This window comes from Spongiactinospora sp. 9N601, assembly GCF_044326295.1.
GTDB lineage: Bacteria > Actinomycetota > Actinomycetes > Streptosporangiales > Streptosporangiaceae > Spongiactinospora > Spongiactinospora gelatinilytica.
Map to the genome: position 1 here is coordinate 400,100 of NZ_JBIRBB010000009.1, position 51,946 is coordinate 452,045.

Annotated in this window: 17 protein-coding genes (1 of these 17 only partly in view); 12 read left to right on the forward strand and 5 right to left on the reverse strand. The window is 73.0% G+C overall.

Going from position 1 to position 51,946, the window contains the following annotated elements:
- The 4 genes in view from rfbA to ACH34R_RS23925 are tightly spaced (at most 56 nt apart) and all read left to right on the forward strand, a layout consistent with a single transcriptional unit that may run on beyond the window.
- Positions 1 to 762, forward strand: the 3' portion of a protein-coding gene (gene rfbA / locus ACH34R_RS23910; protein ID WP_397563736.1) for a glucose-1-phosphate thymidylyltransferase RfbA. It extends 114 nt beyond the left edge of the window; 762 of the gene's 876 nt are visible here — the last part of the coding sequence; its start codon lies off the left edge, out of view; the stop codon is at positions 760 to 762.
- Positions 759 to 1,724: a dTDP-glucose 4,6-dehydratase gene (gene rfbB, locus ACH34R_RS23915; RefSeq protein ID WP_397563737.1), complete on the forward strand. Its 966-nt coding sequence runs from the start codon at positions 759 to 761 to the stop codon at positions 1,722 to 1,724. Before rfbA ends, rfbB begins: the two co-directional genes overlap by 4 nt.
- A 56-nt stretch (positions 1,725 to 1,780) precedes the next feature.
- Entirely contained in the window at positions 1,781 to 2,389 is a 609-nt protein-coding gene (rfbC, locus tag ACH34R_RS23920) for a dTDP-4-dehydrorhamnose 3,5-epimerase (RefSeq protein ID WP_397563738.1), read from the forward strand.
- Complete coding sequence (locus ACH34R_RS23925; RefSeq protein WP_397563739.1) at positions 2,386 to 3,501, forward strand: DegT/DnrJ/EryC1/StrS family aminotransferase; 1,116 nt, start codon at positions 2,386 to 2,388, stop codon at positions 3,499 to 3,501. Before rfbC ends, ACH34R_RS23925 begins: the two co-directional genes overlap by 4 nt.
- 9 nt (positions 3,502 to 3,510) lie before the next feature.
- Here ACH34R_RS23925 and ACH34R_RS23930 read toward each other — a convergent pair whose 3' ends face one another.
- A complete protein-coding gene (locus ACH34R_RS23930) occupies positions 3,511 to 4,758 on the reverse strand; it encodes an erythromycin esterase family protein (RefSeq protein ID WP_397563740.1) in 1,248 nt (415 codons plus the stop codon).
- A 232-nt stretch (positions 4,759 to 4,990) separates the two neighbouring features.
- Here ACH34R_RS23930 and ACH34R_RS23935 point away from each other — a divergent pair, with 232 nt between their 5' ends.
- Genes ACH34R_RS23935 through ACH34R_RS23955 form a run of 5 tightly spaced genes read left to right on the forward strand, consistent with a single transcriptional unit; the run spans position 4,991 to position 11,956 of the window.
- Positions 4,991 to 6,217, forward strand: a complete 1,227-nt coding sequence (locus ACH34R_RS23935) for a P450-derived glycosyltransferase activator (RefSeq protein WP_397563741.1) — start codon at positions 4,991 to 4,993, stop codon at positions 6,215 to 6,217.
- Between the two features lie 15 nt (positions 6,218 to 6,232).
- Positions 6,233 to 7,486, forward strand: coding sequence for an activator-dependent family glycosyltransferase (locus tag ACH34R_RS23940; protein ID WP_397563742.1), 1,254 nt, complete (start codon positions 6,233 to 6,235; stop codon positions 7,484 to 7,486).
- 15 nt (positions 7,487 to 7,501) lie between these two features.
- A complete protein-coding gene (locus ACH34R_RS23945) occupies positions 7,502 to 8,395 on the forward strand; it encodes a proline iminopeptidase-family hydrolase (RefSeq protein ID WP_397563756.1) in 894 nt (297 codons plus the stop codon).
- Positions 8,392 to 9,729 (forward strand): methylaspartate mutase, encoded by a 1,338-nt coding sequence (locus ACH34R_RS23950; protein ID WP_397563743.1) that lies wholly within the window; start codon positions 8,392 to 8,394, stop codon positions 9,727 to 9,729. Before ACH34R_RS23945 ends, ACH34R_RS23950 begins: the two co-directional genes overlap by 4 nt.
- Positions 9,635 to 11,956: a penicillin acylase family protein gene (locus ACH34R_RS23955; protein WP_397563744.1), complete on the forward strand. Its 2,322-nt coding sequence runs from the start codon at positions 9,635 to 9,637 to the stop codon at positions 11,954 to 11,956. The genes ACH34R_RS23950 and ACH34R_RS23955 overlap by 95 nt, the downstream gene beginning before the upstream one ends.
- On the opposite strand, the gene ACH34R_RS23960 is transcribed toward ACH34R_RS23955, so the two are convergent.
- The 3 genes from ACH34R_RS23960 to ACH34R_RS23970 are packed head-to-tail and all read right to left on the reverse strand — an operon-like array spanning position 11,937 to position 15,947.
- Entirely contained in the window at positions 11,937 to 13,379 is a 1,443-nt protein-coding gene (locus tag ACH34R_RS23960) for an AMP-binding protein (RefSeq protein WP_397563745.1), read from the reverse strand. The genes ACH34R_RS23955 and ACH34R_RS23960 overlap by 20 nt on opposite strands.
- Positions 13,380 to 13,389: 10 nt before the next feature.
- Positions 13,390 to 14,325, reverse strand: a complete 936-nt coding sequence (locus tag ACH34R_RS23965; RefSeq protein ID WP_397563746.1) for an ACP S-malonyltransferase — start codon at positions 14,323 to 14,325, stop codon at positions 13,390 to 13,392.
- A 53-nt stretch (positions 14,326 to 14,378) separates the two neighbouring features.
- Positions 14,379 to 15,947, reverse strand: a complete 1,569-nt coding sequence (locus ACH34R_RS23970; protein WP_397563747.1) for an MFS transporter — start codon at positions 15,945 to 15,947, stop codon at positions 14,379 to 14,381.
- Between the two features lie 78 nt (positions 15,948 to 16,025).
- Between ACH34R_RS23970 and ACH34R_RS23975 the strand changes: the two genes are divergently transcribed.
- Positions 16,026 to 16,646 carry a TetR/AcrR family transcriptional regulator gene (locus ACH34R_RS23975; RefSeq protein ID WP_397563748.1) on the forward strand — a complete coding sequence of 207 codons (621 nt, stop codon included), beginning with the start codon at positions 16,026 to 16,028 and terminating at the stop codon, positions 16,644 to 16,646.
- Positions 16,647 to 16,747: 101 nt separating this feature from the next.
- Here the strand turns inward: ACH34R_RS23975 and ACH34R_RS23980 are convergent, their stop codons facing one another.
- Positions 16,748 to 17,503 (reverse strand): thioesterase II family protein, encoded by a 756-nt coding sequence (locus tag ACH34R_RS23980; RefSeq protein WP_397563749.1) that lies wholly within the window; start codon positions 17,501 to 17,503, stop codon positions 16,748 to 16,750.
- 163 nt (positions 17,504 to 17,666) lie between these two features.
- Here ACH34R_RS23980 and ACH34R_RS23985 point away from each other — a divergent pair, with 163 nt between their 5' ends.
- Positions 17,667 to 37,949 (forward strand): SDR family NAD(P)-dependent oxidoreductase, encoded by a 20,283-nt coding sequence (locus ACH34R_RS23985; protein WP_397563750.1) that lies wholly within the window; start codon positions 17,667 to 17,669, stop codon positions 37,947 to 37,949.
- 25 nt (positions 37,950 to 37,974) lie between these two features.
- A partial coding sequence (locus ACH34R_RS23990) for a type I polyketide synthase (RefSeq protein ID WP_397563751.1) occupies positions 37,975 to 51,946 on the forward strand: 13,972 nt, incomplete at its 3' end.

Below are 51,946 nucleotides of genomic sequence, written 5' to 3' on the forward strand. Positions count from 1 at the left end.
TCGGTTCTCATGCTGGCCGGAATTCGGGACATCCTCCTTATTTCCTCACCCGACCAGGTGCCGAATTTCGTCCGGCTGCTCGGCGACGGCGCGCAGTTCGGCCTGAACATCACCTACGCGGCCCAGGAGTCGCCCGACGGCATCGCGCAGGCGTTCCTGCTCGGCGCGGACCACATCGGCGGCGGCCCGGCCGCGCTGATCCTCGGCGACAACATCTTTCACGGACCCTCGTTCTCCGATGTTCTGGAGGAGAACGTGCGCGACGTGTCGGGCTGCGTGCTGTTCGGCTACCCGGTCAGCGACCCTGGCCGGTACGGCGTGGGCGAGACCGACGCGAGCGGCCGGCTGATCTCCATCGAGGAGAAACCCGAAAAGCCAAGGTCCAACCGGGCCGTCACCGGCCTGTACTTCTACGACAACGACGTCATCGACATCGCCAAGAACCTCAAGCCGTCCGGCCGGGGCGAACTGGAGATCACCGACGTGAACCTGGCCTACGTACGGCAGGGCCGGGCCCGGCTGGTCGATCTCGGCCGCGGCTTCGCCTGGCTGGACACCGGCACCCCCGAGGCGCTGCTCCAGGCCGGTCAGTACGTGCAGACCATCGAACTCCGCCAGGGCGTGCGCATCGCCTGCCTGGAGGAGGTCGCGCTGCGGATGGGCTTCATCGACGCCGAGCAGTGCCACCGGCTCGGCGCCGCGCAGGCCCAGTCCGGCTACGGCCAGTACGTGATGAACATCGCGAGCAGTTTCCGCGGATGAGAATCCTCATCACCGGCGGGGCCGGGTTCATCGGCTCGCACTACGTACGCACCCTGGCCGAGCGGGACGACTGCACGCTGACGGTCCTGGACAAGCTCACCTACGCCGGCAACCCGGCCAACCTGGACCCCGTGCGCGGCCGGTTCACGTTCGTGCGCGGCGACATCTGCGACGCCGCGCTCGTCGGCGAGCTGGTGGCCGGGCACGACCAGGTGGTCCACTTCGCCGCCGAATCCCACGTCGACCGGTCGATCAGCGGGGCGGACGAGTTCCTGCGCACCAACGTGACCGGCACGCACACGCTGCTCGCCGCGGCCGTCCGGCACGGGCTGGGCACGTTCGTGCACATCTCGACCGACGAGGTGTACGGGTCCATCGCCGAGGGCTCCTGGCGGGAGGACCGGCCGCTGTCGCCGAACTCGCCGTACTCGGCGTCCAAGGCGTCCTCCGACCTGGTGGCGCTCGCCTACCACCGCACGTACGGGCTGGACGTCCGCGTGACCCGCTGCTCCAACAACTATGGGCCCTACCAGTTCCCGGAGAAGGTCATCCCGCTGTTCGTCACCCGCCTGCTCGACGGCGGCACCGTGCCGCTGTACGGCGACGGCCTGAACGTACGCGACTGGCTGCACGTCGCCGACCACGTCGCCGGCATCGAGCTGGTACGCCAGGCCGGCCGGCCCGGCGAGGTCTACAACATCGGCGGCGGCACCGAGCTGACCAACCGCGAGCTGACCGGCCTGCTGCTGGCCGCCTGCGACGCCGGGTGGGAGCGCGTGGAGTACGTCGAGGACCGCAAGGGCCACGACCGCCGCTACTCCGTGGACCACACCAAGATCCGCACCGAGCTGGGGTACCACCCCACCGTTGATTTCGAGAAGGGCCTGGCCGAGACGGTCGAGTGGTACCGGAGCAATCGGCCCTGGTGGGAAGCGCTCAAGAATCGCCTAAGGGTGCCCTAGGGGTTGCCGCCGCCGAGCGGGGCGACCCACCATAACGCCGCAAAGGAGGGGATCACATGCGGATTCGCGAACTCGGCATCGGTGGGGCGTACCTCATCGAACCCAAGGTCTTTCCCGACTCCAGAGGACTGTTCCTGGAAGTCTTCAGCCAGCCCGCCTTCACCGAGGCCGTCGGCCACCCGATGAACGTGGCCCAGGTCAACTGCTCGGTCTCGGCCCGCGGCACGATCCGCGGCCTGCACGCGATCCACCTGCCCGGCCAGGCCCGGTACGTGAGCTGCCCGAACGGCGCCATCCGCGACATCGTCGTGGACATCCGGGAGGGCTCGCCGACCTACGGCGAGCACGTCGCGGTCGAGCTGGGCGAGGACGATCGGCGCGCGCTGTACCTGGCCGAAGGGCTCGCGCACGGCTTCGCGCCGCTCACCGAGCAGGCCACCGTCGTCTACCTGTGTTCAAGTACGTGGTCGCCGCAGTCGTCGTTCGAGGTGAACCCGCTGGATCCGGACCTCGACCTGCCCTGGCCGCGCGACCACGAGCCCGTGCTCTCCGACAAGGACCGCGCCGCGCCGCCCCTGAAGGAGGCCGCGCGGCTCGGCCTCCTGCCCTCCTACGCCGACTGCCAGGCCCGCTACGCCGAACTCGCCTCAGGAGAACCACGATGATCCCGCTTTTCAAGGTCGCCATGTCGGAGTCCGCCCCCGGCGCGGTCGCCGAGGTCGTCGGCAGCGGCCAGATCGGCCAGGGCGCCAAGGTCGCCGAGTTCGAGCGGGCGCTCGCCGACCGGATCGGCAACCCGCGCGTCGCCACGGTCAACAGCGCCACCTCGGGGCTGCACCTGGCGCTGCACATGGCGGCGCAGGGCCACGACGACGACGAGGGCGAAGTGCTCTCCACGCCGCTGACCATGGAGGCCACCAACTGGGCCATCCTGGCCAACCGGCTGCACATCAGGTGGGTCGACATCGACCCCGCCACGCTCAACGTCGATCTCGACGACCTGGCCCGCAAGATCTCCCCGCGCACCCGCGCCATCATCGTCGTCCACTTCGCCGGCTACCCGGTCGATCTCCAGCGGCTCTCGGCGATCCTCGACGACGCCGAGGCGGCCTTCGGGTTCCGCCCGAAGGTGATCGAGGACTGCGCGCACGCCTGGGGGGCCACCTACCAGGACCGCCGGCTCGGCACGCACGGCAACACGGCGGTGTTCAGCTTCCAGGCGATCAAGCATTTGACCTGCGGCGACGGCGGGGCGCTGGTACTGCCGGACGACGAGACGCACGAGCGGGCCACGCTGCTGCGCTGGTTCGGCATCAGCCGTTCCGCCGACCGGCTGCGCAACCCGCCGGACGTCGCCGAGTGGGGCTACAAGTTCCACATGACCGACATCAACGCCGCCATGGGGCTGGCGAACATGGCGTGGGCCGAGGAGGTCGTGGCCCGGCACCAGGCCAACGCCGCCTACTACGACCGGGAACTCGCCGGCGTGCCGGGGCTGGAGCCGACCGAGCGGGCGCAGGACCGCCGGTCGTCGTTCTGGATCTACCCGATCAAGGTCGAGGACCGGGCCGGCTTCATGAAGCGCATGGACGAGGCCCAGATCATGGTGAGCAACGTCCACGAGCGTAACGACACCCACTCCTGCGTCCGCCGCTACTCCGCGCTGCTGCCCGGCCTGGACCGCGTGGCGCGGCGGATCGTCTGCCTGCCCGTCGGCTGGTGGGTGACCGAGGAGCAGCGCGCGCACATCGTCGCGACCGTACGCCGCGGCTGGTGACACACCGGCTCAGGCCAGCAGGTGCGCCGCGGTGATCCGGCGCAGGTGGATCAGCATGTCGTAGGAGTGCGCCAGCCGGATCAGCGGCGCCGCGGCCGGGTACACCGTGCCCACCACCCCGGTCGGGCGCGGGACCTGTAACCACGCCCGCGCCCTGGCCGGCACGGTCCGCAGGTCCAGCAGGTGATCGTCATCGTCGATCTGGTCCAGGGTGTGCTCGTTGCTGTGGCTGGCCGCGGGGCCGACGGTGAAGCTGGTCATGTTGTTGGCCTCGTTCCAGGCGTTGAACGACCCGCGGTGGAAGGTGAAGCCGACGTTGACGTACCGGGGGCCGAGGTACTGCCGCAGGAACGCGCCCAGCACCCTCGGGTAGTGCTCCGGGTCGAAGCTCTCGTAGGCGACGTGCGCGTTGTGCGCCGACAGCAGCATCCGGTGCCCGGTGCGCACCCGCCACCACACCGTGTTCTCCGCCATCGCCATGTCCCGGTGCAGCAGCCCCTGCGCGAGCTGGGCGGGGTCGTCGAGGTCGTGGGAGTACAGGGTCCAGGTCTGGGTGATCACCTTGGCGTGGCGGACCGCCCAGGCGTGCGAGCAGGCGTCGGACCAGGGGTGGCGGCGCAGCAGGGTCAGCGCGCGGCGGGCCAGGAAGACCAGCCAGCGGCGCTCCTCCAGCGGTTTGGCCAGATAGTGGCCGGGCCAGGCGCCGGCCCCTGGCTCGGGCCGCAACTGACGGTAGAGCGGGGCCAGCTCACGGCCGAGCCGGGGCGCGTGCCGCATCGCGAGGGTGAGCACCCGGTCGTACAGCTCCTCGCCCGCGTGGCCGATGTCGGCCCCCATGAACTGCACTTTCCGCTCGTGCTGCTCGTTGTGCGCGCGCATCCACTCGATGAGGTCGAGATGCTCCAGGGTGTTCCAGAACACGTACGACCCCTGGAACTCCTCGTCCATGATCTGCCGTGGGTCGCCCTTGCCGTGCAGCACGTAGTCGTTGAGCCGCAGCCCGGCGCTCCAGTTCGCCTCCAGCGCGAACGTGGTGAACCCCAGCTTCTCCACGAGGTACCGGAAGATCCGATGTTTCATGGTGAAGAACTCGTGGCTGTTGTGCGTCGCCTGGCCGAGCCCCACGACGCACGCGTCTGCGACCAGCTTGCCCAGCGGTTCCAGATCGCTGCGATCCGCGTACGGCTCGGTCGTACGCAACGGATACGCGCTGCGCCGGAGTGCGGTCGTGACGCAGTATTGCGGCGAACCGGACATCGGATCCCTTCCTGGGCTGGAATTCGACCGTTCGCAGTCCATGATCCAAGGACGGCGAAATTGGTGCCATGCAGGACTCCCCCGTCTCCGTGGTACAGCCTGCCCTACCAACGAATAGGGGCGGACTAGGGGTTGGGCGTCGATCACCCGGTTTCTAGCATGGCGGCAGATTCCGACGACGGAAAACGCGTGATCGTCGATTTGACGAATATTCGGGAGCGGGCGAGCGCCAATGAACAGCCAGGACACCACGCTGCAACCACCGACACTGGAACGCACGCTCGCGGACCTCACCGACACCGAGCTCGGGCTGCACCTGATGTCCACCCGGGCGATGCAGTGGTTCCTCGGCTCCAACGGCTCGGACGCCTACGCGATGGTGCTCCGCGGCCAGACCGACGACCCCTATCCGCTCTACGAGCGGCTTCGCGCCCTCGGCCCGCTGCACGCCAGCGCCGCCGGGAGCCAGGTCACCTGTGACCCGGTGGTGGCCGCGAGAGTGCTGGACGGCGCGGACTTCGGGCCGGTCGGCCCGGCGGGCAAGCCGGTTCCGCCGCAGGTGGTGCCGTACTTCGGCGGCGGCGGCGTGCTCGGGCGGGCGGACAGGGAACTGTGGCTGCCACGGTTCGGGGCGGAGGCGTGCGCCGCGCACGACGACCTCATGGCCGGCGTCTACCGGGCGGCCCTCGACCGCGCGCCGCGGCCCGGCTTCGACCTGATGAACGACGTCCTGCGCCCTGCCACGGCCGAGATCACCGCGAAGCTGATCGGTGTGCCCGAGGGCGAGTACGACCGGTTCGCCGAACTGTCCCTGCGGCTCGCGCGGATCCCCGACAGCCTGCTCGCCGCCCAGCGGCTCGACGTCGTCCGCGACCTCGACGCCGCCTTCGCCGGACTGGACGCGCTGCTCGGCGAGGTCGCGGGCGGCGCGGCCCCGGCCGAGCGGGAGGCGCTGCGCGCGATCTGGCTGCTGCTGTCGGCCGAGGGCGTGGACGCCGCCGCCCGGCTGGCCGGCAACGCCGCCCTGGCCCTGCTGGACGACCACGACCAGTGGCGGGCCCTGCGCGAGCGGCCCGAACTGGCCGCCGCCGCCGTCGAGGAGTCGCTGCGCCACGACCCGCCCGTCCAGCTCCAGGCGCGCGTGGCCCGGCAGGACGTCGAACTGGCCGGTCAGAGCATCCCCGCGGGCACGCACGTCGTGGTCGTCGTCGCCGCGCTCGGCCGCGACCCGCAGACCTACCCCGAGCCCGCGCGGTTCGACCTCACCCGCGGCGTCGTGGCCCCGGCCGGCGGCGGGCTGAACGAGTTCGTCGCGCCGCTCGCCAAGCGGCAGGCGGAGGTCGCGCTGCGCGTGCTGGCCGAGAGCGCGCCGGACATCCGGCGCGACGGCCCGGTACTGCGCGGCAGGCGCACCCCGGTCACCCGCGGCCCGCTCACCCTCGCGGTGACCACCCTCTGAGAAGGAGACCTTCCGATGCGTGTCCTCATGACGACGCTCGCGCAGGCGTCCCACTACTACAGCCAGGTCCCGCTGGCCTGGGCCCTGCGCGCGGCCGGGCACGAGGTACGGGTGGCCAGCCAGCCGATGCTGACCGACGACATCCTGACCTCCGGCCTGCCCGCGGTGCCCGTCGGCACCGACCATGTGCTCCAGCAGATGCGCCAAGACCTCGCGATGGCCGGCAACGTGACCTTCCCGAAGATGTACGAGGAACGGGACGAGCCGCCGACCTGGGCCGACGCCCTCGACTTCGAGATCTTGACGACCGCGCTCATGCTGATGGCGGCCAACAACGACACGATGGTGGACGGCCTGGTCTCCTACGCCCGGTCCTGGCGGCCCGACCTGGTGATCTCCGAGCCCTACACGTACGCGGGGGGCATCGCCGCGGCGGCCTGCGGCGCCGCGCACACCCGCCTGCTGTGGGGGCTGGACGCGCCGGGCAGCGCCCGCAAGGTGTTCAACGAGCTGCGCGACCAGCAGCCCGAGCAGCACCGCGAGGACCCGGTCGCCGAGTGGCTGACCTGGACGGCGGCCCGGTACGACGTGCCCTTCGGCGACCACCTGATCACCGGCCACTGGACGATCGACCCGCTGCCCAAGAGCCTGCGGCTGCCCGTGGGCGTGCCCACGCTGGGCATGCGCTACATCCCCTACAACGGCCGCTCGGTGATCCCGGACTGGCTGCTGGAGCCGCCGCGCAAGCCGCGCGTGTGCCTCACCCTCGGCCTGTCCGGCCGGGACTTCATGGGGGCCGACCCGTTCTCCCCGGCCGAGCTGGTCGAGGCGATGGCCGACCTGGACATCGAGCTGGTCGCCACGCTCTCCGGGGCGCAGCGCGAGGGCCTGGAGAAGGTGCCGGACAACACCAGGATCGTGGACTTCGTCCCGTTGCAGGCGCTGCTGCCGACCTGCCGGGCGACCGTCCACCACGGCGGCTTCGGCTCGGTCGGCGGGGCGCTGATCAACGGCGTGCCGCAGATCACGATCGCCGACATGTGGGACACCCCGGTCAAGGGCCAGATGATCGAGAACCAGGGCGCCGGGCTGTTCTTCCGCCCGGAGCGGATGAGCGCCCAGACCGTACGCGAGGGCGTGGAGCGGCTGCTCGACGAGCCGTCCTTCGCCGACAACGCCGCGCGGCTGCGCGGCGAACTGCTGGCCGAGCCCACCCCGGCCGCCCTCGTCGCCGAACTGGAGCGGCTGACCGACGAGCACAGGAGCTGACGGCCGGTGAGCGTGATGGCCCCGACCAGCAAGGGAACGATCCCGTTCGGGCCGTACCGGACCTGGCACCGGGTGACCGGCCGGCTCCGCGCCGGCCGGCCCGCGGTGGTCGTGGTCCACGGCGGGCCCGGCAGCACCCACGACTACCTGCTCCCGCTGTGCGCGCTGGCCGAGCGGGGCTGGCCGGTCGTCCACTACGACCAGCTCGGCAGCGGCGGCTCCACCCACCTGCCGGACAAGGGCCCGGATTTCTGGACCGTCCAGCTCTTCCTCGACGAGCTGGACAACCTGCTCACCAAGCTGGGCATCGCCGATGACTACGTGCTGTTCGGCCAGTCGTGGGGCGGCATGCTGTCGGCCGCGCACGCCGCCCGCCGCCCGCCGGGGCTGCGCGGCCTGGTCATCGCCAACTCGCCGGCCTCGATGCCGACCTGGCTGAGCGAGATGGAGGTGCTGCGCGCGCAGCTCCCGCCCGACGTGCAGGAGACGCTGCGCAGGCACGAGGCGGCCGGCACGACCGACAGCGAGGAGTACTTCCGCGCCTCGCAGGTCTTCCACCAGCGGCACGTGTGCCGGCTGGACCCCTGGCCGCGCGAGTACACCGCGACCTTCCTGGAGCTGCGCGACAACCCGACGGTGTACCACATCATGAACGGGCCGAACGAGTTCCACGTCATCGGCACCCTGCGGGACTGGTCGGTGGAGGACGTGCTGCCGGACATCGCGGTGCCGACCCTGCTGATCAGCGGCCGGTACGACGAGGCCACCCCGGTCACCGTGCAGCCCTTCCACGACCGGATTCCGGACGTGCGCTGGGAGCTGTTCGAGGAGTCCAGCCATGTGCCGCACCTGGAGGAGCCGGAGCACTTCCTGAAGGTCATGACCGACTATCTGGACCGGTTGCGTTGAATGGTTTCGGGGGATTCGTTCGGCAGGCCGCGCGGCGCGGCACCCTGGTGGTCCAGCCCAGAATGGGCTTCAGCGCGCCCGAGCGGATGCGCGCCGGGCTGCTGGCCACCAGGCGGGCCCCCGCCGCCACGGTCGGCACGATCACCGTGGACAGCTACACCAGGATCGGCCACCTGGACCGGGCGCACGCCGCGCTCCGCGACGGCGAACCGCTGAACGGCTACCCGATCGCCTCCCACCCCACCGAGGTCACCCGCGAGGTCCTGGCCGGGATCGCCGGCCCGGACTTCCCCGTGCAGGTCCGGCACGGGTCGGCCGTCCCGCGGGACATCGTGCTCGCCTCGATCGCCGCCGGCCTGCACGCGACCGAGGGCGGCCCGGTGTCGTACTGCCTGCCGTACGGCCGGACGCCGCTGCACCAGTCCGTCCACAACTGGGCCACCGTCTGCGAGAAGCTGGCCGAACTGCGCGACATCGGCATCGAGCCGCACCTGGAGACCTTCGGCGGCTGCATGCTCGGCCAGCTCTGCCCGCCGAGCCAGCTCGTCGCGCTCAGCGTGTGCGAGGCGCTGTTCTTCGCCCAGCACGGCCTGCGCGACATCTCGGTCAGCTACGCCCAGCAGACCAGCCACGAGCAGGACCGCGAAGCCGTGCTCGCGCTGCGCCGGCTGTGCGCCGAACTGCTGCCGCACGTCAACTGGCACGTGGTGATCTACGCCTACATGGGCATGTACCCCACCACGGACGGCGGCGCCCGGAAACTGCTCGGCCGGGCCGCCGCGCTGGCCGTCGAGACCGGCTCCGAGCGGCTGATCGTCAAGACCGTCGCCGAGTCGCGGCGCATCCCCACCATCGAGGAGAACGTCGCCGCGCTGGCCCACGCGGGCGAGGTCGCCGCCGGGACCCGCCGGCTCGTCCGCGTGCCCGCCGCCGACTCGCAGATCTACGCCGAGGCGCGGGCCCTGATCGAGGCCGTGCTCGACGGCGCGAGCGACCTCGGCGAGGCCCTGCTGCTCGCCTTCAAACAGGGGCACCTCGACATCCCCTACTGCGTGCATCCCGACAACCAGGGGCGGACCAGGAGCTTCATCGACGACACCGGCCGGCTCCGCTGGGCCGACATCGGCTCGCTGCCGCTCGGCGGGCTGGTCACCACCGGGTCGGCGCGGCCGGTCACCTCCAGCGATCTTCTCGCCGCACTGTCGTACGTGCAGCGGACCTACGACGACGAGGAACACCATGAAACACTCACGCCCGCTGCTCGCGGCCGGGATCTCGCTGGCGGGCCTGCTGGCCTCGGCGGTCGCGCCGGCGTCACCGGCGTCGGCGGCTGACACGCGGGCGGTACCCGGGCTGCGCGCCCCCGTCCAGCAGATCACCGACCGCTGGGGCGTGCCGCACCTGTACGCGCGCAACACCGACGACCTGTTCTTCGCCCAGGGCTACACCGCGGCCAGGGACCGGCTCTTCCAGATCGACCTGTGGCGCAGGCGCGGCCTCGGGCTGCTCTCCGAAGTACTCGGCCCCGCCTACCTGGCCCAGGACCGCGCCACCCGGCTGTTCCTGTACCGGGGCGACATGCGCAGGGAATGGGACTCCTACGGGCCGGAGGCGCGGCAGGCCGCCACCCGCTTCACCGAGGGCATCAACGCCTACATCGACGCCCTGGACCCGGCCGCCCTGCCCCCCGAGTTCGGCACGCTGGGGTACGCGCCCGCCCGCTGGCGGCCGGAGGACGTCGTCAGGATCCGCAGCAACGCGCTGTCACTGAACGTCGCCAGCGAGGTCATCCGGTCCATGGTCGTCTGCGCGGGCGGCATCGACGCGGCCGACAACCTGGGCAGGCACCAGCCCGAGTGGACCACCACGCTGCCCGACGGCCTGGACCCGTGCGCGGTGACCCCCGACATCCTCACCCCGTACATGCTGGCCATCAGCGGCGTGACCGTGAAGAACGGTCAGGTGCGCACGGTACCGCCGCAGGCCCCGGCCGCCGAGGGCAGCAACGCGTGGGCGGTCGCGCCGCACCGCACGTCCACCGGCCGGCCCATCCTGGCGGCCGACCCGCACCGCTCGGTGACCGCGCCCGCCCTGCGGTACTTCACCCACCTTTCGGCCCCCGGCCTGGACGTGATCGGCGCGGGCGAGCCCGCGCTGCCCGGCGTGGCCATGGGCCACAACGGCACGGTGGCGTTCGGGCTGACGGTGTTCGGCGTGGACCAGGAGGACCTGTACGTCTACCGGCTCGACCCCGCCGACCCCGGCCGGTACCGGTACGGCGACCGCTGGGAGCGCTTCACCACCGTCAAGGAGACCGTGCCGGTCGCCGGCGAGGCCCCGCGCGAGGTCGAGCTGACCTTCACCCGGCACGGCCCGGTCATGAAGGTGGACACCGCCCGCAACCTCGCCTACGCCGTGCGCACCACCTGGCTGGAACCCGGCACCTCCCCCTACTTCGGCAGCCTGCGCCTGATGCGGGCGCGCGACTTCCGCGACTTCGCCGAGGTCATGCGCACCTGGGGCGGCCCGCCGGAGAACCAGGTCTACGCCGACACCTCCGGCGCGATCGGCTGGGTGCCCGGCGGGCTGGCGCCGCTGCGCACCGGCTACGACGGGCTGCTGCCGGTCCCCGGCGACGGCCGCTACGAGTGGCGCGGCTTCCTCGACGGGGCCCGGCTGCCCCGCGTCCGCGACCCCCGCGCGGGGTTCATCAGCTCGGCCAACGAGTTCAACCTGCCGCCCACGCCGCGCGTCGGCTTCGAGTGGGAGCCCCCGTACCGCAAGCAGCGCATCGACCAGGTGCTCGCCGCCGACCGGCGGCACTCCCTCGCCGACTCGATGCGGTTGCAGGGCGACCAGGTCTCGCCGCCCGCCCGGCGGGTGCTGGCCGTGCTCCGGCGGCTCACCGGCGACGATCCGGCCACCCGGCAGGCGCTCGCGCTGCTGCGCCGCTACGACGGCACGGCGAGCGCCGGGTCGGCGGGCGCGGCGCTGTTCGAGCCGTGGTTCACCCGGCACCTGACGCCGGCGTTCCTGGCCAAGGTGCTGCCGCCGCACATCGCCGCGATCCTGCCGCGCTCGGACGTGACGCTGCTCATCGAGGCCATCGAGCACCCCACGCGGTGGTTCGGCCCGGACGGCGCGAAGGTCAGGGACGCGATGCTGCTCGACACGCTCAAGGCCGCCTACGCCGAGGTGGCCGGGCGGCTCGGCGACGACCCGGCGGCCTGGCGGTGGGGCGCGCTGCACCACACCATGTTCACCAACCCGCTCGGCGCGCACCTCGGGCCGTTCCCGCGCGGCGGCTCGCCGTACACGGTGGACGCCTCGCAGTACCAGCCGGGCACGTACACCTCGCACACGGCGGCGGCGCTGAAGATGGTGCTGGACGTCGGCGACTGGGACGCCTCGCGGTTCACCAGCGCACCCGGCCAGTCGGGCGACCCCCGCTCCCCGCACTACGACGACCTCATCGAGGGCTACGCGCCGCTGCTCTACAGCCGTGCCGCCGTCGAGCGCAACGCCGAGAGCAGGCTCACGCTCATCCCCGCAGCAGAGTAGCCGCCAGGCCGCGCAGCTCGCCCTTGTCGACCTTGCGGTTGTGGTTCAGCGGCAGGTCCTCCAGGTGGCGGAACCGCCGCGGGATCATCCCGGCGGGCAGCACCCTGCCGAGCTGTTCGGCCAGCTTCGCGGTCGAGGAGGCCGTACCGGTGTAGAACGCGACCAGCTCGACGCCGCCGTCGGTGGTGACTCCGACGGTGACGGCGTTGGTCACGCCCGCGCAGCCGCGCAGCGCGTGGTCGATCTCGGCCAGTTCGACCCGCAGCCCGTGTACCTGGACCTGCCCGTCCAGCCGGCCCAGGTACAGAAGCGTGCCGCCGGGCAGCTCGCGCACCCGGTCGCCGGTCCGGTACCAGCGGCGGCCGTCGCGGGTGAGGAAGCGGCCCTCGTCGTCGGCCGGATCGACGTAGCCGGGGGTCATCTGCGGGCCGGCCACGCACAGTTCGCCGTCCACGATCAGGTGGTCGTGCCCTTCGTGGATCGTCCCGATCGGCACCACGCCGTTGACGCTCAGCCGCGCGGACTCCTCGCCCGCCCAGCGGTAGGCGCTGATCGTGACGGTCAGCTCGGTCGGGCCGTACAGGTTCTCCACCGTCGAGTGCGGTGCCGCAGCCTGCCAGCCGGCGGCGTCGGCGCAGGTCAGCGCCTCGCCTGCGAAGAAGCTCCAGCGCAGCGCGGGCATCGAGCCGGGGGCGAGGCCCCCGGTCCTGCGCACCAGCGCGATGGCGCTCGGCGTGGAGAACCACACCGTCATCCCGTGCCCGGCCACGAACTCCGGCATCCTGCGGTACGCCTGCGGCGGCACCGCCACCACCGACCCGCCCGCGCCCCACGCGCAGAACACGTCGAACATGGCGCAGTCGAAGTTCAGGTCGAATGTCTGGGAGAAGACGTCACCGGGGGTGAAGTCGTAGCGGTCGTCGAGCAGGCCGAAGTAGTGGGCGGTGCCCGCGTGCGTGATCGGCACGCCCTTCGGCCTGCCGGTGGAGCCCGAGGTGAACAGGATGTAGGCCACGTCGGAGGGGTCGGCGCCGCGCGGCCCGGCGAGCGGGCGTTCCGGCGCGGGCGCGTACACCTGGGGGGCCAGCGCTTTCAGCGCGGGCAGCACCGCCTCCCCGGCCTCGTCGGTGACCAGCGCGGACACGCCGCTCTGCGCCACCATCCCGGCCAGCCGGGCCACCGGGAACCCGGCGTGCAGCGGGACGACCGTGGCCCCCGCGTACAGCGCCGCCAGGATGCCGGCGTAGGCGTCGACGGACTTGGCCGCCAGCACGCCGACGGTCGTGGCGGGCAGCGCCCCGGCCAGCAGCAGCGCGCGGGCGTGCAGCTCGCGGTAGGTGATCGCGTCGGGGCCCACGCGCACCGCGACCCGATCGGGGGCCAGGGCCAGGCCGCGCAGGAAGCGTTCGTGCAGCGCGTTCATGTGATGGTCCTCACGCCGTGGTCTTGGCGGGTGCCGGGCGCATCGCGAGTTTCGGGGTGGCCGCCAGCACCTCGAAGTTCCGGGTGGTCCGCCGGACCCGGCCGAACAGGCTGTCCGGGCCCGCCACGCACACCTGGGTCACGCCGAGTTTCTTCAGCGCGTCCACCACGCCGGGCCAGCGCATCGCCCGTACGAACCCGTCGAGCAGCAGCGACCGCACCCCGGCCCCCGTGGTGATCAGCGAGCCGTCGTGGTCGGAGACCACCGGCAGCGCCGGATCGGCGAACTCCAGCGGGCCGATGACCTCCTCCTCGGCGCGGGCGCGCAGCGGCGCGAACAGGGCCGAGTGCATGGGCGGGCGCATGGTGTAGAGCGGCAGCGCGCCCATGGCCCGCAACCGTCCCTCGAACCATTCCAGGACGTCGGCGCGGAGCGACACCATGAAGAAGTCGTCGTCCACATGACAGGCCAGGTCGTGCCAGTCGCCGCGCCCGTCCAACTCGGCCAGCAGCTCCTCCAGCCGTTCGCGCGGGGCGCGGGCGAAGGAGTGCGTCACGACGTCGGCGTGCTCGGTGGCGAAGTACTCCTCCATCAGCCGCGCCAGCCGGGCCGTCATCAGCACGGCCTCCCGGAACGGCAGGCAGCCCGCGTAGGCCGCCGCCGTCTTGCCGCCGAAGCTCGGGCCGGCGCAGGCCACCGGCGTCAGCTCGAAGCGCTCCTCGGCCCACCGCGTCAGCGCCAGGCAGTTGATCAGGAAGGCGACCTGGGCGTACTCGGAGTAGTCGCCGTCGGTCTTGCTGTACCGGTCGAGGAGGGGATAGCCGAGCACGTCATCGGCCTCGGCGACCAGCTTTCCGGCGATCGGGTCGCGCAGCATGAACCGGCCGACTTCGGAGAAGGGCATCGGGCCCATGCCGGGGAAGACGACCGCGGTCACGTTGTCCATAGTTCAGAAACGTACGAGCCGCCCTCACCCGGCATAACCCCTAACGTGGCCCCCTATGACGATGTGGTGGTCGGCGAGGCCGCGCCCCGCGCGTCCGCCGGGGCGGTGTCCGGCATCCGCATCTTGCGCAGCAGGATGACGACCAGGATCGCCATGATCACCAGCACGCCGGTGCTCAGGTACGCCGCGAAGTGGAACCCTTCCGTGAACGACGCGAACGCGTTCTCCAGCAGCGGCCCCTTGACGCCGGGGGGCGCCTGCTGGGCCACTCCCACCGCGCCGCCGAGCGTCGCCCCGCTGGCCTCGGCCGCCTCGCCGGTCAGTCCCTCGGGAATCCTCGTGGACATCCGGTCGCGGTAGACCGCGATGGCCACGCTGCCCAGCGTCGCGATGCCGAGCGCCCCGCCGAACTCCGACGCGGTCTCCGACAGCGCCGCCGCCGCCCCGGCCCGCTCCGGCGGGGCGGCGGCCACGATGAGGTCGGTGGCCAGCGCGATGACCAGCCCGAGGCCCAGCGTGACGACGATGTAGCCGGTCAGCAGCGCCACCACCGAGGAGCCGACCTGGACCTGGGAGACCAGGGCGAACCCGGCCGCGCCGATCAGCAGGCCGAGGCCGATGACGTAACCCGGCCTGATCCGCTTGGCCAGCAGGCTCGCCAGCGTGACGCCGAGGATCGTGCCGACCATGGTCGGCAGCATCCACAGCGCGGCCTGGAACGGGCTGATGCCGAGCACCACCTGGAGGTACTGCACGGCCAGCATGCCGAGCCCGGCCGCGGCGAAGGTGACCATCGTGTTGGCGACGATCGAGCCGGTGAAGGCCCCGCGGCGGAACAGCGCCGGATCGATCAGCGGGTGGGTCATCCGGACCTGCCGGATGACGAAGACCAGCCCGACCAGCAGTCCGGCCCCGATCGCGACGAGCGAGGTGGTGGTCACGCCGTCCTCGGCGATCTGCTTCACGCCGTAAATGACCGCCAGTACCGCCGCCATCGACAGCGCGGCGCTGAGCAGGTCGAACCTGCCCGGGTTGGGGTCCTTGTACTCCGGCAGCAGGAACGCGCCGAGCACCAGCAGCAGCACCATCACCGGCACGTTGATCAGAAATACCGAGCCCCACCAGAAGAACTCCAGCAGTGCCCCGGCGATGATCGGGCCGATCGCGAGCCCGCCGGAGAAGGCGCCGGTCCACACGCCGATGGCGGTACGCCGCTGGGCGTCGTCGTGGAACATGTTGCGCAGCAGCGACAACGTGGACGGCGCCAGCGTGGCCCCGCCCAGCCCGAGCAGGGCGCGGGCGGCGATCAGCATCTCGGCGGTAGTGGAGTAGGCGGCGAGCACCGACGCGCCACCGAAGGCCAGCGCGCCCAGCATGAGCAGGCGCTTCCTGCCGATGCGGTCACCAAGGCTGCCCATGGTGATCAGCAGGCCGGCCAGGAAGAAGCCGTAGATGTCGACGATCCACAGCAGTTGGGAACCGGTGGGGGCCAGATCCTGGCTGAGCAGTGGCAATGCGAAGAACAGGACCGACAGGTCCATCGAGACGAGCAACACGGGCAGGACCAGCACGGCCAGTCCCACCCATTCCTTCCAGCCTGCCTTGGCTGTGGTGGTGGTCATGGAGGGGACTATACAAGCGTTTTAATCGCTTGTATAGGACGGATGTATGTATAGATCGTATGTATGTATAGTGTGCTCGTGGGACATCGCGAAGACCTGCTGGAAGGCGCCAAGCGGTGCCTGTACGAGAGGGGCTACGCGCACACGACGACGCGCGACATCGTGGCCGCCTCCGGTACCAACCTCGCTTCCATCGGCTACCACTTCGGTTCCAAGGAAGCCCTGCTCACCCAGGCGCTGATCGAGATACTCAGCGACTGGAGCGACAGCATCGAGGGCATCGACCTGCCCGAGCACACGGCCGGCGACCCGATCGACCAGTTCCAGGAGATCTGGGAGCGCGTCACCGGGGTCTTCTCCGAGGGCGCCAAGGAGTGGACGGGCAGCTTCGAGGCGTTCGTCCAGATGAAGCGCTCGCCGGAGGTGCTGGCCTCGATCGCGCGCATGTACGAGGAGGGGCGGCTCGGCCTGCCCAAGGTCTTCGAGGGCGTGGTCGACGTGGACGGCGAGCGCGCCAACCGGGCGTTCGGCGGGCTGCTGCTGTCCCTGCTCATCGGGCAGGCGGTACAGCGCGAGGTGGACCCGGAACACGCCCCGACGGCCCGCGACCTCGCCGAGGCCATCCGCCTCTTCGCCACGGCCGCCGCCAACGCCGAAAAGGCGGCTGACCGCTGGTCGCCGCCGGGGCTCGGGAAATGAGCGGGGGGTAGGGCACCCCTGTCCTCGGACGTGCCGGAGACCCGGGCGGACCCCTGTCGTGGCGCGCGCCTACCCCTGATGCCGCTGCTCGCCGCTCGCCGTCAGGCGAGGCTCAGGTACCCGGAGATCTTCTGCAGGATCACGGCCTGGTGCTGGGCCAGGAAGAAGTGCCCGCCCCGGTAGACGTTCAGCTCGAAGGCGCCGGTGGTGTGCGCGGACCAGGCACGCGCCTCCTCGACCGTCACCTTCGGGTCATCGTCGCCGGTGAAGGCGGTGATCGGGCAGGAGAGCGGCGGGCCCGGCCGGTAGACGTACGTCTCGGCGGCCAGGTAGTCGGCGCGGATCGCGGGCAGCGCCATCCGCAGCAGCTCCGGATCGCCCAGTACGCGGGGATCGGCACCGCCGAGGCGGCGCACGTCGGCCAGCAGCCCCTTGTCGTCGAGCAGGTGGACGCGCTCGTCACGCGGCATCGACGGCGCCCTGCGCCCCGACACGAACAGATGCGCGGGCGGAGTCCCCGCCTTCGTCTCCATGAGCCGCGCCAGCTCGAAGCCCAAAGTCGCGCCCATGCTGTGCCCGAACAGCGCCACCGGCGGCCCGTCCCACGGCCCCAGCGCCTCGAACACCTGCCGGGCCAGCTCGACCAGGTCGCCGACGCACGGCTCGTGCCTGCGGTCCTGCCGCCCGGGGTACTGCACGGAGACCACGTCGAAACGCGCGGACAACTTCTGGGACACCGGGAGGAAGAAAGGCGCCGAGCCACCCGCGTGCGGCAGGCAGATTAACCTGCTCGCACCGCCCGGCGCCGGGTGAAAACGCCTTCCCCAAAGAGCCTGTTCGGTCGTCGTCATTTTCATGCTTTCGGTCGCTCGACATTCGTTAGGGGCAGCATGCCCTCTCGACGTTAGGCGGCACGTCGGAGCACGGCCAACCCCTAGAGGTTTAGGGGTTGGCCGCCGCTGTGGCCGCTCCGTAGCGTTGGGCCGATCTCATTCGCGTTCGCGCAGGAGTGGGTTTTCAGTGAACAATGAAGCAAAGCTCGTCGAATATCTGAAAAGAGCGACTGCCGACCTGAGAGAGGCCAGGCGCCGCCTGCGCGAAGCCGAATTGAGGGAACACGAGCCGATCGCCATTGTCGGCATGTCGTGCCGCTATCCGGGCGCGGCCGACTCGCCCGAAGGGCTGTGGCGGCTGGTCGCCGATCAGGTGGACGCCATCTCCGGATTCCCGGCCGACCGCGGCTGGGACATCGACGCCGTGTACGACCCGGAGCCGGGCCGGCCCGGCAAGTCGTACGTCCGCGACGGCGGCTTTCTTCACGACGCGGCGGAGTTCGACTCGGCGTTCTTCGGGATCAGCCCGCGCGAGGCGGTGGCCATGGACCCGCAGCAGCGGTTGCTGCTGGAGGTTTCGTGGGAGGCGCTGGAGCGGGCCGGGATCGACCCGCATGGGCTGCGTGCCAGCCAGACGGGCGTGTTCGCCGGGGTCATGTACGACGACTACGGCAGCCGCCCCGGCAAGGTCCCCGAGGACATCGCCGGGTACGTCGGCAACGGCAGCGCGCCCAGCGTCGTGTCCGGGCGGGTCTCCTACCTGTTCGGCTTGGAAGGGCCCGCGGTGACGGTGGACACGGCGTGCTCGTCCTCGCTGGTGGCGCTGCACCTGGCCACACGGTCGCTGCGGCAGGAGGAGTGCTCGCTGGCGCTGGTCGGCGGCGTGACGGTGATGTCCACGCCGTCGATGTTCGTCGACTTCAGCCGGCAGCGCGGGCTGGCCCCCGACGGACGCAGCAAGTCCTTCGCCGCCGCCGCGGACGGCGCGAGCTGGTCCGAGGGCGTGGGCGTGCTGCTGCTGGAGCGGTTGTCGGACGCTCAACGTAACGGGCACCAGGTCTTGGCGGTGGTACGCGGGTCCGCGGTCAACCAGGACGGGGCCTCCAGTGGGCTGACCGCGCCGAACGGTCCCTCGCAGGAGCGGGTGATCCGGCAGGCGCTGGCCAATGCGCGGTTGTCGACAGCCGATGTGGACGTGGTGGAGGCGCACGGTACGGGGACGACGCTGGGCGACCCGATCGAGGCGCAGGCGTTGCTGGCCACTTACGGGCAGGGGCGGTCGGAGCCGCTGCGGCTCGGGTCGATCAAGTCGAACATCGGGCACAGCCAGGCGGCGGCGGGTGTCGCCGGTGTGATCAAGATGGTCATGGCGATGCGGCACGGGGTGTTGCCGCGTACGTTGCACGTGGACGAGCCGACGCCGCATGTGGACTGGTCGGCGGGTGCGGTGGAGCTGCTTACCGAGGCTCGGGAGTGGCCGGCGGGGGATCGGCCGCGCCGGGCCGGGGTGTCCTCGTTCGGGATCAGCGGGACGAACGCGCACGTCATCCTGGAAGAGGCCCCGGAGGAGGAGCCCGCCGAGGTTCGGCCGTTCGACGGTGTGCTGCCGGTGGTGGTCTCGGCGCGGAGTGAGAGCGGGTTGCGTGAGCAGGCCGGTCGGCTGGCCGAGCACCTGCATGCGCATCCGGAGTTGGGGCTTTCCGATGTGGCGGTCTCGCTGACGGAGCGGGCGGCGCTGGAACGGCGTGCGGTGGTGGTCGCCGGGGACCGTGCGGCGTTGCTCGACGGGCTGGACTCGCTGGTTCCGGGTGCCGGGCCGGTGGCGGGGCGGACCGGGATGTTGTTCTCCGGGCAGGGGTCGCAGCGGCTGGGGATGGGCCGGGAGCTTTATGAAACGTTCCCGGTGTTCGCCGGTGTGGTGGATGAAGTGTGCGCGGTGGTCGATCAGGTGCTGGATCGGCCGTTGCGTGAGGTGATGTGGGGTTCCGATGCCGCTGCCCTGGAGCAGACGGCGTATGCGCAGTGTGGTTTGTTCGCGCTTCAGGTGGGCTTGTACCGGCTGGTCGAGTCCTGGGGTGTGGTGCCGGACGCGGTGATGGGGCACTCCATTGGGGAGCTGGCCGCCGCGCATGTGGCCGGGGTGTTCTCGCTTCAGGACGCGGCGGCGCTGGTCGCGGCGCGCGGGCGGTTGATGCAGGCGCTTCCTGAGGGCGGGGCGATGCTCGCTGTCGCCGCCACTGAGGCCGATGTCGTTGCGGCGATGGCGGGGCTTGATCTGTCGATCGCCGCTGTGAACGGGCCTTCGGCGGTGGTGGTGTCCGGGGCTCGGGAGGTGCTGGAGTCCTTCGCGGCCGGGGTGGAGTGGCGGTGCCGGTGGCTGCGGGTGTCGCATGCCTTCCACTCGGGGCTGATGGACCCGATGCTGGAAGCCTTCGCTGAGGCGGCTTCCCGGGTGACGTATTCGAGCCCGCGTATCTCGCTGGTGTCGAACGTGTCCGGCACCTGGGCCGGTGAGGAGGTGTGCTCGCCGGAGTACTGGGTCGAGCATGTCCGGCGGACGGTCCGGTTCGAGGACGGCGTCGCGACCATGGCCGCCGATGGTGTGACCCGGTTCGTGGAGATCGGTCCTGATGGGGTGCTCACCGCCCTGAACGAGGAGCGGGTGTTCGTGCCGCTGCTGCGCAAGGACCGGCCCGAGGTCGAGGCGCTGTGGTGGGGGCTGGGCCGGGCCTGGGCGTCCGGTGTCGCGGTGGACTGGAAGGCCGCGCTGGCGGGCCGGGGGCGGCGGGTGGACCTGCCCACGTACGCGTTCCAGCGTGAGCGCTACTGGCTGGAGCCCGCGCACGATGCCGGGGACGTGACCGGGGTGGGGCAGCGCCCTGCCGACCATCCGCTGCTGGGCGCGGTGGTCACACTGCCCGGTACCGGCGGGGTGGTGCTGACCGGGCGGCTGTCCATCGGCGACCAGCCCTGGCTGGCCGACCACGCCGTACTCGGGCAGGTCATCCTGCCCGGGACGGCCTTCGTGGAACTCGCGTTGCAGGCCGCCGACCGGGTGGACTGCCGGCAGATCGAGGAACTGACCCTGCACGCGCCGCTGCCGGTGCCCGATGACGGCGGGGTCGCGATCCAGGTGGTCGTCGAGGGCGCGGATGAGGCCGGGCGTCGCGCGGTCGCGATCTACAGCGGTTCCTCGTCCGCCACGACCCTGCACGCCTCGGGAACGGTGGCTCCTGGCGACGTCTCCGGTGGCTGGGAGGCGGCGGCCTGGCCTCCGGAGGGGGCCGAGGCCGTGGACATCGCGGGAGCGTACGACGAACTGGCCGAGGCCGGTTATGGCTACGGGCCCGCGTTCCAGGGGCTTCGTGCGGTGTGGCGGCGTGGTCAGGAGGTGTTCGCCGAGGTCGGGCTGCCGGACGCGGCCGATGGCCGTGACTTCGGGGTGCATCCGGCGTTGCTGGACGCGGTGTTGCACGCCGCGCTGGTCGGCGACACGGCGGCCGGGCCGTCGATCCCGTTCGCGTGGAACGGGGTGTCGCTGTTCGCGGCCGGTGTTTCGGTGGTGCGGGTGCGGATCGCACCATCGGGGCCGGATGGGATTTCCGTTGATCTGGCGGATGAGTCCGGTTTGCCGGTGGCGTCGGTGGGGTCGTTGGTCGCGCGGCCGGTGTCGGCTGAGCGGCTGGCGGCGGCTCTGGTGTCGCAGGGCGGGTTCCGGGAGTCGTTGTATCGGCTGGAGTGGGCCGAGGCCGGGTCTGCTGCGGGCGGCTTCGATGGGGTGGTCGTCCCGGATCTGGCGGCGCTGGCCGAAGTTCCGGACACCGTGGCGCTGGTGTGCGAACCGGACGGCGGCGCGGTTCCGGAGTCGGTCCACGCTACGGCCGTTCGGGTTCTGGAGACGGTTCAGCAGTGGCTGGCCGACGACCGGTACCGCGACTCCCGGCTGGTGATCGTGACGCGCGGCGCGGTGGCGGTTTCGGCGCAGGAGACCGTGGCGGACCTGGCCGGTGCGGCGGTCTGGGGTCTGGTGCGGTCGGCGCAGACGGAACATCCAGGGCGATTCGTACTGGTGGACACCGATGGGCCGATTCCCGCGCTGGTGGACGGCGAGCCGGAGTACGCGGTGCGGGAGGGGCGGGTGTTCCTGCCCCGGCTGGCACGGGTGCGGGCGGTGGCGGGAGAGCTGCCGCGGTTGCCGGGTCCGGTGCTGGTGACCGGTGGCACGGGCGGGCTGGGCGCGCTGGTGGCCCGGCACTTGGTGACCGTGCATGGCGTACGCGAACTGCTGCTGGTCGGGCGGCGTGGGCTGGACGCGCCGGGGGCTGTGGAACTGCGTGACGAGCTGGCCGGGCTGGGTGCGTCGGTGGAGGTCGCCGCGTGTGACGTGGCCGACCGGGACGCCCTGGCCGGGCTCCTGGCGGACCGGGCCATCGGCGCGGTGGTCCACACAGCCGGTGTGCTGGACGACGGTGTGGTCGAGGCGCTGACGCCCGAGCGGATGGCCGCCGTACTCCGGCCCAAGGTGGACGCGGCCTGGCACCTGCACGAGCTGTTGCCGGACGTGTCGGCGTTCGTACTGTTCTCCTCCGGAGCCGGGCTGATGGGCAGCGCCGGGCAGGCCAACTACGCGGCGGGCAACGCCTTCCTGGACGCGCTGGCGCAGCGGCGGCGCGCGGATGGGCAGGCCGCCCTGTCGCTGGCCTGGGGTCTGTGGGAGCAGGCCGACGGCATGGGCGGCACGCTGGCCGACGTGGACCGGTCGCGGATGAGCCGCGAAGGCGTGCTCGCCCTGTCCGCGGAGGAAGGGCTGGGCCTGCTGGACACCGCGCTCGGTGTCGATGCGGCGCTGCTGGTGCCCGTGCGGTTCGACCTGAACGCGCTCCGCGCTCGCGGCACGTCGCTGCCCAGCGTGCTCAAGGGGCTGGCGGGCAGGCAGGCCCGGAGCGTCACCCCGTCGCGTGGATCGTCGTGGACGCCGCGGACCGTCCTGGATCTGGTCCGTACGCAGGTGGCGTCGGTACTGGGCCACGGGTCGGCAGAGGCGGTGGAGCCGGAGCGGGCGTTCTCCGACCTGGGCTTCGACTCGCTGACGGCGGTGGAACTGCGCAACGGGCTGGGCTCGGTGACCGGGCTGCGGCTTCCGGCGACGCTGGTCTTCGACTATCCGTCTCCGCAGGTGCTGGCGGAGTACCTGCTGGGCGAGCTGGCCGGGACCGGGCGGGTGAGCACGCCTGCTCCGGTGCGGGCGACGGTGGCCGCCGATGACGACCCCGTGGTGATCGTCGGCATGTCGTGCCGGTATCCGGGCGGGGTGGACTCGCCCGAGGGCCTGTGGCGGCTGGTCGCCGATCGGGTCGATGCGATCTCCGGGTTCCCGACGGATCGCGGGTGGGACATCGACGCGGTTTTCGATCCGGAGCCTGGCGTACCTGGCCGCTCGTATGTGCGCGACGGCGGGTTCCTGCATGATGCGGCGGAGTTCGATCCGGGGTTCTTCGGGATCAGCCCGCGTGAGGCGCTGGCGATGGACCCGCAGCAGCGGCTGCTGCTGGAGGTTTCGTGGGAGGCGCTGGAGCGGGCCGGGATCGACCCGCACGGGCTGCGGGGCAGCCGGACCGGCGTCTTCGCCGGGGTGATGTACCACGACTACGCCGACTCCGGCACCGGCGGCAGCGTGGTGTCGGGGCGGGTCTCCTACACGTTCGGGCTGGAGGGTCCGGCGGTGTCGGTGGACACCGCGTGTTCGTCGTCGCTGGTGGCACTGCATTGGGCCGCCCAGGCGCTGCGGCAGGGCGAGTGTTCGCTGGCGCTGGCGGGCGGTGTCACCGTGATGGCGACGCCGGGCTCCTTCGTGGAGTTCTCGCTACAGCGGGGGCTGGCCCCTGACGGGCGCAGTAAGTCCTTCGCCGGTGCGGCGGACGGGACAAGCTGGTCCGAGGGCGTCGGGGTGCTGGTACTTGAGCGGCTGTCGGACGCCCGGCGCAACGGGCACGAGGTGCTGGCCGTGCTGCGCGGGTCGGCGATCAACCAGGACGGGGCCTCCAATGGGCTGACCGCGCCGAACGGGCCCTCGCAGGAACGGCTGGTGTGGCAGACGCTGGCCAATGCCGGTCTGTCGGCGCACGACGTCGATGCGGTGGAGGCGCACGGCACCGGGACCACGCTGGGCGACCCGATCGAGGCCCAGGCGTTGCTGGCCACCTATGGGCAGGGGCGGACCGAGCCGCTGCGGTTGGGCTCGATCAAGTCGAACATCGGGCACAGCCAGGCGGCGGCGGGTGTCGCCGGTGTGATCAAGATGGTCATGGCGATGCGGCACGGGGTGCTTCCGGCCACGTTGCACGTGGATGCGCCGACGCCGCATGTGGACTGGTCGGCCGGGGCGGTGGAGCTGCTTACCGAGGCCCGGGAGTGGCCGCAGGTGGACCGGCCGCGCCGGGCCGGGGTGTCGTCGTTCGGGATCAGCGGCACCAACGCACACGTCATCATCGAGCAGGCGCCGGAGGTGGAACCCGCCGAGGTCGAGCCGTCCGGTGTGGTGCCGGTGGTGGTGTCGGCGCGGACCGAGTCGGGGCTGCATGAGCAGGCCGAGCGGCTTGCCGAGCACCTGCGGGCGCATCCTGAGCTGGAGATCGCCGATGTGGCGTACTCGCTGACCGCGCGGGCGGCGCTGGAACGGCGTGCGGTGGTCGTGGCCGGGGATCGGGATGGGCTGCTGGACGGGCTGGACGGGCTGGATGCCGGCCCTGCCGTACTGGCGGGGCGGACCGGGATGCTGTTCTCCGGTCAGGGGTCGCAGCGGCTGGGGATGGGCCGGGAGCTTTATGAGGCGTTTGCGGTGTTCGCCGGTGTGGTGGACGAGGTCTGCGCTGTGGTCGATCAGGTGCTGGACCGTCCGCTGCGCGAGGTCATGTGGGGCTCGGACGCGTCGGCTCTGGAGCAGACCGCCTATGCGCAGTGCGGGCTGTTCGCCCTGCAAGTCGGCTTGTACCGGCTGGTGGAGTCCTGGGGTGTGGTGCCCGATGCGGTGATGGGCCACTCGATCGGTGAACTGGCCGCCGCGCACATCGCGGGGGTCTTCTCACTGCGCGATGCGGCGGCGCTGGTGGCCGCTCGCGGGCGGTTGATGCAGGCCCTTCCCGAGGGTGGCGCGATGCTCGCTGTCGCCGCCACGGAAGCCGACGTCGCCGAGGCCGTGACTGGGCTTGATCTTTCGATTGCCGCTGTGAACGGGCCTTCGGCGGTCGTGCTGTCGGGGGATCGCCAGGCGTTGGAGGAGTTCGCGGGCCGGGTGGAGTGGCGGTGCCGGTGGCTGCGGGTGTCGCATGCCTTCCACTCGGGGCTGATGGACCCGATGCTCGACGCCTTCGCCGAGGCCGCCGCCAACGTGACGTACGCGAGCCCGCGCATCCCGCTGGTGTCGAACGTGTCCGGGACCTGGGCCGGTGAGGAGGTGTGCTCGCCGGAGTACTGGGTGCAGCATGTGCGCCGGACGGTCCGGTTCGAGGACGGCGTCGCGACCATGGCCGCCGATGGTGTGACCCGGTTCGTGGAGATCGGTCCTGATGGGGTGCTCACCGCCCTGAACGAGGAGCGGTTGTTCGTGCCGCTGCTGCGCAAGGACCGGCCCGAGGTCGAGGCGCTGTGGTGGGGGCTGGGCGGGGCCTGGGCGTCCGGTGTCGCGGTGGACTGGAAGGCCGCGCTGGCGGGCCGGGGGCGGCGGGTGGACCTGCCCACGTACGCGTTCCAGCGTGAGCGGTACTGGCTGAACAGCGGTGGCGGTGTCGGCGATCCCGCCTCGCTGGGGCAGGTGGCGGCGGAGCACCCGTTGCTCGGTGCCCTGGTGGCGCTGCCGGAGTCCGATGGGGTGGTACTGACCGGGCGGCTCTCCGTGCAGGATCAGCCGTGGCTGGCCGACCACGCCGTGTTCGGGCAGGTCATCCTGCCCGGGACCGCCTTCGTGGAGTTGGTCCTGCAAGGCGCGGAACGCGTGGGGTGCGAGCGGATCGAGGAGCTGACCCTGCACGCGCCGTTGCCGGTGCCGGAGGAAGGCACGCTGGCGATACGCGTCACGATCGGCTCCCTGGACGATGGCCGGCGCACCGTCGCGGTCCACTCGTGTGCGGGTGACCCCGAGGCCGACGCGTCGTGGGTCCTCCACGCCACGGGCACTCTCGCCGACTCTCCCGACACGATCGAACCTCGTACGGACCTCACCGCCTGGCCGCCGCCTGGCGCCACTCCGGTCCCGATCGATGGGCTGTATCCCCGGCTGGCCGAGGCCGGTTATGGCTACGGGCCCGCGTTCCAGGGGCTTCGTGCGGTGTGGCGGCGCGGCGAGGAGGTGTTCGCCGAGGTCGGGCTGCCGGACGCGGCGGGGGCCCGTGGGTTCGGGGTGCATCCGGCGCTGTTCGACGCGGTGTTGCATGCCGCGCTGGTCGATGACGTGGCGTCGGGGCCGTCGATTCCGTTCGCGTGGAACGGGGTTTCGCTGTTCGCGCCGGGCGCGGCCGTGGTGCGGGTGCGGATCGCCGCATCCGGCCTGGACGGGGTGTCCGTTGATCTGGCGGACGAGTCCGGTTTGCCGGTGGCGTCGGTGGGGTCGCTCGTGTCGCGGCCGGTCTCGGCCGAGCGGCTGGCGGCGGCTCTGGTGTCGCAGGGCGGCTTCCGGGAGTCGTTGTATCGGCTGGAGTGGGCCGAGGCCGGGTCTGCTGCGGGTGCGTTGGATGGGGTGGTCGTCCCGGAGCCGGCGGCGCTGGCCGAAGCTCCGGACACCGTGGCACTGCTTCACGAGCCTGGTGCAGGCGATTCGGTGGAAGCGGTACATGAGGCTGCGGCGTGGGCGTTGGCCGTGGTTCAGGACTGGCTCGCCGATGAGCGGTTCGCCGCATCCCGGCTGGTGATCGTGACTCGTGGTGCGGTCGCGGTCCGGCCGGATGAGACCGTGGAGGACCTGGCCGGTGCGGCGGTCCGGGGTCTGGTGCGGTCGGCGCAGACCGAACATCCGGGGCGGTTCGTCCTGGTGGACACCGATGGGCCGATTCCCGCGCTGGTGGACGGCGAGCCGGAGTACGCGGTTCGTGAAGGGCGGGTGTTCGTGCCCAGGCTGGCCCGGGTACGGCCGGCGGCCGGGGAGTCGCCCCGGGTGTCGGGTCCGGTGCTGGTGACCGGTGGCACGGGCGGGCTGGGCGCGTTGGTGGCCCGGCACCTGGTTTCCGTGCATGGGGTGCGGGAGTTGCTGCTGGTCGGTCGGCGTGGGCTGGACGCGCCCGGCGCGGTCGGGCTGCGCGATGAGCTGGCGGGGCTGGGTGCGTCGGTGGAGGTCGCCGCGTGTGATGTGGCCGACCGTGATGCGCTGGCGGGGCTGCTGGCGGGGCGCGAAGTGGGTGCGGTGGTGCATGCGGCCGGTGTGCTGGATGACGGTGTGGTCGAGGCGTTGACGCCGGAGCGGTTGAGCAGGGTGTTGCGGCCGAAGGTGGACGCGGCTTGGCATCTGCACGAGCTGTTGCCGGATGTGTCGGTGTTCGTGGTGTTCTCGTCGCTGTCTGGGGTGCTGGGCGCGGCGGGGCAGGCGAACTATGCGGCGGGCAACGCGTTTTTGGACGCGCTGGCTTCGCGGCGGCGGGGTGGTCTGTCGCTGGCGTGGGGTCTGTGGGAGCAGGCCGAGGGCATGGGCGGCACGCTGGCCGAGGTGGACCGGTCGCGGATGAGCCGCGAAGGCGTACGCGCGCTGACCGCCGACGAAGGGCTGGGCCTGCTGGACGCGGCGCTGGGCATCGAGGCTGCGGCCTTGGTACCGGTGAAGCTGGACCTGGCCGCGCTCCGCGCGCAGGGCGAGTCGCTGCCCACTGCCCTGCGTGGCCTGGCGCAGGTCAAGCGGCAGCGGGCCGCCGAGACCACGCCGGACGGGCTGGCCGGCCGACTGGCCGGACTTGCCGAGGCCGAGCGGGAGCGCGTGGTCATCGACCTGGTGCGGGCCCAGGTGGCGTCGGTACTGGGGCACGGGTCGGCCGAGGCGGTGGAGGCGGAACGGGCGTTCTCGGACCTGGGCTTCGACTCGCTGACCGCCGTGGAACTGCGCAACCGGCTGGGTACGGTCACCGGCCTGCGGCTCCCGGCGACGCTGGTCTTCGACTATCCGTCTCCGCGAGTTCTGGCGGAGTACCTGCTGGGTGAGGTCGTGGGCACCGGAGACGTGGCGGCTCCGGTGCCGGCCGCGACCGTGGCCGTTGACGACGATCCCGTGGTGATCGTGGGGATGTCCTGCCGGTATCCGGGTGGGGTGAGCGGTCCGGAGGAGTTGTGGCGGCTGGTCGCGGGCCAGGTGGACGCCATCTCCGGCTTCCCCGCCGACCGGGGCTGGGACATCGACGGCGTCTACGACCCGGAACCGGAGCAGCCCGGCAAGTCGTATGTGCGCGATGGCGGGTTCCTGCATGATGCGGCGGACTTCGACCCCGGGTTCTTCGGGATCAGCCCGCGTGAGGCGCTGGCCATGGACCCGCAGCAGCGGCTGCTGCTTGAGGTTTCGTGGGAGGCGCTGGAACGGACCGGCATCGATCCGTTGTCACTGCGGGGCAGCCGGACGGGCGTCTTCGCCGGGGTGATGTACCACGACTACCTCGACTCCAGCAGTGGCGGCAGCGTGGTGTCCGGGCGGATCTCCTACACCTTCGGGCTGGAAGGCCCGGCGATCAGCGTCGACACGGCGTGCTCGTCCTCGCTGGTCGCGCTGCACCTGGCGGCGCAGTCGCTCCGGCAGGGGGAGTGCTCGCTGGCGCTGGTCGGCGGCGTGACGGTGATGGCGACGCCGGATTCGTTCGTGGAGTTCTCCCGGCAGCGGGGCCTCGCGCCGGACGGGCGGAGTAAGTCGTTCGCGGCGGCGGCCGATGGTGTGGCCTGGGGTGAAGGCGTCGGCGTGCTGGTGGTGGAGCGGCTGTCGGACGCCCGCCGCAACGGGCACGAGGTACTGGCCGTGGTACGCGGGTCGGCGATCAACCAGGACGGGGCCTCCAACGGCCTGACCGCGCCGAACGGTCCTTCGCAGGAGCGGGTGATCCGGCAGGCGCTGGCCAATTCCCAACTGTCGGCGGCCGACGTGGACGTGGTGGAGGCGCACGGGACCGGGACGACCTTGGGCGACCCGATCGAGGCGCAGGCGCTGCTGGCCACGTACGGGCAGAACCGGCAGGAGCCGCTGCTCCTTGGGTCGATCAAGTCCAATATCGGGCACACCCAGGCGGCGGCGGGCGTGGCCGGTGTGATCAAGATGGTGATGGCCATGCGGAACGGCGTACTGCCCCGCACCCTTCACCTGGACGAGCCGACGCCCCATGTGGACTGGTCGGCCGGGGCCGTCGAGCTGCTGACCGAGGCCCGCGAATGGCCGCAGGTGGATCGGCCGCGCCGGGCCGGGGTGTCGTCGTTCGGGATCAGCGGCACCAACGCACACGTGATCATCGAGCAGGCCCCTGAGCTGGGAGAGCAGCCTGCCGGACCGGAGCCGTTCGAGGTCGTGCCGGTGGTCGTCTCGGCGCGGACCGAGGCCGGGTTGCGTGCGCAGGCCGAGCGGCTGGCCGAGCATCTGCGGGCGCGGCCGGAGTTGGAACTGTCCGACGTGGCGTTCTCGCTGACGGAGCGGGCGGCGCTGGAACGGCGTGCGGTGGTCGTCGCCGGTGACCGTGCGACGTTGCTCGACGGCCTGGACGGGCTCGACCTCGGCGCGGGGCCGGTGCAGGGCCGGACCGGTCTGCTGTTCTCCGGGCAGGGCTCGCAGCGGCTCGGGATGGGCCGGGAGCTGTACGAGACCTTCGACGTGTTCGCCCGCGTGGTGGACGAGGTCTGCGCCGTGACCGACCAGGTGCTGGACCGGCCGTTGCGCGAGGTGATGTGGGGCTCCGACGCTGCTGCGCTGGAGCAGACCGCCTACGCCCAGTGCGGCCTGTTCGCCCTGCAAGTGGGGCTGTATCGGCTGGTGGAGTCCTGGGGTGTGGTGCCCGATGTGGTGATGGGCCACTCGATCGGCGAGCTGGCCGCCGCGCACATCGCGGGGGTCTTCTCGCTGCGCGATGCGGCGGCGCTGGTCGCGGCGCGCGGGCGGTTGATGCAGGCGTTGCCCGAGGGCGGGGCGATGCTGGCCGTCGCCGCCGCCGAAGCCGATGTCGTCCAGGCGATGGAAGGACTGGGCCTGTCGATCGCGGCCGTCAACGGCCCCAAGGCCGTGGTGGTCTCCGGGGATCGCCAGGCGTTGGAGGGGTTCGCGGCGCGGGTGGAGTGGCGGTCCCGCCGGCTGCGGGTCTCGCACGCGTTCCACTCGGCGCTGATGGACCCGATGCTCGACGCCTTCGCCGAGGCCGCCGCCAACGTGACGTACGCGAGCCCGCGCATCCCGCTGGTGTCGAACGTGTCCGGCACCTGGGCCGGTGAGGAGGTGTGCTCGCCGGAGTACTGGGTCGAGCATGTGCGCCGGACCGTCCGGTTCGAGGACGGCGTCGCGACCATGGCTGCCGATGGTGTGACCCGGTTCGTGGAGATCGGCCCCGATGGCGTGCTCACCGCCCTGAACGAAGAGCGGCTGTTCATCCCCCTGCTCCGCAAGGACCGCTCCCAGGTCGAAGCACTGTGGTCCGGTCTCGGCCAGGCTTGGGCCTCCGGCGTGAGCGTGGACTGGAAGGCCGTACTCGCCGGTCGGGGCCGCCGCGTGGACCTGCCCACGTACGCCTTCCAGCACGAACGCTTCTGGCTGGAGTCCGCGCACGACGCCGGGGACGTGACCCGCGTGGGCCAGAGCCCCGCCGATCACCCCTTGATCGGCGCGGTGGTCACGCTGCCCGGTACCGGCGGCGTGGTCCTCACCGGCCGCCTGTCCCTCGGCGACCAGCCGTGGCTAGCCCAGCACACCGTGCTCGGCCAGGTCATCCTCCCCGGCACCGCACTCGTCGAACTCGCCCTCCAGGCCGCCGACCAGACCGGTTGCCGTACGGTCGAGGAGCTGACCCTGCACGCCCCCCTGGTGATCCCCGAGCAGGGCGGGATCGCGCTGCGGATATCGGTCGATGCCGCCGGCGAGCAAGGTCGCCGGCCCATCGAGTTCCATTCGCTCCCCGAGCGCGCCGCGCCCGGCACCCCGTGGACCCTGCACGCCACGGGCCTGCTCACCGAAGCCCCGTACACCGCCGCCGCCACCGAAGACCTCACGGCGTGGCCGCCGCCAGGAGCAGAACCGCTCTCCCTGGACGGCTTCTACGCCCGGCTCGCCGCCGACTCCATGTCCTACGGCCCCCTGTTCCAGGGCCTGCGGGCGGCGTGGCGGCGCGGTGAGGAGCTGTACGCCGAGGTGGCCCTGCCCGAGGAGGCGGCGGAGCAGTCCGGGTTCGGCCTGCACCCGGCCCTGCTCGATGCCGCCCTGCACGCCACCGACCTGCTGGGCCGCATCGCGCCGGGCCCGGTGCTGCCCTTCGCCTGGGAGAATGTCTCGCTGCACGCGGACGGCGCGAGGAGCCTGCGGGCGCGGATCACGCGGTCGCGCACCGGCCCGGACGCGCTCGCCCTCACGCTGACCGACGAGGCCGGAACGCTGGTCGCGTCGGTGGGGTCCATCGTCATCCGCCCGGTGACCGAGGAGCACCTGGCGGCGGCGCGGTCCGAGCCGTTGTTCCGGGTGGACTGGACCCGGCTCGACACCCGCCCGCAGGCCCAGCGGCACATCGGTGCGGTACTGGGCGCGGACGCCACCGAGGCCCACCTGGGCGCGCCGGTCTATCCGGACGTGGCGTCGCTGGCCGAGGCGGGCGTACCGCAGACCGTGGCGCTGCTGTGCGACCGGGACGGCGGCGCGCTTCCGGAGTCGGTACACGCGACGGCCGTCCGGGTGCTGGAGACGCTGCGGCAGTGGCTGGCCGACGACCGGTGCCGGGACTCGCGGCTGGTGGTCGTGACGCGCGGCGCGGTCGCGGTGCGGCCGGGCGAGGTCGTGGAGGACCTGGCCGGTGCGGCGGTCTGGGGCCTGGTCCGGTCGGCGCAGGCCGAGCACCCGGGCCGGTTCGTGCTGGTGGACACCGACGGCCCGGTACTTCCGGCCGGGGACGAGCCGGAGCTTGCGGTCCGGGGCGTCGAGGTCTACGTGCCCCGCCTGACCCGGGTACGCCCGGCCGGGGAACTGCCGAGGCTGGCGGGCCCGGTACTGGTGACCGGCGGCACCGGCGGCCTGGGCGCGCTGGTGGCCCGCCACCTGGTGACCACGCACGACGTACGCGAACTGCTGCTGACGAGCCGCCGGGGCCTGGACGCGCCCTGCGCGGCCGAGCTGCGCGACGAGCTGACCGCGCTCGGCGCGGACGTCGAGATCGCCGCCTGCGACGTGGCCGACCGCGACGCCCTGGCCGGGCTGCTCGCGGGCCGCGAGCTGGGCGCGGTCGTTCACGCGGCCGGGGTGCTGGACGACGGCGTGGTCGAGTCCATGACGCCGGACCGGATGGCCAAGGTGCTCCGCCCCAAGGTGGACGCGGCCTGGCACCTGCACGAGCTGCTGCCGGACGTGCCCGCGTTCGTGCTGTTCTCGTCGCTGACCGGGGCGCTCGGCGCGGCGGGCCAGGCCAACTACGCGACCGCCAACGCCTTCCTGGACGCGCTGGCCCAGCATCGGCAGGGCCACGGGCTGGCCGCGCTGTCGCTGGAGTGGGGCCTGTGGGAGCAGGCCGACGGCATGGGCGGCTCGCTGGCCGAGGCGGATCTGTCGCGGATGGCCCGCGACGGCGTGCTCGCGCTGACCGCCGACGAAGGGCTGAGCCTGCTGGACGCGGCCTTGGGCGTGGACGCCCCGGCCCTGATGCCGGTCAAGGTGGACTTCGCCGCCCTGGCCGCCGCCGGGGAGTCCGCCCCGGCCCTGCTGCGCGGCCTGGTGCAGGTCAAGCGGCAGCGGACGGCCGAGGCCACGCCGGACGGGCTGGAGGGCCGGCTGGCCGGGCTTGCCGAGGCCGAGCGGGAGCGCGTGGTGATCGACCTGGTCCGGGCCCAGGTGGCGTCGGTACTGGGGCACGGGTCGCCGGAGACGGTGGAGCCGGAACGGGCGTTCTCCGACCTGGGCTTCGACTCGCTGACCGCCGTGGAACTGCGCAACCGGCTCGGCACGGTCACCGGCCTGCGCCTCCCGGCGACGCTGATCTTCGACTACCCGTCGCCCCGGGTGCTGGCGGAGTACCTGCTTGACGAGGTCGTGGGCACCGGAGAGGCGGCGGCCCTGGAACCGGCGGCGGCGGTCGCCGTCGATGACGATCCCATCGTGATCGTCGGCATGTCCTGCCGCTATCCGGGCGCGGCCGACTCGCCGGAGGAGCTGTGGCGGCTGGTCGCGGACCAGGTGGACGCCATCACCGGCTTCCCGGCCGACCGGGGCTGGGACGTCGGCGCGGTGTACGACCCGGAGCCGGGCAAGGCCGGGAAGTCCTATGTGCGCGACGGCGGGTTCCTGCACCACGCGGCCGAGTTCGACCCGGGGTTCTTCGGGATCAGCCCGCGTGAGGCGCTGGCGATGGACCCGCAGCAGCGACTGCTGCTGGAGGTTTCGTGGGAGGCGCTGGAGCGCGCGGGGATCGACCCGCACGCGCTGCGCGGCAGCCGGACCGGCGTCTTCGCCGGGGTCATGTACCACGACTACGCCGAATCCAACAGCAGCGGCAGCGTGGTCTCCGGCCGCGTCTCCTACACGTTCGGGCTGGAAGGCCCGGCGGTGTCGGTGGACACGGCGTGCTCGTCCTCGCTGGTCGCGCTGCACCTGGCGGCGCAGTCGCTGCGGCAGGGCGAATGCTCGCTGGCATTGGCCGGCGGCGTCGCCGTGATGGCCACCCCGGACTCCTTCGTGGAGTTCTCCCGGCAGCGGGGCCTCGCGCCGGACGGGCGGTCCAAGTCGTTCGCGGCGGCGGCCGATGGTGTGGCCTGGGGTGAAGGCGTCGGCGTGCTGGTGGTCGAGCGGCTGTCGGACGCCCGGCGCAACGGGCACGAGGTGCTGGCCGTGGTACGCGGCTCGGCGATCAACCAGGACGGGGCCTCCAACGGCCTGACCGCGCCGAACGGTCCCTCGCAGGAGCGGGTGATCCGGCAGGCGCTGGCCAACGCCCGCCTGACGACCGCCGACGTCGATGCGGTCGAGGCGCACGGCACCGGCACCACGCTGGGCGACCCCATCGAGGCGCAGGCGCTGCTCGCCACCTACGGGCAGAACCGGCAGGAGCCGCTGCACCTGGGGTCGATCAAGTCCAACATCGGCCACACCCAGGCCGCCGCCGGTGTCGCCGCAGTGATCAAGATGGTCATGGCGATGCGGCACGGGGTGCTGCCCGCCACCCTGCATGTGGACGAGCCCACCCCGCATGTGGACTGGTCCGCCGGGGCGGTGGAACTCCTCACCGAGCCCCGGGACTGGCCGGAAGTGGACCGGCCGCGCCGGGCCGGGGTGTCCTCGTTCGGGATCAGCGGCACCAACGCGCACATCATCCTGGAACAGGCCCCGGAAGAGGAGGAGCCCGCCGAGGCCGAGCCGTCCGGCGGCGTACTGCCGCTGATCGTGTCGGCGCGGACCGAGGCCGGGCTGCGCGAGCAGGCCGGACGCCTGGCCGCGCACCTGCGCGCGCACCCCGGGCTGGAGATCGCCGACGTGGCGTACTCGCTGACGACCCGGGCGGCGCTGGAACGGCGCTCGGTCGTCGTCGCCGCCGACCGGGACCAGGCGCTGGACGGGCTGGCGCTGGTCGCGGCCGGTCAGGGCGTGCGGGGCGGCGGCTCGCCGGTGGGCGCGGCCGGGGTGGTGTTCGTCTTCCCCGGCCAGGGGTCGCAGTGGGCGGGCATGTGCGTCGAGCTGCTGGAGAGTTCGCCGGTGTTCGCCGAGGCGATGGACCGGTGCGCGGCGGCGCTTGCGGAGTGGGTCGACTGGCGGCTGCTGGACGTCGTGCGGGGCACGGCCGGGGCGCCGTCGCTGGAGCGGGTGGACGTGGTCCAGCCGGTGCTGTGGGCGGTCATGGTCTCACTGGCCGAGCAATGGCAGGCGCACGGCGTACGCCCCGCCGCCGTCGTCGGGCACTCGCAGGGCGAGATCGCCGCGGCCTGCGTCGCCGGGGCGCTGAGCCTGCGCGACGGGGCACGCGTGGTCGCGCTGCGCAGCAGGCTGATCGCCGAGCTGGTGACCGGGCTGAGCGGCGGCATGATGTCGGTCGCGCTGCCCGCCGACGAGGCCGAGCGACTGGTCGCGGGCACCGGGCTGTCGGTGGCGGCGGTCAACGGCGCGGGCTCGGTGGTGCTCTCCGGCGACGGCCGCGAGCTGGACGAACTGGCGGCGGCCCTGGAAGGGCGCGGGGTCCGGTACAAGCGGGTCCCGGTGGACTACGCCTCGCACTCGGCGCACGTCGAGGTATTGCGTGAGCGGCTGCTGGAGGACCTAGCCCCGATCCGGCCGCGCCCTGCGCAGGTGCCGTTCTACTCGACGGTCACCGGAGGCCAGCTCGACACCATCGAGCTGGACGCCGCCTACTGGTACACCAACCTGCGGCAGACCGTGCGCTTCGCGCCCGTGGTGCGGACCCTGCTGGGGCAGGGGCTGCGGGCGTTCGTGGAGTCCAGCCCGCACCCGGTGCTGACGGTCGGCGTGTCGGAGACCGCCGAGGCCGCCGGGGTGGACGTGGTGGCGGTGGGCACGCTGCGCCGCGACGAGGGCGGGCCGGAGCGGTTCCTGACGTCGATGGGCGAACTGTGGGCGTCGGGGGCGGCCGTGGACTGGCCCGCGGCGATCGGCGGTGGCCGCCGGGTGCCGCTGCCGACGTACGCCTTCCAGCGCGAGCGCTTCTGGCTGGAGCCGGCACCGGCGGCCGACGTGTCGGCGGCCGGGCTGACCGAGGCGGGGCACCCGCTGCTCGGCGCGGTGGTCCGGCTGCCCGGTTCCGGCGGGGTGGTGCTGACCGGGCGGCTGTCGGTGCGGGCGCAGCCCTGGCTGGCCGACCACGCGCTGTTCGGCCGGCTGATCCTGCCGGGGACCGGCTTCGTGGAACTGGCGATCCGGGCCGGTGACGAGGTGGGCTGCGGCGTGGTGGAGGAACTGGTGCTGCACGAGCCGCTGGTCATCCCCGAGGACGGCGGCGTCGCCATCTCGGTGGTGGTCGAGGCGGCGGACGACTCCGGACGCCGGTCGCTGGCCGTTCACGGCCCGGGCGACATCCTGCACGCCTCCGGTGTGCTGGCCCCCTACGGCGACGGCACCGGCCGGACCGCCGACCTGGCGGCCCTGGCGGCATGGCCGCCCCGGGACGCCGAGCCGATCGACCTGACCGGCTTCTACGACGAGATGGCCGCCCGTGGCTACGGGCACGGTCCCGAGTTCCAGGGGCTGCGCGCCGCCTGGCGTACGCGGGACGGGGTCGTCGCCGAGGTCGCGTTGCCCGAGGGCGCGAACGCCGACGGCGGGCTGCACCCGGCGCTGCTGGACGCGGTGCTGCACGCCGCCCCGCTGATCGAGGCCGGCGAGCGGCAGGACGACGGGCCGCTGATCCCGTTCGCGTGGAACGGAGTGACGCTGCACACGGCGGGGGCCTCGCACGTACGGGCCCGGCTCACGACGACGCCGGACGCGCCGGAGGCGCTGTCCATCGAACTGACCGACCTGACCGGCGCGCCGGTCGCCTCGGTCCGGTCGCTGACCCTGCGCGCGGTGTCGGTGCGGCAGCTCAGCGAGGCCCAGGTCGCGCAGACCGGCGACCTCGCGTCCCTGCTGTACCGGGTGGAGTGGTCGAAGACGTCCGCCAGCGGCACTCCGGCGGGCGACGAGCCGGTGCTGGAATGCCCGCGCCACGACGGCGGCATGCCCGGGGCGGTCCACGAGACCGTGCTCGCCGTGCTGCGGGCCGTCAAGGACCACCTGGCCGACGAAGCGGCCACGGCGCCGCTGGTGATCGTGACCCGCGGCGCGGTGGCCGCGACTCCCGGCGAACGCGTCCAGGACCTCGCCGGGGCCGCGGTGTGGGGCCTGGTACGGGCGGCGCAGGCCGAGCACCCGGGCCGGTTCGTGCTGGTGGACACCGACGGCCCGGTCCTGCTGGCCGGGGACGAACCGCAGGTCGCCGTACGGGACGGCGCGGTGTACGCGCCCGCCCTGGTAAAGGTCCGCGCGGCGGCCGGGGAACCCCCGGCCGTGCCCGGCCAGGTGCTGATCACCGGCGGCACCGGCGGGCTCGGCGCGCTGGTGGCCCGCCACCTGGTGACCGAGCGCGGCCTGCGGAACCTGCTGCTGGTCAGCCGCCGCGGCCCCGACGCGCCCGGCGCGGCCGAACTGCGCGACGACCTGACCGGGCTGGGGGCGAACGTCGAGATCGCCGCCTGCGACATCGCCGACCGCGACGCCCTGGCCGCCCTGCTGGCGGGCCGTTCCGTCGGGGCGGTCGTCCACGCGGCCGGGGTGCTGGACGACGGCGTGATCGAGTCCATGACGCCGGACCGGCTGGCGGCGGTGTTCCGGCCCAAGGCCGACGCCGCCTGGCACCTGCACGAACTACTGCCGGACGTGTCGGCGTTCGTCCTGTTCTCCTCGGCCACGGGCGTGCTCGGCGGCCCGGGACAGGCCAACTACGCCGCCGCCAACGCCTTCCTGGACGCCCTCGCCGAACAGCGCCGGGCGGACGGGCGATCGGCCGTGTCGCTGGCGTGGGGCCTGTGGGAGCAGGCCACCGGCATGACCGGCGAACTCGCCGACCGCGACCTTTCCCGGATGGCCCGCGAAAGCGTGCTCGCCCTGTCGGAACGCGAAGGGCTGGCGCTGCTGGACGCCGCGCTCGGCATGGACGCCGCGACGCTCGTCCCGGTGAAGTTCGACCCGGCCTCGATCTCCCGGACGACCTCGCCGATGCTGCGCGGCCTGGTCCCCGCCAGGCGCCGCGCCACCGGCGAGGACCTGGCCGGCGGGCAGGACCTCCGCCGCAGGCTCGCCGAACTGCCGGACGCCGAGCGCGAGCGCGCCCTGCTCGACCTGGTACGCGGCCAGGTCGCGACGGTACTCGGGCACGCCTCCGCCGACGAGGTGTCCGCCGACCGCGCCTTCAAGGAGGTCGGTTTCGACTCCCTCACCGCGCTCGAACTCCGCAACCGGCTGGGCGCGGCCGTCGCGCTGCGACTGCCCGCCACCCTCGTCTTCGACTACCCGACCCCGGCCCACCTGGCCGCATACCTCAAGTCCGAGCTGTTCGACGACGTCGATCCCGCACAGGACGTGCTCAAGGAGATCGACCGGCTGGAAGCGGCCCTGGCCGGGCTGCCCGGCCCGGCCGGCTCCCGCATCACCGCGCGCCTGGAGGCGCTGGTCCGCCAGTGGCAGGACAAGGACCACGGCCTGGACGGGCCACCCGTATCCGAGACGGACCTGGAGTCGGCCACCGACGACGAGCTGTTCGCGGTGCTCGACGGCGAATTCGGTGTCCGCGGCGACGAGAACCTTTGATCGTTGACAGAGATTGGTATCTTCCATGGCGACTGACGACCAGCTTCGCGAATATCTCAAGCGCGCCGCCGCCGACCTGCAACAGGCCCGCAGGCGGCTGCGCCAGGTGGAGTACAAGGCGCGTGAGCCGATCGCCGTCGTCGGCATGTCGTGCCGCTTCCCCGGCGGCGTGACCAGCCCGGAAGGGCTGTGGCGGCTGGTGGACGAGGGCGTGGACGCCATCTCGGGGTTCCCGGCCGACCGCGGGTGGGACATCGACGCGGTGTACGACCCCGACCGCGGCAAGGCCGGCACGTCGTACGTGCGCGAGGGCGGGTTCCTGTACGACGCGGCGGACTTCGACTCGGAGTTCTTCGGGATCAGCCCGCGTGAGGCGCTGGCCATGGACCCGCAGCAGCGGCTGCTGCTGGAGGTTTCGTGGGAGGCGCTGGAGCGGGCCGGGATCGACCCGCACGCGTTGCGCGGCAGCCGGACGGGCGTGTTCGCCGGGGTCATGTACGACGACTACGCCACCGGCGGGCCGATCCCCGAAGAGCTGTACGGATACATCGGAACCGGCGTCCACCCCAGTGTGCTCTCCGGCCGGGTGTCCTACACCTTCGGGCTGGAAGGCCCGGCGATCACCGTGGACACGGCGTGCTCGTCGTCGCTGGTGACGCTGCACCTGGCCGCGCAGGCGCTGCGGCAGGGGGAGTGCTCGCTGGCGCTGGCCGGCGGCGTCACGGTGATGGCCACGCTGGGGACCTTCGTGGAGTTCTCCCGGCAGTCCGGGCTGGCCCCCGACGGGCGCAGCAAGTCCTTCGCGGCCTCCGCCGACGGGGCGAGCTGGTCGGAAGGCGCGGGCGTGCTGGTACTTGAACGCCTGTCGGACGCCCGGCGCAACGGGCACCAGGTGCTGGCCGTGCTCCGGGGTTCGGCGATCAACCAGGACGGGGCCTCCAACGGGCTGACCGCGCCGAACGGCCCCTCCCAGGAACGCCTGATCCGGCAGGCCCTGGCCAACGCCCAGCTCTCGACCGCCGACGTGGACGCGGTGGAGGCGCACGGCACGGGGACCACGCTGGGGGACCCGATCGAGGCGCGGGCACTGCTGGCGACGTACGGGCGGGATCGTGCCGCAGAACCGCTGTGGCTGGGGTCGATCAAGTCGAACATCGGGCACACGCAGGCGGCGGCGGGCGTGGCCGGTGTGATCAAGATGGTCATGGCGATGCGGCACGGGGCATTGCCGCGTACGTTGCACGTGGATGAGCCGACGCCGCATGTGGACTGGTCGGCCGGGGCCGTTGAGCTGCTGGTCGAACCGAGGGAATGGCCGCAGGTGGATCGGCCGCGCCGGGCGGGGGTCTCCTCGTTCGGGATCAGCGGGACGAACGCGCACATCATTCTGGAGCAGGCCCCGGAGGAGGAGCCCGCCGAGGTTCGGCCGTTCGGTGGGGTGCTGCCGCTGATCGTTTCGGCGCGGAATGAAGCCGCTTTGCGTGAGCAGGCCGGGCGGCTCGCTGAGCACCTGCGCGAGCATCCGGAGTTGGAACCGTCCGATGTGGCGGTCTCGCTGACCGCTCGGGCGGCGCTGGAACGGCGTGCGGTTGTCGTCGCGGGTGACCGTCAGGCGTTGCTCGATGGCTTGGAAGGGCTGGTCCCGGGTGCCGAGCCGGTGGGCGGCCGGACCGGGATGCTGTTCTCCGGCCAGGGGTCGCAGCGGCTCGGGATGGGCCGTGAACTCTATGAGGCGTTCCCGGTCTTCGCCGGTGTGGTGGACGAGGTCTGCGCGGTGACCGACCAGGTGCTGGACCGGCCTCTTCGTGAGGTGATGTGGGGCTCCGACGCTGCTGCGCTGGAGCAGACGGCCTACGCCCAGTGCGGGCTGTTCGCGCTTCAGGTCGGTTTGTACCGGCTGGTGGAGTCCTGGGGTGTGGTGCCCGATGCGGTGATGGGCCACTCGATCGGCGAGCTGGCCGCCGCGCACATCGCGGGGGTCTTCTCGCTGCGCGATGCGGCGGCGCTGGTCGCGGCTCGTGGGCGGCTGATGCAGGCGCTGCCCGAAGGCGGGGCGATGCTCGCCGTCGCCGTCGCCGAAGCCGATGTCGTTCAGGCGATTGAAGGACTCGGCCTGTCGGTCGCCGCCGTGAACGGGCCTTCGGCGGTCGTGCTGTCCGGGGATCGCCAGGCGTTGGAGGAGTTCGCGGCCGGGGTGGAGTGGCGGTCCCGGTGGCTGCGGGTGTCGCATGCCTTCCACTCGGCGCTGATGGACCCGATGCTGGCGGACTTCGCCGAAGCGGCCTCCCGGGTCACGTATTCGAGCCCGCGCATCCCGCTGGTCTCGAACGTCTCGGGGACCTGGGCCGGGCCGGAGGTGGCCGCGCCGGAGTACTGGGTCGAGCATGTCCGCCGGACCGTCCGCTTCGAGGACGGCGTCGCCGCCATGGCTGCCGATGGGATCACCCGTTTCGTGGAGATCGGTCCCGATGGCGTGCTCACCGCCCTGAACGAAGAGCGGCTGTTCATCCCCCTGCTCCGCAAGGACCGCCCCGAGGTCGAATCCCTGTGGACCGGCCTGGGCCGCGCCTGGGCCTCCGGCCTGACCGTGGACTGGAAGACCATCCTCGCCGGTGAAGGCCGCCGCGTGGACCTGCCCACCTACGCCTTCCAGCACGAGCGCTACTGGTTGCAGACCAGCAGTGGCACCGGCGACCCCGCCTCCCTCGGCCAGACGGCGGCGGAACACCCCCTGCTCGGCGCCGTGATCACCCTGCCCGGTTCCGTGGTGCTGACCGGCCGCCTGTCGGTGCAGGATCAGCCGTGGCTGGCCGATCACACCGTGCTCGGCCAGGTCGTACTCCCCGGCACCGCGTTCGCCGAACTGGCCCTCCAGGCCGCCGACCAGGTGGACTGCCGTACGGTCGAAGAACTCACCCTGCACGCCCCCCTCCTCGTCCCCCAGGACGGCGGGGTCGCGATCCAGGTGGTCGTCGAAGGCGCGGACGAGGCCGGTCGCCGGATGGTGGCCGTCTACAGCCGTGACCAGACCACGACGACCCTGCACGCCTCGGGCACGCTTTCCCCCGAGGACCCGCAGGACGTCTGGGAGCCGGTCGCCTGGCCGCCGCCCGGGGCCGAGGTCGTGGACGTCGAGGGCGTGTACGACGAGGACCGCCCCGCCGCCTACGGCCCGGCGTTCCAGTGCCTGCGCGCGGCGTGGCGGCGCGGCGACGACCTGTACGCCGAGGTCGCCCTCCCCGACGAGGTGAAGTCCGCCGGCTACGCCCTGCACCCCGCCCTGCTGGACGCCGCCCTGCACGTCCGCACCCTGCTGGGCGGCGCGGAGCCCACCGCCCCGGCCGCGATGACCGGTCTGCGGCTGCATGCCTCGGACGCCCGCGGCCTGCGCGTCCACATCGCGGGCACCCGCCTGACCGTCACCGACGACACGGGGGAGCCGGTCGCCGAGGCGGCCTCGGTCACCCTGCGCCCGCTGCCGGTCGAGCAGATCGTGTCCGCGCAGGCCGCGCGGGACGGCCTGCTGGAATCCCTCTACCGGCTGACCTGGTCGCGGCACAACGCGCCGCGCGCCGCCGCCCCTGGCGCGTTCCTGGCGACCGGGCCGGACGTGGCGGCGATTCAGGAGGCGCTGCCCGGTACGCCGGTCCACCCGGACCTCGCGGCGCTGGCCGAGGCGGGCGTGCCGGAGACCGTGGTGCTGGTGTGCCCGGCTTCGGCGGGCGAGGTGCCGGGCACGGTCCAGCGAACGCTCGCGCACGTGCTGGCCGTGGTCCAGGAGTGGCTGGCCGACGAGCGGTACGCCGCCGCGCGCCTGGTCGTGGCGACCCGGGGGGCGGTGGCCGTGCAGCCGGGCGAAAGCCCGGCCGACCTGGCGCACGCCGCCGTCTGGGGACTGCTGCGCTCGGCGCAGGCCGAGCACCCCGACCGGTTCGTACTGGCCGACCTCGACGACTTGGCCGCGGCGGAGGTCGCGGCGGCGGCGGCCGAGCCGGAGCTGGCCGTCCGCGACGGCCGGTTCCTGGTACCCCGCCTGACCAGGGCGGCGACGGACGGCGACGCACCCGGGTGGACTCCCGGTGGCACGGTCCTGATCACCGGGGCCACCGGCGGCCTGGGTCCCGTGGTGGCCCGGCACCTGGTGGCCGAGCGCGGCGTGCGGGACCTGCTGCTGGTCAGCCGCCGCGGCCCGGACGCCCCCGGCGCGGCCGAACTGCGCGACGAGCTGGCCGCGCTCGGCGCGGACGTCGAGATCGCCGCCTGTGACGTGGGCGACCGCGACGCCCTGGCCGCACTTCTGGCGGGCCGCGACATCGACGCCGTGTTCCACGCCGCCGGAGTCCTGGACGACGGCGTTGTCGGCGCGATGACGCCCGAGCGGCTGGCGGCGGCCCTGCGGCCCAAGGCCGACGCCGCCTGGCACCTGCACGAACTGCTGCCGGACGTGTCGGCGTTCGTGCTGTTCTCGTCGGTCGCCGGCGTGCTGGGCGGCCCGGCGCAGGCCAACTACGCCGCCGCCAACGCCTTCCTGGACGCCCTCGCCGAACGACGCCGGGCCGAAGGCAGGCCCGCCCTGTCCCTCGCGTGGGGCCCATGGGACGAGGAACGTGCCATGGCCGGGCGGCTCGGCGGCGGCGACACGGCCAGGATGCGCGACTCCGGCGTGCTCTCCCTGCCCACGGACGAGGCGCTGGACCTGCTCGACCGCGCGCTGTCCGGAGGCGTCGCGGCGAGCCTGGCCCCCGTCAAGATCGACCACGCCCGGCCGGGGGCGCTGGCCGCCAGGCTGCGCGGCCCCTCGCGCCGGTCGGCGGCGACCGGCTCCTCGCTGGCCCGCCGCCTGGCCGGGATGGACGAACGCGAGCGCCGCGAACAGGTGCTCGCCCTGGTACGTACGCAGGTCGCGGCCGTGCTCGGCCAGAAGTCCGCGGCGGCCGTCGAACCCGGCAGGGCCTTCCAGGACCTCGGGTTCACCTCCCTGGCCGCCGTCGAACTGCGCAACGCGCTCGCCGCCGCCACCGGCCTGCGCCTGTCCGCCACGCTGATCTTCGACTACCCGACGCCGCTCGCCCTCACCGACCACCTGCTCGCCGAGGTGGCGGGGGCCAGGACCACGCAGGGCCCCCGCGTGACGACCGCGGCCGACGACGACCCGATCGTGATCGTGGGCATGTCCTGCCGCTACCCGGGCGGGGCCGACAGCCCCGAGGCACTGTGGCGGCTGGTCGCGGACGGGGTGGACGCCATCTCGCCGTTCCCCGCCGACCGCGGCTGGGACCTCGACGCCCTGTACGACCCCGACCCCGAACGGCCGCACACCACCTACGTCCGCGAGGGCGGGTTCGTGGACGACGTGGCCGACTTCGACAACGCGTTCTTCGGGATCAGCCCGCGCGAGGCGCTGGCCATGGACCCGCAGCAGCGGCTGGTGCTGGAGGCGGCCTGGGAGGCGCTGGAGCGGGCCGGGATCGACCCGATCAGGCTCAGGGGGACGTCGGCGGGCGTGTTCGTCGGGTTCGGGCTGCCCGACTACATGATGGACGGCCAGTTCAGCATCCCGGAGGACACCGAGGCGTACCTGAGCACCGGCACCTCGGGATCGGTGATCTCGGGGCGGGTCGCGTACACGCTCGGGCTCGAAGGCCCGGCGGTGTCGGTGGACACGGCGTGCTCGTCGTCGCTGGTGGGGCTGCACCTGGCGGCGCAGTCGCTGCGGCAGGGGGAGTGCTCGATCGCGCTGGCGGGCGGCGTCACGGTGATGTCCACGCCGAGTACGTTCGTCACGTTCAGCAGGCAGCGCGGGCTGTCCCCGGAGGGGCGCTGCGGGGCGTTCTCCGAGAGCGCCGACGGCACCAACTGGGCCGAGGGCGTCGGGCTCGTGGTCCTGGAACGGCTGTCGGACGCCCGGCGCAACGGGCACGAGGTGCTGGCCGTCGTACGCGGGTCGGCGATCAACCAGGACGGTGCCTCCAACGGCCTGACCGCGCCGAACGGGCCCTCCCAGCAGCGGGTCATCCGCCAGGCGCTGGCGAACGCGGGGCTCGCGGCCCACGAGGTGGACGCGGTTGAGGCGCACGGCACCGGCACCACCCTGGGCGACCCGATCGAGGCGCAGGCGCTGCTGGCCACGTACGGGCAGGGGCGGGACGAACCGCTCTGGCTCGGTTCGATCAAGTCGAACATCGGGCACACCCAGGCGGCGGCGGGCGTCGCGGGGCTGATCAAGATGGTCATGGCCATGCGGCACGAGACGCTGCCGCGCACCCTGCACGTCACCGAGCCCACCACCCACGTGGACTGGTCGGCGGGCAACGTCAGGCTCCTCACCGAGCCGGTACCCTGGCCCGCCGCCGAACGCCCCCGCCGCGCGGGCATCTCCTCCTTCGGCGTCAGCGGCACCAACGCCCACGTCATCCTCGAACAACCCCCGCACCAGGCGGCTTCGCCGCCCCCGCCGGAGTCGGCGGCCCAGCCCGGCGGGCCGGATCAGCCGCCTCTGGCCGATCACCCGGCGTCGGTGGACCAGCCGGATCAGCCGGATCAGCCGGACCAGGCAGGCCACTCGGATCGGCCGGGCGTGTCCGACCGGCCGGGGCAGCCGTCGGCCGTCGTACCGTGGGTGTTGTCGGCCGCCTCTGAACCCGCGCTGCACGCACAGGCCGCCCGCCTCGCCGCCCACTCCTCCGGGGATGTGCGGGATGTCGCGTGGTCGCTCGCCGCGACCAGGGCGGCGCTGGGGCGGCGGGCCGTGGTCGTCGGGGCGGATCAGGAGGCGCTGGCCGCCGGGCTCGCCGCGCTGGAGCGCGGGGAGAGCGCCGACAACGTCGTGGCCGGTGGGCCCGCCGCCCTGGACGAGAGCGCGGCGGCCGGTGGCGTGGTGTTCGTCTTCCCCGGCCAGGGTTCGCAGTGGGCGGGCATGGCGGTGGACCTGATGGAGTCCTCGCCGGTCTTCGCCGCGCGCCTGGCCGAGTGCGAACGTGAGCTGTCCACGCTGGTGGACTGGTCCCTGACCGCGGTACTGCGCGGCGACTCCGGTGCTCCCGACCTGGAGCGCGTGGACGTCGTGCAGCCCGTGCTGTTCGCGGTGATGGTCTCGCTGGCCGAGACCTGGCGGGCCGCCGGGGTGAGCCCGGCCGCGGTCGTCGGCCACAGCCAGGGCGAGATCGCCGCCGCCTGCGTGGCGGGCGCGCTGAGCCTGGCCGACGCGGTCCGCGTGGTGACGCTGCGCAGCCGCGCCCTGGGCGTGCTCGCCGGGCGCGGCGGCATGGTCTCGCTCGCCGAGGGCGAGAACGCCGCCCGCGAACGGCTGGCCCGCTGGGCGGGCCGCGTGTCGATCGCGGTGGTCAACGGCCCCGGCACCGTCGTGGTGTCCGGCGACCCGCAGGCCCTGGACGAGCTGATGGCCCAGGCCGCCGAGGACGGCGTACGCGTCCGCCGCCTCCCGGTGGACTACGCCTCCCACTCCCCGCAGGTCGAGGAGATCGCCGACGACCTGGCCGCGGCCCTAGCGGGCGTGTCCCCCGTGCCCGGTACGGTGCCGGTGTACTCCACGGTGTCCGGCGAGCGGATCGACGGCTCCGGGATGGACGCCGCCTACTGGTACCGCAACCTGCGCGAGACGGTGAACTTCGAGGCCGCCACCCGGCGGCTGCTCGACGACGGCCACCGCGTGTTCGTCGAGATGACCCCGCACCCCGTCCTCACCGTGGCCGTGCAGGAGACCGCGGAGTCGGCGGGCGTGCCCGCCGCGGCCGTCGGCAGCCTGCGCAGGAACGACGGCGGCCTGGACCGGCTGCTGCTGTCCTTCGCCGAGGCGTGGGTGAACGGCGTCGCCGTGGACTGGCCCGCGCTGACGGCGGGCGGACGCCGGGTGGACCTGCCGACGTACGCGTTCCAGCGGCAGCGGTTCTGGCCCGACGCCGCCCCCGAAGAGGTCGCCGCGACCGGCGCGAGCGCCGTGGAGTCCGGCTTCTGGCAGGCCGTCGAACGCGGCGACCTGCGGGCGCTCGCCGCCACCCTGGAGATCGACCACGAAGGGCCGCTCGGCGAGGTGCTGCCCGCCCTGGCCACCTGGCACCGCAGGCGCAACGCCGAGGCCGTCGTCAACGGCCGGCGCTACGAGGTCACCTGGAAGCCGGTGACCGTCACGGGCCCGGACCGGCTCGACGGTACCTGGGTCGTGGCCGGGCCGGACACCCAGGTCGTGCGCGAGGCGCTGGCCGCGCGCGGGGCCGACGTGCTCACCCTGACCACCACCGAGGCCGACACCGACGGGGACGCCCTCGCCGCCCGGCTCGCCGACCTGCTCGGCGACCGCGTCCCCGTGGGTGTGCTGTGCCTGACGGCGCTGGACGAACAGCCCCTGGCGGACCGGCCGCACGTGCCGGCCGGGCTCGCCGTCACGCTCGCGCTGGTCCAGGCCATGGACGCCCTCGAACTGCGGACGCGCCTCTGGTCCGCGACCAGCGGCGCGGTGTCCATCGGCCGGTCCGACGCGCTGCGCCGCCCCACACAGGCGCAGACCTGGGGGCTCGGCCTGGTCGCCGCGCTGGAACGCCCGGCCACCTGGGGCGGCCTGATCGACCTCCCCGACCTGTCCGGCGGCCTGGACGAGCGGGCCGCCGACCGGCTGTGCCGGGTCCTCGCCGGATCGCACGGTGAGGACCAGCTCGCGCTGCGCCCGTCCGGCGTGTTCGCCCGCAGGCTGGCCCGCGCCACCGTACCGCCCGAGTCCCGGCCGTGGACGCCGGGCGGGGGAGCCGTACTGATCACCGGCGGCACCGGCGCGCTCGGCGCGCACGTCGCCAGGGACCTGGCCCGCGCCGGGGCCACCCGGCTGGTCCTCACCAGCAGGCGCGGCGCGGACTCGCCCGGAGCCGCCGACCTGCGCGCCGAACTGGCCGGGCTCGGCGCGGAAGTGGAGATCGCCGCCTGCGACGTGGCCGACCGTGACCAGGTCGCGGCCCTGCTCGACCGGCTGGCCGCAGGCGGCACCCGGGTCACCGCCGTCGTCCACGCCGCCGGGGCGGCCACCTCGGCGACGATCGAGGACACCACCCCGGACGAACTGGCCGACGCCCTCGCCGCCAAGGCGGGCGGCGCGGCCAACCTGGACGAACTCCTCGGCGACCTGGAGGCGTTCGTGCTGTTCTCCTCCGGCGCGGGCATCTGGGGCAGCGGCGGCCAGGCCGCGTACGCCGCCGCCAACGCCTACCTCGACGCGCTCGCCCGCAACCGCGCCGCCAGGGGACTCCCGGCGACCGCCATCGCCTGGGGCCTTTGGGCCGGGGCGGGCATGGGCGAGAACGTGGCCGCCGACCAGCTCCGCAGGCGCGGCCTGTACGCGATGCCGCCCGAGGAGGCCGTCACCGCGCTGCGCCTGGTCACCGGCCAGGGCGAGGCCGGGGCCGTCGTCGCCGACATCGACTGGGCCAGGTTCGTGCCCGGCTTCACCGCCGCCCGGCAGAGCGCCCTGATCGGCGACCTGCCCGAGGTGCGGGCCCTCGCCGCCGAGACCCCGCAGGCCGGGGTCGACACGGGGCTGGCCGGGCGGCTCGCCGGGGCGTCCCGCGCCGAACGCGACACCGTACTGCGCGAGCTGGTGTCCACGCACGTCGCGGCGGTGCTCGGGCTGGGCGGCGCGGACCAGGTCGAGATGAACCGGGCGTTCAAGGAGCTGGGGTTCGACTCGCTGATGGCGGTCGAGCTGCGCAACCGCGTCGCCGCCGGCACCGGCCTGCGGCTGCCCACCACCCTCGTCTTCGACCACCCCAACGCCACTGCGCTGGCCGCCCACCTCGGCACCCTGCTGCCCGGCGGGGACGACCTGCCCGCCCGCGCCGAGACCGTCCCGGCCGCCGCGCTCGACGACGACCCCATCGCGGTCATCGGCATGGCCTGCCGCTACCCCGGTGGCGCGGACACGCCGCAGAAGCTGTGGGAGCTGGTCGCCGGGGGCGTGGACGCGATCGGCGCGTTCCCCGCCGACCGTGGCTGGAACCTGGACGCGCTCGGCGACGTACAGGTACGCGAGGGCGGTTTCCTGTACGACGCGGCCATGTTCGACGCGTCCTTCTTCGGGCTCAGCCCCCGCGAGGCGGTCACCATGGACCCGCAGCAGCGGCTCATGCTGGAGACCGCCTGGGAGGCCATCGAGAGCGTCGGCATCGACCCGGCCACGCTGCGCGGCAGCCAGACCGCCGTGTTCACCGGCGTCGGCAACGCCGACTACTCCGACGATGTGGAGGACCTGCCCGAGGAGGCCGAGGGCTACCTGCTCACCGGCACCTCGGGGGCCGTCGTGTCCGGGCGGGTCGCGTACGTGCTGGGCCTGGAAGGGCCCGCCGTGACCGTGGACACCGCCTGCTCCTCCTCCCTGGTCACGCTGCACCTGGGCGTGCAGTCGCTGCGCAACGGCGAGTGCTCGCTCGCGCTCACCGGCGGGGTGGCGGTGATGTCCAGCCCGATGGGGTTCACCGAGTTCGGCAAGCAGGGCGGCCTCGCGGCCGACGGGCGCTGCAAGGCGTTCGGGGCCGCCGCCGACGGCACCGGCTGGGCGGAGGGCGCCGGGATGCTGGTGCTGGAACGCCTGTCGGACGCCCGCCGCAACGGCCACCCGGTACTGGCCCTGATCCGTGGCTCGGCGATCAACCAGGACGGCGCCAGCAACGGCCTGACCGCCCCCAACGGCCTGTCTCAGCAGCGGGTCATCCGGCAGGCGCTGGCCAACGCCCGGCTGTCGGCCGCCGACGTGGACGTGGTGGAGGCGCACGGCACCGGCACGACGCTGGGCGACCCGATCGAGGCCGAGGCCCTGCTCACCGCCTACGGCCAGGACCGGGCCGAGCCGCTGTGGCTCGGTACCGTCAAGTCCAACATCGGGCACACCCAGGCGGCGGCGGGCGTCGCCGGGGTGATCAAGATGGTCATGGCGATGCGGCACGAGGTGCTGCCCCCGACCCTGCACGCCGGACAGCCGACGCCGCACGTGGACTGGTCCTCAGGCGGGGTACGCCTCCTCGCGGAGCCCGTTCCCTGGCACCGCAACGGCCACCCGCGCCGCGCGGGTGTTTCGGCCTTCGGTATCAGCGGCACCAACGCCCACGTCATCCTGGAACACCCCGAAGACACTCCCGCCCCGGCCTCCGGCACGGCCCCGGGGTCCGGGGCCACGCCGGTGGTCGGCTCCGGCCTGGGGGCCGACGCAGTCCCGGGCGGTTCTGGGCGTGCGGCCGAGGACGGCGGGGCGGATCGGACGCTGCCCTACGTGGTGTCCGGGCGGAGTGTGGAGGCGTTGCGGGCGCAGGCGGGAAAGCTGCGTGATCACCTGGCCGCGCACCCCGGGCTCGCGCCGGACGCGGTGGCGCGGACGCTGGCCACCGGGCGTACCCACTTCCAGCACCGCGCCGCGGTGGTCGCCGCCGACCGGGCGGCGCTGCTTCGCGACCTCGACGCCCTCGCGTACGGCACGACCGCCGGTGCCCAGGCGCGGCCCGGCAAGGTCGCGTTCCTGTTCACCGGGCAGGGCAGCCAGCGCGTGGGCATGGGCGCCGAGCTGCACCGGCGGCACCCCGCCTACGCGGAGGCGTTCGACGAGGTCTGCGCGTACCTGGACCGCCACCTGGACCGCCCCCTCCAGGACGCGCTCGCCGACCCCGCCCTGATCGACGAGACCATGTACGCCCAGGCGGCGCTGTTCGCCGTCGAGGTGGCCCTCTACCGGCTGATGGACGGCTGGGGCGTGCGGCCCGACCACCTGCTCGGCCACTCCATCGGCGAACTGGCCGCCGCCCACGTCGCCGGTGTCCTGTCCCTGGAGGACGCGACCAGGCTGGTCGCCGCCCGGGGCAGGCTCATGCAGGCGCAGCCGCGCGGCGGCGCGATGATCGCCGTCCAGGCGTCCGAGGCGGAGGTCACCCCACTCCCCGCCGGGGTGGCGCTGGCCGCCGTCAACGGCCCGGCGTCGGTGGTCGTCTCCGGCGACGAGGAGGCCGTCACCGCGTTCGCCGCCCACTGGGCCGACCAGGGCCGCCGCACCCGCAGGCTGCGGGTCAGCCACGCCTTCCACTCCCACCACATGGACGGCATGCTGGAGGAGTTCCGCCGCGTCGCGGCCGAGCTGACCTTCCGGCCGCCCGCCGTCCCCATCGTCTCCAACCTCACCGGCGCACCCGTGCCTGACGAGGAGCTGTGCGCCCCCGACTACTGGGTGCGGCACGTCCGCGAGGCCGTACGCTTCGCCGACGGCATCGCCTGGCTGGCCGATCAGGGCGTCACGACCTTCCTGGAACTGGGCCCGGACGGCACGCTCACCGCGATGGCCCGCCACTGCGTCACCGAGGACGTCTTCGCCACCTCCGCGCTGCGCGAATCGCGCCCCGAGGAGCAGACGATCATCCGGGCGGTGGCGGACCTGCACGCTCACGGCGTGCCGGTGGACTGGACGGCCGTGCTCGGCGACGGCGCGAAGGCCGCGCTGCCGACGTACGCCTTCCAGCGCACCCGCCACTGGCTCACGGGAGGCCCGAGGCGGGCGGGCGGCGCGGAAGGGCTCGGTCTGGACAGCGTCGACCACCCGATGCTGGGCGCGGCACTCAGCCTGGCCGACGGCGAAGGCTGGATGTTCACCACCCGCCTGTCGCAGAACACCCACCCCTGGCTCGCCCACCACGACGTCATGCACATGCCGATCCTGCCCGGCATCGGCCTGCTGGAGCTGGCGCTGTCGGCCGGCCGGCGGATCGGCTGCGACCAGGTGGACGAGCTGAACTTCCAGGCCCCGATCATCCTGCCCGAGACCGGCGGCGCGCAGCTCCAGATCCGGATCGGCGCGCCCGACCCGGCCGGACGCCGCCCGATCAGCATGCACTACCGCCTCGACGGCGAGGCCCGCCCGGACCTGGACGAACCCGGCGAGTGGATACGCAACGCCACCGGCTTCCTCAGCACGTCGGACGGCACGCCGCCGCGCACCGACCTGGCCGTGTGGCCGCCCGCCGGCGCGGAACCCGTGGACACCGGCGACCTCTACGCCCGGCTGGCCCGGCTCAGCTACAACTTCGGCCCGTCGTTCCGCAGCCTGCGGTCCGCCTGGCGGCGCGGCGAGGAATGGTTCACCGAGGTGCGGCTGCCCGCCGAGTACCAGGCCGACGCCGCGCGGTTCGCCATCCACCCGGCCATGCTGGACTCCGCCGGGCACGTGCAACTGGTCGAGGAGGCGGAGAACATCCCCGGCGGCCTGGTGCCCGTGCTGCTGTCCATGCGCGGCGTCCGGCTGTACGCGGACGGCCCGGCCTCCCTCCGGGTACGGCTCGTGCCGCCGGACGCGCACAACCGCAACGACGGCGTCGCCATGGAGGTGGCCGACGAGACCGGCAGGCTCGTCGCCACGATCGAGTCGATGGTCGCCAAGGCGGTCGCGCCCAAGCAGTTCGGCAGCGGCCCGGACGGCTCGCTGCTGCGCGTGGAGTGGAGCCCGGCGGGCGATCAGTCTCCTGCGGAGGGCGCGTACGTGCTCACCGGGGACGGCTTCGACTGGGACGGCCAGGCCCCGGCGACGGTGGTCGCGGAGTGCCCGCAGGCCGGGCCGGGCGACGGTCCCGAGGCCGTCCACGAGGCGACCCGATGGGCGCTCGGGCTGGTACAGCGGTGGCTGGCCGACGACCGGTGCCGCGACTCGCGGTTGGTGATCGTGACTCGTGGTGCGGTCGCGGTCCGGCCGGATGAGACCGTGGAGGACCTGGCCGGTGCGGCGGTCCGGGGTCTGGTGCGGTCGGCGCAGACCGAACATCCAGGGCGGTTCGTCCTGGTGGACACCGATGGGCCGATTCCCGCGCTGGTGGACGGCGAGCCGGAGTACGCGGTCCGTGCCGGGCGGGTGTTCGTGCCCAGGCTGGCCCGGGTACGGCCGGCGGCCGGGGAGTCGCCCCGGGTGTCGGGTCCGGTGCTGGTGACCGGTGGCACGGGCGGGCTGGGCGCGTTGGTGGCCCGGCACCTGG

What these genes read in the sequence shown, in the direction of transcription:
- rfbB (WP_397563737.1), top strand. Translation starts at nt 759, where the DNA reads ATGAGAATCCTCATCACCGGCGGGGCCGGGTTCATCGGCTCGCACTAC.
- rfbC (WP_397563738.1), top strand. Translation starts at nt 1,781, where the DNA reads ATGCGGATTCGCGAACTCGGCATCGGTGGGGCGTACCTCATCGAACCC.
- ACH34R_RS23925 (WP_397563739.1), top strand. Translation starts at nt 2,386, where the DNA reads ATGATCCCGCTTTTCAAGGTCGCCATGTCGGAGTCCGCCCCCGGCGCG.
- ACH34R_RS23930 (WP_397563740.1), bottom strand. Translation starts at nt 4,758, where the DNA reads ATGTCCGGTTCGCCGCAATACTGCGTCACGACCGCACTCCGGCGCAGC.
- ACH34R_RS23935 (WP_397563741.1), top strand. Translation starts at nt 4,991, where the DNA reads ATGAACAGCCAGGACACCACGCTGCAACCACCGACACTGGAACGCACG.
- ACH34R_RS23940 (WP_397563742.1), top strand. Translation starts at nt 6,233, where the DNA reads ATGCGTGTCCTCATGACGACGCTCGCGCAGGCGTCCCACTACTACAGC.
- ACH34R_RS23945 (WP_397563756.1), top strand. Translation starts at nt 7,502, where the DNA reads ATGGCCCCGACCAGCAAGGGAACGATCCCGTTCGGGCCGTACCGGACC.
- ACH34R_RS23955 (WP_397563744.1), top strand. Translation starts at nt 9,635, where the DNA reads ATGAAACACTCACGCCCGCTGCTCGCGGCCGGGATCTCGCTGGCGGGC.
- ACH34R_RS23960 (WP_397563745.1), bottom strand. Translation starts at nt 13,379, where the DNA reads ATGAACGCGCTGCACGAACGCTTCCTGCGCGGCCTGGCCCTGGCCCCC.
- ACH34R_RS23965 (WP_397563746.1), bottom strand. Translation starts at nt 14,325, where the DNA reads ATGGACAACGTGACCGCGGTCGTCTTCCCCGGCATGGGCCCGATGCCC.
- ACH34R_RS23970 (WP_397563747.1), bottom strand. Translation starts at nt 15,947, where the DNA reads ATGACCACCACCACAGCCAAGGCAGGCTGGAAGGAATGGGTGGGACTG.
- ACH34R_RS23980 (WP_397563749.1), bottom strand. Translation starts at nt 17,503, where the DNA reads ATGAAAATGACGACGACCGAACAGGCTCTTTGGGGAAGGCGTTTTCAC.